The following is a 57,671-nucleotide window of genomic DNA, read 5'->3' as shown; positions in this document are numbered from 1 at the left end:
AAATTGAACCCGCGGGTGTTTGTGAAAACTGCCGGCATGTGGTCGACTAATCCATAAATTTTTGATGAATCCCCAATCGTTTAAGGATTGGGGATCCTTTTTGAAAGAAACAAAAAGAGACTGCCGTAAAGACAGTCTCAGTTTAAGTTAATTTGTACTTCTTTTAAACGGCCACCAGTTTGCCTGGCCGAAGTTCTTGACCATAACTGGAATGAATAAAGGCAGCACAATCAGTGCGTAAAGCATTAATCCAATCAGAACAATAGACGCGATCTGCAATAAAGACAGCATTCCGGATGGCATCATTGCCGCGAATGTTCCTCCGAGAATGACCGCAGCTGAAATAATAACCGTACCCATCTTTTTCATGGATAAAAGCATGGCATCTGCGATAGAAAGGTCACGATATTCATTAAAACGGTCCATTAAGAAAATGCTGTAGTCTACGCCAAGCGCGACCAAAATAACAAATGCAAAGAATGGAACCGCCCAGCTGATGCCCGTGTATCCCAGCAGGTTTACGAAAATCGCTTCATTCATTGCCATGCTCGTATAATAGGTTAAAATTAGTGAACCAATTAAATAGATTGGCATGATGATAGACCTGAAAAGGAACACAAGGATGATCGAAATGCCCAGAAGCATTAATACGACTGTACGGGAGTAATCCTTATCAGACATTGTGCTCAAATCAGCATTGGTGCTTGTAATCCCGCCTACTGCGACAACCGCATTTTCAAGCTTAGTCCCTTTTGCCGCTCTTTCCACAGCATCCTTGATGTCATCGACCTGGTCAATGGCTTCGTTGGAATACGGATTTGCTTCAAGAACGACATCCATTGTCATAACTTTGCGATCCTCTGACAAGTAGACATCAAACACCTGGGCAAACTCGTCATCCTCCAGAACCTCAGGCGGCAAATAGAACCCATCCATATTATCCGACTTCGATAGACCTGCCAGGTAATCCTGTGCAGAACCAAGTCCTTCAGATACCTGCTCAAGTCCGTTTGCACTCTGGCCAAGTCCATCTGTCAGCTGACTTATTTGTCCTCCAAGGTCGCCAAATCCGGCAAGAAGCTGCTCCTGGCCACCGCTGATTCCAGTTAAACCATTTGTCAGCCTAGGAAAATTATCAACAATTTGTCCCTGGCCGTCGGCTAGCTGATTGAGTCCCGCCTGCTGAGCTTCGATTCCGTCGATTAGCTGCTGGAGGCCTGCAGAAAGCTTTGATTGTTCATTCAGGATCTTACCAAATCCATTATTTGCTTCCTTTAGTCCACCAGTTAACAGATTCAGTCCTGAATTCAACTCGGTTAAACCGCCTGTAAGCTCACCCAGGTTTGTCTGAATAGCCTGTTTGTAAGTTTGGTAGGTTTGATCTGTTTCTAAGTCAGCATAATTGGCCTCAAGGTGCTTATACAAGTTATCATTTGCTGTACTTATTTCACCAAGTCCAGAACCCACCTTAACATATCCTGCTTGCAGCTCTGTTAACTTATCGTGTGTAACCTGGTAACCATTTAATATTTTTTGGTAATTAGCTGTGAGTTGTTCCACTCCAGCCTTGGATTTTTCCAGCCCATCTTTAATTTGATCTGAACCTGCAGATCCCTGACGAATACCATCTTCAATTTTAGCAAGGTTTGTCTGTATTTCACTTAGACCCGACTTGATTTCATTGGTGCCGGAAATCAAGTCATTGATCCCCTTTGTGGCATTCTGCAGCTCTGGTTCTGATTTTGACAGTTCGCTGCTTGCTTCATTTAAGCCTTCTGAAATTTTGTTTAATCCGTCTTTTCCTTCTCCTAGGCCTTCTTCAAGCGTCTCCGCTTGTTTGGCTACAAAGAAGTCTTCGATCGGCTCTCCGGTTGGCCTTGTGACAGAACGAACTGTATCTACCAAGTCTACTTTCTCAAGCTCCCGGCTAATTTTTTCAGCCAGTCCTACATATTCTGCTGAATCCATTTCCTCATCATTTTTCAAGACGATCTGCGTCGGCATGGATTCTCCCGGCCCAAAGCTGTCTGCAATAGCATTAAACGCTTTAATGCTATTAACATCTCCACCGATTTCCTCAAGTGAGTTGTAAGAAAGTTCTCCATCATATGTCACCAGAAACGGCACACAAACGGCCGCTACAATAAGCAAGGCCAGGAATGGGCGAGCAAGCGAGAATCGTCCGACCGTACCCCATAGTTTGCTTTCACCATGCTCGGCACTCTTTTTCGATGGCCAAAAAATCTTCTGGCCCAGCACTGCCATAAAGAATGGCACAATCGTAAATAAAGCAATTAAGAGAATCGCTACACCGATGGCTACAGCTGCTGCTGACTGGTAAAGAATAAACTGTGAGAATCCAATCGCAGCAAACCCGATCATTACAGCCAGGCCGCTGAAAAATACTGTGCGGCCCGCATTTCGGTATGTTGCCACAATGGCGTCCGCTGTGCTTTCATTATAGGAAAGCTCTTCTTTAAAACGGCTTAGCAGCAGAATACAATAGTCTGTTCCAATCCCAAACAGAATCGCTACCAGGAAAATCTGGGTATAGTTTGAAATCGGAAAATCCAGCCTGTCTACTAAGAACGCCACAATGGATTGTGAAGCAAGATAAGTGAATCCTACTGTCATGAGCGGGATAATCGGCGCAACCACTGATCGGAAAACCAGAAGCAGTACAACCAGAATAAAGACGACTGTTATTCCTTCCGTCTTTTTCAATCCTTCCTGCGAACTGTTCATAAGATCCTCATTGATCAGCCATTCACTTGTATAATAGTAATCTACCTTGGCATCATCAATCGCACTATATAGCTCTTCACTCAGCTCAGCAGGTTCCCGGTCGTTCCAGCTTACATTGACAGATGCCAGAATAGACTTGCCATCCTCTGAAACAAGCTGATCTTTTAAGCTTTTTTCATTAAAATGAGTAAGAATTTCTGTTATGCCCAATTCATTGCTTTTGTCTTCAAGCATGCGGATAGCTTTTTCCGCTTCTTCGATTTCTTCTCCTGTAAGCTTTTTATCATTATGAAAAACAAGTGCGACCTGGGTCTCATCCCCGCCGCCTTCCTGTTTCTGCACTTCTTGCATGATATCCCCGGCAAGTGTGGAAGAATACTCTTCAGGAACAGTTATCTGACCTTTTTCACGGACAAGATCAGCCATGTTTGGCGCTGCCAGAAACAAACCGGCAGCCACTGCGATCCATACGACTATGACAAGCCATTTTCTTTTAATAATTGAGTACACTATTTAATCCCCCGTTTTGTTTTCTGATAGTGCAGAGAGGGCTTCCTCTCTGCTGATCGTTAGTTGAACCCATTGGTGACTCTTCGATGAGTGCCTGCGTCTAAAAGCGGGAATATTACTGCCCGTTTGATTGCGATAGGACTTGATCCAGTTTTTCAAAGGTTTCAATGAACTGCTGTATTTCGGTCTGTTCAAATTTATTTATCAGCGATTCTACCAGGATATGAATCTTTTCTTCTGCTCTCATGTAAAGCTCATTCCCTTTTTCGGTAAGTGTCAGATAGACGACTCTGCGATCATTTTCATCACGTGTCCGCTGAATCAGACCTTTTTCCCACATACGAGTAATCATTGCTGTAATCGCGCTCTTTTTTACATCGAACACTTCCGCAAGCTCTGACGAAGTACAGGAACCTGCCCGGTTTATGTACCTCAAGGTAAAATGCTGATCATTGGTCAGGTCGCTGCCAATCTGATTTTTCACAAGTGATGCAGCCTTTTTCTCAACAGAAAAAGAAACGGAAATATACCGGTCGACCAAATTCTTAATGTCAGGCACACTCATTTATATATTCACCTCGCCATTTGATTATTCTATTATTTAACTGTTCAATAGTTTAACTATTAACGTAGTTAACTTTAAGGGAGGTAAATTGGATTGTCAATAAAAAAAATCGCTCCTGCCTGTTTGCTGTTATCTAGTTTGAGCCTTTTTACTAAGCATCATATTCTCTGACAAAACTTCTTTGGCTGGGCATAGCGATTGGTGGCGTAATTATTAAATAAAGTTACTTTCTTTGCTTCCCAAATTAGTTTTATGTAAAATTCATAAAAAGACGATAGTAGTGAAGGGGCGATTTTAATGAAAGTATTGGCCTTGCTGGGCAGTACGAGAGAAAACGGAAATTCTGAGTATTTGGCTAAAAAGATTGTAGAAGGTACTGACCACACCCTGGTAAAATTAGCGGACCTGAATATTGAACCGATTGTGGATAAGAGGCATACTGATGGCGGCTTTACACCAGTCGATGACGACTATGAAGAATTAGTGCAGCAGATGCAGTCACATGATGTTTTTGTATTTGCCACCCCTTTGTATTGGTATGGCATGAGCGGTCCGATGAAGGATTTCTTTGATCGCTGGTCACAATATTTACGGGATGAACGATTTAACCTCAAAGAGGAGCTGGCTAAGAAGAAAGCTTACGTTGTTATCACAGGCGGCAGCAGCGCAAAAGTAAAAGGACTTCCCCTTGTTCAGCAATTTCAATACATATTTGATTTTGTCGGGATGGAATTTGCCGACTATATCATCGGCAGCGGAGTAAAGCCGGAAGAAGTGAGAGAAGATTCATTTGCATTAGTAAAGGCTGAACAATGGAATAAACTTTTCATAAAATAAAAAGGCGGGACTCTAAGTTCCGCCTTTTTTATCTTATTAGGTTTCCTGCCTCACTCTGATGTCTTTTTTCAGCTGGTTTTCACCTTCAGGATCCAAGTATAGCTTTCTGCTTGGCATAGCAACATATACACGCTCATTTTCAAGGATATCCATGATTTCAAAGTTGATTTCTTCCTTAATTTTCAGGAATTCTCCCCAGTTTGTTGTTTTAGTGAAGAAATAAAGGAAGATATCAAGCCCATTTTCTTTATAATCGTCAAAGGTGACAAAAATGGTTTCTGGATGAATATCGGGATGATTCTTTAACAGATACTCAATCTGCCCTATAACATTAGCCATTTGATCCTTAGTCGTATCATGAGTAACGCGCAATCTGAAGCTTATTTGCCTTTTTCCCATCTTGCTCCAGTTTGTAATTGATTCATTGGCTAAAGTAGCATTAGGAACTGTGACCAGCGCCTGTGCAAATGTCCTTACTCTGGTGCTCCGGAAAGAAATATCTTCAACCGTACCCTCTACGCTTGGCGTCATAATCCAATCTCCAATCGTGAACGGCTTTTCTGTAATAATGACAAATCCGCCAAACAAATTTCCCAGTACATCCTTGGCAGCAAAAGCAATGGCAACACCGCCTAATCCGAGCCCCGCTACAAACCCATTCACATCGTAGCCAAACTCCTGGGCAACAATGCTAAAACTAATAGCCACAATGATAACTCTCAATGCCTTGGAAATGAAAGGAATAAGAATGTTATCAATCTCAAGATTATACCTAACTTTTAAACTAGTAAAAAGGGCAGATGATGCGGCTGCCATATTGTATAATCCCCACGCAAGCAAAATAATGTATGAGGAGCTTATAATATCTAAAAACAAGGGGTTTTTTTGATTTAGATATGGAAAGTAACCAACAGACACATAGATCCCTATTATGATAAAAAAACCTTGAATCGGCTTTTGAAAAGATACAAATAGATGTGAGAAAAAGTCGTTTGGCGCTTTTCTGCTAATCTTTAATAAAAGAGTAAATACATATTTAGCGAAAAGCTTCCGGAAAATGAGAAACAGCAGAAAAATCCCAATGGATATTCCCAGGTCCAATAATTTATCATTTGTTAAATAAGATTCCCAAAACATTTTATTACCTCCTTGATGCTATTTGCTATCATAACATAATTCTCCGAGGCAGGTTATCATACAAACTTCCCTAAGTATATACAGAAAACTGTTACTTCTTTATTTGAGGAGGGATCCCAGTTCGATTCCCAGGAAGGCCAGAAGAATCCCGCCGCCATAGCTCAAAAAAGTATATAGAATAAGCTCCTTTTTCCTTTTATCCATGTGCAGCTGTATCGCCTCAAGCTTCAAGGTAGAAAAAGTGGTGAATGCCCCCATATACCCTGTGCCAAACAGCATAAAAAGACTTCCTTCTATTCCGGAGCCTACCATGACTCCAAGAAGAAGTGAACCAATTAAGTTAATGACAAGCGTGGCAGCGGGGAAATTCGACACAAACTTTTTACTAATGAACTGACTGACCCATAGCCGGGATATCGCACCAAAGAAGCCGCCTATCCCCACCATTAAAACATATAACGTACTCATTCGGCTTCTTCTCCTTTCCACACCTGAAACCCCCGTCGGCTCATCCATAATCCGCCAAAAAGGGAGGCTGCAACATAAACAACGGCCAGAGCTGTATTTCCATTGAGAAAGAGGGCTGCCGTTTCAACGCTTACTGTGGAAAAGGTGGTAAAAGATCCAACAAAGCCAGTTCCGATTGCTGTTTTTATATGAGCCGGCATTGAAGCACGCATCATCAGACCAGTCGTTAGCCAAGCCAAAAGAAAACTGCCAGCCAGATTAACCATCAAAGTAGCAAACGGAAAAACGGTGCTTTCATGAAAGAGAAGAACACCAATGCTATACCGTAAAGAGGCACCCAAAAAACCTGCTGCCCCTACCCATAAATAAATCATGCAGCTCCCTCCATATTCATTAGTCTGTACATATGAACAGCGCCTTGCCCTGTCGGCGCTTGCACTTAACGGTAATTGGCGTATATTTTTTTATTTTACAATAAAATGACTCCTGCCAGTTACTATATAACTGACAGGAGTCATTAGCCCAAAGGCGGTTATAGGGGAAATCCATCACCTAAAAAGGCGTAAATTTACAAACACCAGAAAAATTTTAAGATTTAAATTCATGGATCAATTTGTAATCGTTTTTTTATAAAAAAGGCTGAAAGCATCAGTCCATATAACAGATGGACTAAAAGCAATAAAGTGCGGGTAATGATTTGGGTTCTCTTCCAGCGGTATTTATTTATTATGAATAATAAGCTGACAGCTAAAAGAACGGAAATGATCAGGTGAAACACAAATTCGATTGATTCGGGAAAATGATAGTTTTTTAAAATCGGAAAATAATCCACATTTAACAGCAAAGTATAAACTTTTACTCCAGTGGATAACTCAATCATTTTCAGGAATAGGGCCAGAAAAAGTCCAGACAGCAATCCCCCAAAAATATCCTTTACCCTAAGTCTATTCATTATTTTTATCCTATCCATTGATTGCATACTGAAGAGAATATCCCTATTTATGATGTTCCTGGAGCTGTCATCATAAAGTCCTTTATTTCCTCAATTGTTAATTCCAGCTGTTAAGCTATTTTCAAAACGTCTACCTCACTTATCTTGAAACCCTGAATCGTTTCGGTACCCCTTATAAATAAAAGAGCGCTACCATTTTCTAGCGTAGCGCCATTTTATGTATGGAGGTCTCTTTTCTTACCTTGCCACACTGTTTATTTTTTTTAGCCCTTTAATCGTTCCTAAATGCATTCCTTCATGATACATCGTGAAATTCAGAAGCTCACCGATGGTTGATAGCGATTTAAATGATTCTGCAGATTTTTCATTTAGCTGTCCACCTAATGCTTCCTTCAGTTTTACGGGCTGTTCTTCAAGAAGCTGCTTCAACTCATCGAGTGTCGGCACTTCGCCTTGCCAATCGGCTGGCTTTGTCCCCGGAGCGAACAATTCAAGGCAGCGAGATGGCGTATCGATATTTTTCCCGCCAAATTTTGAAATCAAAGCATTCTGAACCGTGTAAATGTGGCCTAAATTCCAGCGGATTGTGTTGCGAAATCCTTCTGGCATTTGATCTGCCTGTTCTTCTGTTAAATTTTCCATTTCATTCAAAGTGTTTTGCCTGACTAAGTTTATTTGCTTGAAAATCATTTCTTCGTTCATAAAGCATGCTCCTTTCCTTTTCCTCATTTTATTATCTATTAATACAGTCTTCAACAATCTGGTCCCATTCATAAAGAATAGGCATAAGTCTTGCTGCAGAAATTGCGCCCGTTAGTTTTATAGCGAATAATTAGAACTCTCTATTTTTCCCAAAGCTCGACCAGTCTGCCTTCAGGATCTTTAATCCAAATAAACTTGCCAAACTCACTAGTCTCTTTTTCCTTTACGAGAGGTACACCAATTTGTTCAAGGTGCTTAATCGTCTCGTCCAGTTTATGAACTTGGAAATTTAACATGACTTGCTGTTCTTTGGGGAAGTAAGTGTCATCTTCAGTAAAGAAAGAAAAGATAGTTGCATTATCTGAACTGGGTTTAATAATAGTTCCATTCCAATTATCAATTTCAATCTTCAACACTTCACTGTACCATTTTTTTATAGCATCTAGATTTTTAGTCCTCCAAAATATTCCACCGAAACCTTTAATCATCGTATCCAACTCCTGTCTATCTTGAATTTATAATTATTAGCTGTTCTTATTCAAAAGCACGTGTTGTCTAAAGTACATTTCTTCATAAACTTGCATTTGAGTTAATCATTTTCCTATTATTTCTTCTATTTAAAATTTAACATATTTTTAATCAGTTGAGATTTAATTAATTGGAAAAACTATCATGGTTCAGTATTTATTGAAAACAAGCATAAAAAAAGCATAAAGTTTCCAAACGGAAATTTTATGCTTTACGTCACACAGACAATAAAAAACCACCAAATATGTATTTGGTGGAGACGGAGGGAGTCGAACCCTCGTCCAGAAATATCGGCACTTAAGCTTCTACGAGTGTAGTCGATATATTCGCAGTTCGCTGATCCTTATGCCTATCGACGGGCGTCCGGCCAGCTAGCCTGGTTGTTCTCTTCCTTCATCCTCAGGCGGTGGAATCCGGCGTAGCCCACTAAGAGTGAGTCCGCTACCCTACCACATGGGCGATGGAGGGGCGAACCGCTAAAGGCCTATTAGGCAGCTAAAGCGAAGTTGTTTTGAGTTTTGCCAGTTATTGGCTTTGACGTTTTAACGAGGCCGATCCCCTCGACTCGCAACCTAAGCTCGAACTATCCCTGTCGAATCCGTAGCGTCCCCATTATAAAAGGTCTGCGCCGAATCTTATTCAGCACGCTGACGTTCGGATAAGCTCGAAATAGATGAGCTAAAGTTTATGTCACTCGCTGTGACAATTACTATTATAACACACTGAACTCATTTTTCAATTGTAAGGTTCTGGATTTACATTTTCTGTCTTTCGCGGAAAGCACGCTCTACTTCACGCTTGGCTTCTTTCTTCTTCAGATCCTCACGCTTGTCATATTTCTTTTTACCACGCGCCAGGCCAATTAAAACTTTGGCATAACCATTTTTGAGGTACATTTTTAATGGAACGATTGAGTAGCCAACTTCCTTAGACTCACCAATCAGCTTGCTGATTTCTTTTCTGTGCAAGAGAAGCTTTCTGGTCCTTAGCGGGTCATGATTGTAGCGGTTCCCCTGCTCATAAGGACTGACATGCATGCCGAAAAGATAGATTTCATTATTTTGAATTCTGGCATATGAGTCCTTCAGATTCACTTTGCCCGCACGGATCGATTTAATCTCTGTCCCCTGCAGAACAATGCCCGCTTCATATGTTTCTTCTATAGCATAGTCATGATATGCCTTTTTATTTTGCGCAACCATTTTGCCAGTTCCTTTTGGCATATTAAATCCCCCTTTGCTCCCTTTTCCTGTAATCAGGAAATGCAGCATCCGTTCTCTAGCGGTTCCTCTATTATAGCAAAATTGCGGGCCCCTCTCAACGCGGAGCCCTGCCAGGAAGGAAAGAGAGAGCCTCAAAGGCCCTCCCGCTTTTTAACGCTTCTTTTTCTTCCGCTTTGCTTTCGGCGCATTCTCGTAATGTTTTTTCTCTTTTTTCTTTCTCGGGCCGCCTGAACTGTTTCCTTTTCCTTGGTCAGACTTCCCTCTGCGAGGCTTTTTCTCTGTGCTGCCTGTCTTGAACACCTTTGGCGCTTCACGGGTTTCCCGTCTGCGGGTTCCCTTCATGCCGACGATTTCAAAATCAATCGAGCGTTCATCCTTGTTAACATTTACGACACGGACCGTAATCTCGTCGCCAATGCGGAAGACATTACCCGTACGCTCCCCGATCATTGCCATCTGGCGTTCGTCATAGCGGTAATAATCATCCGTCATATAGCTGACGTGGATAAGACCTTCAATTGTGTTAGGAAGCTCGACAAACATGCCAAAGTTTGTAACAGAGCTGATGATCCCATCATATTCCTCGCCGATTTTATCAGCCATATATTCCGCTTTCTTCAGCTCGTCTGTTTCGCGTTCCGCTTCAACTGCACGGCGTTCCATATTGGAAGAGTGCTCCGCAATATCCGGCAGCTGCACGTTCCATTTTTCCCTTGTCGCCTGATCCAGCTTACCTTCAATTAAATAAGTGCGGATAAGTCTGTGGACAATTAAGTCCGGGTAACGGCGGATCGGTGATGTGAAGTGTGTGTAAAACTCTGTTGATAACCCGAAGTGCCCAAGGCTCTCTTCAAAGTACTTCGCCTGCTGCATTGACCGGAGCATCACTGTACTTACAACCATTTCTTCCGGTTTTCCCTGAACCTCTTCGATAATTTCCTGAAGTGCCCGCGGGTGAACAGAATTAGCTGTTCCTTTTACAATATAGCCGAAGTTTGTGATAAACTCGAAAAATCTTCTGAGCTTATCTTCCTTCGGATCTTCATGAATACGGTAGATAAACGGCACATCCATCCAATGGAAGTGCTCAGCAACCGTTTCATTCGCTGCCAGCATAAACTCTTCAATCAGGCGCTCCGCAATCGAGCGTTCGCGCAAAGCGACATCTGTCGGGTTGCCATCTTCATCCACAATAACCTTCGCTTCTTTAAAATCAAAGTCGATGGCTCCGCGGTGCATTCTTTTTTTACGAAGGATCAGAGAAAGCTCCTTCATCAGCTCAAACATCGGCACAAGAGATTGATACCTGTTGATAAGTTCCTCGTCCTGCTCTTCCAGGATCTTATTCACATCTGAATAAGTCATTCGCTCCGTTGTTTTAATCACACTCTGGAAAATCTCGTGATTCACCACTTCCCCATCCGATGTGATTTCCATCTCACAGGAAAGGGTAAGCCGGTCTACCTTCGGATTCAATGAGCAAATGCCATTTGATAATCGATGCGGTATCATCGGGATGACCCGGTCCACTAAATACACAGAGGTTGCCCGCTCCTCAGCTTCCCTGTCAATCGGAGAATCCTCACGTACATAGTATGTGACATCGGCAATATGAACGCCCAGCTTGTAATTGCCGTTATCCATTTTCTTAACCATTACTGCATCGTCAAGATCCTTTGCATCTGCACCGTCTATTGTGACAATGACTTCGTTTCTCAAGTCACGGCGGTTTTCAAGCTCACTTGGATCAATCGTATCCGGCGTTTCCTCGGCCTGCTTAAGCACCTCTTCCGGAAACTCAAGCGGAAGGCCATGTTTGTGAATAACAGACAGAATATCCACACCCGGATCGTTTTTATGCCCAAGTATGTCGATAACTTCTCCTTCTGCACTCTTTCTGCCTTCTGGATAAGTCGTCAGTTTTACAACGACCTTGTGTCCTTCCACAGCCCCCTTAGATGCTGCTTTAGGGATAAAAATATCGCTGGCAAACTTTTTATCATCCGGAATGACAAATCCAAAATGCTTGCTTTCCGTATAGGTTCCGACAATTTGTGTGACACCGCGCTCTAAGATGCGCACAATCGTGCCTTCCCGCCTCTGGCCTGAACTTTCAGTCGTCACACGGGCAAGAACAATATCGCCATTTAAGGCATTATTTGTTTCATTGGGCGGAATAAATATATCATCCATTCCCTGCTCTTCCGGAATAACAAAGGCAAACCCCTTTGCATGGCCGGAAAGCTTCCCGCGGATCAGGTTCATTTTTTCCGGGAGGCCATAGCGGTTGCTTCTCGTTCTGACGACAAGCCCTTTTTCCTCCATGACAACAAGCGCCTTGACGAAATCCTTGAAGCCTGTGGAATCCTCAATTCCAAATGCAGCCTCCAGCTCCTGGACCGTCAATGGCTTATATGCTTCATCTTTCATGTAATGAAGCAGCTTGTCGATCAGCTGTTGTATATTATTTTCCATATCTTCTTCCCTCCTTGGGGAGATTATTTGTTTTTATTCTTCCCAATCAAGCTGCTCTAAAAACTCATAAACATCTTCATGCAGCTGGTCACGCTCTTTATCAAGAGTAATGACGTGCCCGGATTCTTCATACCACTTCAGCTTTTTTAAGTCATTCTCCACTTCATTGAAAATGATGTTAGCACTATCGGTATTGATCATATGATCATGACGTGCCTGTACAACAAATGTTGGAGAGTAAATCATATCCACATGATTGCGCACATCCGCGATCAGTTCCTGGAGTGCCTTTAATGTATTCATCGGTGTTTTCTGAAACTCTTGCATTTCCTGCTCAATTTGGTCTTCCGTCTTTCCTTCAAGTCTTTTATATTCTCTTGCATAGCTCAGAATTCCTTCATACATGACTTCTTCGCTTTTTATGTACATAGGTGCGCACATCGGGACAATACCCTTTACAGGTACAGTGTAACCTAATTTAAGGGAAAATACGCCGCCAAGGGAAAGTCCGGCCACCGCAATTTCATTATGTCCCTTGTTTTTTAGAAATTCGTACCCTTCCATGACATCTTTCCACCAATCTTCCGGGCCTGTATGAACAAGCTCTTCAGGCGGAACCCCATGTCCCTTATATTGCGGTGCATGGCAGGTGTAGCCCTTAGTCTCAAGAAACCTCGCCATCATTCGTACATCTGCTGTATTTCCAGTAAAGCCATGCAGGAGCAGGACTGCTCTTTTTCCATTTCCAAATGTAAACGGTTTTGGTGCAACAACTCTCATTGATAAAACTCCTTTTACCTTTATAATTCCTATAATTTTATTAATCAAACGTTTGATTGAATCCGCATTCCTTATTTTTAGCAAACAGAGGGAGAACATGCCAATAAAAAGCATTCTTAAGGGCATCTGCCAATAAAAAAATAAAAGCCTGACCTTCTGAAGGCCAGGCGCTGCATTCATTTATATTGCAAAATAAGATACTAAAACAGTAAGGATAAAGAATAAAACAGAAAGAACCACCGTGACGCGGTGAAGAACCAGATCAATACCTCTCGCTTTTTGCTTTCCAAAAAGCTGCTCAGCCCCACCTGAAATGGCACCGGAAAGACCTGCGCTTTTACCAGACTGAAGGAGTACAACTACAATAAGAGCAATCGAAACAATGACTAAAAGGGTAATCAATAATGTATGCATGAAGCCACCTCCTGAAAACGTACAATCACATTATTCTTAATTTATCACATTTTGGTGGTATTCACAATAGAATTTTAAGGCTCGACACAAGAGGATGGGCTATATAGTGCACTTTCAGGCGGTTTTACGTGCAAAAGCACTCAAAATCTGTTTTAGATTTACTTGAATAACTAGTTTATGTGCGGATAGCACCGTTTTTTGTGCGGATAGCACCGTTTTTTGTGCGGATAAAATTTTTTATGTGCGCAAAGCATGAGTTTTTGTGCGGATAAATATTTTATATGCGTTCAGATAGCTCCGAGCCTTTTCCCATCAAAAAACAGCCGCCCCACCCGGGACGGCTGCACAAGCAAAATTACTTGCTCAAGTTATAGAAAGATTTTAAGCCATCGTATACAGCTAAATCGCCAAGCTCGTCTTCGATGCGAAGAAGCTGGTTGTATTTCGCGATACGGTCTGTACGTGACATAGAACCAGTTTTGATTTGGCCAGCGTTTGTTGCAACAGCGATGTCAGCAATTGTCGCGTCTTCTGTTTCACCGGAACGGTGAGATACAACTGCAGTGTAGCCTGCACGCTTTGCCATTTCGATAGCTTCGAACGTTTCAGTTAATGTACCGATTTGGTTTACTTTGATCAGGATTGAGTTGCCTACTCCCTGCTCGATACCTTGAGCAAGCTTCTTCGTGTTTGTAACGAATAAGTCATCACCAACAAGCTGAACTTTTCCGCCAATGCGGTCAGTTAATAGTTTGTGGCCTTCCCAGTCGTTTTCATCAAGACCATCTTCAATTGAGATGATTGGGAACTCATTTACAAGCTCTTCGTAGAAGTTGACCATATCTTCAGAAGTTAAGCCAGTGCGGCCTTCTCCTGCAAGATCGTATTTGCCTGTTTCTTTGTTGTAGAACTCGGAAGAAGCAACGTCCATTGCAAGGTAGATATCTTTACCAGCTTCGTAGCCAGCATTAGAGATCGCTTCGATGATAACTTCAAGCGCTTCACGGTTAGAACCAAGGTTTGGAGCAAAACCGCCTTCGTCACCTACAGCTGTATTTAGTCCTTTGCCAGATAAAACTTTCTTTAATGAATGGAATACTTCAGCACCCATGCGGATAGCTTCTTTGAAAGTAGGCGCTCCTACAGGCATGATCATGAATTCCTGGAAGTCCACATTGTTGTCAGCATGAGATCCGCCGTTGATGATGTTCATCATTGGTGTTGGAAGCTGCTTCGAGTTGAAGCCTCCAAGGTAACGGTATAAAGGAAGTCCTACAGACTCAGCAGCTGCATGTGCACAAGCCATAGATACGCCAAGGATAGCGTTAGCGCCAAGCTTGCCTTTGTTTTCAGTTCCATCTAATGCGATCATTGTGCGGTCGATGCCAACCTGGTCTGTTACGTCCAAGCCGATTACAGCTTCTGCAATCAGGTTGTTCACGTTATCTACCGCTTTTTGAACACCTTTTCCAAGGTAGCGGGACTTGTCGCCGTCACGAAGCTCTACTGCTTCGTGCTCACCAGTGGATGCTCCAGAAGGAACAATCGCGCGTCCGAAAAATCCTGACTCTGTTAAAACTTCAACTTCAACTGTTGGGTTACCGCGGGAATCCAATACTTCACGTGCGTATACTTGTTCGATAAATGGCATAGTAATTCTCTCCTTTATGGTAAAAAGTTATTTTCGACAAAATTCGGGTGGTGCCTGTCACTTTTTCAGTAATGATGTTCCTGTCATTTCAGCCGGTTTTTCTAGTCCAAGCAGGTCCAGAACAGTTGGAGCTAGGTCTCCTAGAATTCCGTCTGTTCGTAGTTCTGAGCCATCCTGTGTGACGATGACCGGAACCGGATTTGTTGTGTGGGCAGTCATCGGACTGCCTTCCAGTGTAATAACCTCGTCGGCATTTCCATGGTCAGCTGTGATGATCGCTTTTCCGCCTTTTGAAATAATCAGGTCAACAATTTTTCCAAGACATTCGTCAACCGTTTCAACCGCCTTAATTGTAGGCTCAAGCATACCTGAATGCCCCACCATATCCGGGTTGGCAAAGTTCAGGATGATCGCATCGAATTTGTCAGCTTCTACTTCCTTCAGCAACGCGTCCGTCACTTCATAAGCACTCATTTCAGGCTTAAGGTCATAGGTAGCTACTTTTGGTGAGTCGATCAGAATCCGCTCTTCGCCAGGGAACTTCTCTTCCCGTCCGCCGCTCATAAAGAACGTCACATGAGGGTATTTCTCTGTTTCTGCAATGCGCAGCTGTTTTTTTCCGTTTTGCGCCAATACCTCACCAAGGGTATTATCAAGGTTCGTCGGTTTGAACGCAACATATCCGTCAACCGTTTCACTGAAGTGGGTTAAACATACGAAAAACAAGTTCTCCGGATGTCCTGGCCCTCTATCAAAGGAACGGAAGTCTTTGTTTGTAAAAGTGTTCGAAATCTGAATTGCCCGGTCAGGACGGAAGTTATAGAAAATAACTGCATCATCCTTCTTAACCGTTGCAACCGGCTTGCCATCTTCTGCTGTAATGACAGATGGAATGACGAACTCATCAAAGATACCATTTTTATAGTTATCTTCAACTAAATCCAGGGGATCGCTATAAGCAGGGCCATCGCCATACACCATGGAACGGTAAGACTTTTCCACACGCTCCCAGCGTTTGTCGCGGTCCATCGAATAATAACGGCCGGAGATCGTCGCAAATTTGCCGACTCCGTACTCCTTCATTTTTTCCTGTGTTTCTTTAATGTAGCCTGCTGCCGTTTGCGGGCCAACATCACGTCCATCAAGGAATCCATGAACATAGACATTCTTAACGCCTTCTTCAGCGGCCATGCGAAGCAGTGCGAATAAATGCTGAATATGGCTGTGAACGCCTCCATCTGAAAGAAGTCCCATCAAATGAAGATCCGTGCCAGTTTTTTTCACATGGTCAAGCGCAGAACGGAAAGTATCGTTTTTCTCAAACTGCCCTTCACGAATGGCCACGTTCACTCTTGTAAGACTCTGATAAACAATCCGGCCTGCGCCGATGTTTAAGTGTCCTACTTCAGAGTTTCCCATTTGCCCTTCCGGAAGACCTACTGCTTCCCCGCTTGCTGTCAGCGTTGCGTTAGGGTAGGTATTCCAGTAGCGTTCGAAGTTTGGTTTCTTTGCCTGGGCAACGGCATTTCCCATCCGCTCGCCACGCAATGCGAAACCATCTAAGATGATTAATGCAACTGGAGATTTACTCATTCTTGCCTGCCTCCAATAATTGAAGAAAGTCTGTAGGCTGTAAGCTCGCGCCGCCTACAAGAGCTCCGTCAATATCAGGCTGGCTCATATATTCTTTGATGTTTCCAGGCTTTACACTGCCGCCGTACTGAATGCGGACTGCATCTGCTGCAGCCTGTGAAAATTGCTTTGCAACAACTGAACGGATATGGGCACATACCTCATTCGCATCTGCAGAAGTAGAAGATTTGCCTGTTCCGATTGCCCAGATTGGCTCATAAGCAATAACCGTTTGTTTTACCTGTTCTTCTGTTAAGCCAGCCAGGGCCTTCTCAACCTGAGAGCCTACTAGGTCCATGGTTTCGCCATTTTCCCGCTGTTCTAAAGATTCGCCGACACAAACGATTGGCGTTAAATTGTGTTTGAATGCAGCCAATGTCTTTTTATTAACGGACTCGTCTGTTTCATTAAACATTTCACGTCGCTCAGAATGTCCAAGGATTACGTATTTAACCCCAAGGTCTTCAAGCGCGACCGGGCTGATTTCGCCTGTGAAAGCGCCACTTTCCTCAAAGTGCATGTTTTGCGCTCCGATTTCAACATCGGATCCCTTTGAGCTTTCAGCAAGGCGCTCCAGGAATAGCGCAGGTGCACATACAACTGTATCTACCTGCTCTTTCCCAGGCACTAAGCCACTGATTTCTTCAAGAAAGACTTTCGCTTCCGGAAGTGTTTTATGCATTTTCCAGTTTCCAGCAATAATTGGTTTGCGCATGGTGCACGTCCTTTCATGCATTTTAATAGTGTCTTGTATTCGACAAATTTCGGGTGGTGCCTGTCACTGCTTATCGTTTAAAGCAACAACGCCAGGCAGAGCTTTTCCTTCCATAAATTCAAGGGAAGCGCCGCCGCCTGTTGAGATATGGCTCATGCGGTCTGCAAGGTGGAATTTTTCAACTGCTGCTGCAGAATCGCCGCCGCCAATGACTGAATATGTATCGTTTGCTTCTGCTAAAGCCTCAGCCACTGCTCTTGTACCGCCTGCAAATTTATTTAATTCGAACACACCCATTGGTCCGTTCCAAATGACAAGTTTTGAATTCTGGATGACATCGCTGTAGATATCGCGCGTTTTAGGTCCGATATCAAGTGCTTCCCAATCAGAAGGAATTTCTTCAATTGCGACTGTCTTAATATTGGCTTCCTCTGAAAAATCGTCTGCAACCACAACGTCAACAGGCATGTAGAAGTTCACACCTTTTTCCTTTGCTTTTTCCATAAACGATTTTGCAAGGTCAATTTTATCTTCTTCAAGAAGTGACTTTCCTACTTCGTGGCCGTTAGTTTTTACAAATGTATAAGCAAGCCCTCCGCCAATGATCAGGTTGTCTACTTTTTCAAGGAGGTTTTCAATTACGCCAATCTTATCTTTTACTTTTGCACCGCCGATGATAGCTGTAAATGGGCGCTCAGGATTGGAAAGTGCTTTTCCAAGTACATCAAGTTCCTTTTCCATCAAAAGTCCTGATACGGCAGGAAGATGATGAGCAATACCTTCTGTTGAAGCATGGGCACGGTGTGCTGCTCCAAATGCATCATTCACATACACATCTGCAAGCTCAGCAAATGCCTTTGCAAGCTCCGGATCATTCTTTTCCTCGCCGGCATAGAAACGCACGTTTTCAAGAAGCAGAACATCTCCTTCACTTAACTTGTCAACCATAGCTTTTACAGAATCACCATATGCTTCATCCGCCTTCTTCACTTCTTTGCCTAGAAGCTCGGACAAACGCTTTGCTACTGGTGTTAAACGCAATTCTTCAACAACTGAACCCTTCGGACGGCCCAAATGGCTGGCTAAGATTACTTTTGCACCCTGGTTCATCAAGTATTCAATCGTTGGAAGAGCTGCTTTGATGCGAGTTTCATCTGTTACCTGCCCCTCTTTCATCGGAACATTGAAATCAACCCGGCAGAATACACGCTTACCCTTTAACTCCACATCTTTAACGCTTTTTTTGTTCATAGCAAAAGGACCTCCTTACCAGAAAAGCGAAAAGCGCCCTGCCTGACGGCTCATAAGCTTAAGCCTCAGGTTCCGGGGCTTAGCACCATCCCAGTTAAATAGTTTTACTTAAAACAAAAGGGAGAGGGAATGTTTCCCTGCTCCCCTTTTACCCTTATCCATTATAGACGTTAGCGATTTGAATATCCAACAAGATGAGGTGTTTTTTTAGAGAAAAAATTCAGCTTGTGAACTCTTCGCAAAACGAATATTTTTGATTAAAGTCCTTTTTGAGCGATGTAGTCAACAAGGTCAACTACACGGTTAGAGTAACCAGTTTCGTTATCATACCATGAGATTACTTTTACCATGTTGCCTTCCATAACCATTGTAGAAAGTGCATCGATTGTAGATGATGCAGGGTTTCCGTTGTAGTCTCCAGATACTAATGGCTCTTCGCTGTAAGCAAGGATGCCTTTAAGGTCGCCTTCAGCAGCTGCTTTAAGTGCATTGTTTACTTCTTCAGCAGTTACGTCTTTGTCAAGCTCAGCAACAAGGTCAACAAGAGAAACGTTTGGAGTTGGAACACGCATAGCTCCACCGTTCAGTTTGCCTTTAAGTTCAGGCAATACTAGAGATACTGCTTTTGCAGCTCCAGTAGTTGTAGGAATGATGTTTTCAGCTGCTGCACGTGCACGGCGGTAGTCCTTGTGCGGCAAGTCAAGAATTTGCTGGTCATTTGTGTATGAGTGAACAGTTGTCATCATACCGCGTTTGATTCCGAAGCTGTCGTTCAATACTTTTGCAAATGGAGCCAAGCAGTTTGTTGTACAAGATGCATTAGAGATTACATGGTGGTTTGCAGCATCATATTTCTCATGGTTAACACCCATAACAACTGTGATATCTTCATCAGATGCAGGAGCTGAGATGATTACTTTCTTCGCACCAGCTTCAAGATGTTTCGCAGCGTCAGCACGCTTTGTGAAACGGCCAGTTGATTCTACTACTACTTCTACGCCAAGATCTCCCCATCCTAATTGAGCAGGATCGCGCTCAGCAAGAACCTTCACTTTATGGCCGCCAACAACTAGAGAGTCGCCGTCAACAGTTACTTCTTCATTTAATGTTCCGTGTACGGAATCATATTTTAAAAGGTGTGCAAGCATGTTTGCATCTGTAAGGTCATTAACTGCTACAACCTCTACATTAGGGTTTTTAAGAGCTGCACGGAAAACAACGCGCCCGATTCTTCCAAATCCGTTAATACCAACTTTAACTGCCATGATTATTTCCTCCTTGAAAAGGTAGATTTTATATTTGAAAAGGGATTACCCTTTTATCAACTGTTTTGCTGCACCTTCATCTGTCACTAAAATGGTAGAGGATGGTGCCCGTTTCATGTATGCAGCGATGGCTTTAGCCTTTGTAGAGCCGCCTGCCACTGCAATGACATGTTCAATTTGTGATAGGTCATCCAGCTGAAGGCCGATGGTCTGAACCTTATGTACAACCTCGCCGCCTTCATTGAAGTAATAGCCAAATGATTCCCCTACTGCTTTGGCCTGCTTGATTTTCACAAGATCTTCTTCACTGGTTTTACGGCGTTCCGCCATTGTTATAGCGTCCCCAATCCCGTGCAAAACCATGCTTGCCGATTTGATCTGGGTGATTACTTCTTTAATATTGGGTTCTTTAATAATGCTTTCATACATTTCCCTGCTTACCTGGTCTGGCACATACAGGACTCGGTGCCTGGAATCAGTATGATCAGCCATTTTGGCACAAATAGTGTTAGCCTGGTTTTTCACATCTTCGCCTATTCCGCCCCGCGCCGGCACAAACAGCCAATCGCGTTCAGCAAGATCAGGAGTAAGCATCTCTGCTACGGCTGCCATTGTGGAACCGCCGGTAACTGCGATGATATTTTTTCCTTTGAGCCTTGATTTCATACACATTGCAGTGGCTCTGCCAAGCTCCTGCTTCACCCATGGAGATTCATCGCTGTCTCCGGAAACAATGATCGTCTGGCGAATGCCAAGCTTTCGGGATAAATCATGCTCCATTACGGCTATACCCGAAATATCCCTCATTATTCCATCAAGTGCATCAAGTAATTCTCTGCCATCGGAAGAAAGACTCATTCCTGTACTTGAAATGCGGATCAGGTTTTGGTCTTTTAGAAATTCAACCTCACTTCTCAGCACTCTTTCCGTCAAACCGAGACTGACTGCAAGGCTTCTCCTTCCAACCGGCTCCATCAGCCCTATGTAATGAAGAATTCCATAGCGCTTCTGCATAACCGCAAGCATATCAGGCAATAATCTTTTTTGAATATCTATTAGTGAGTACATCCGGAATGCTCCTTCATCATATGTGGTCATTTTTTGTCCCGCATAGACATATTATGTCCCACTTACCGAAAAAAAATCACCCTTGCTTCTCCTTCATAATAGCAAGAGTGAGTATTGAAATCAACTGATAAAACTCAGTTTTTTTCTGTAAGCGCTTCACCCACTGTAATGGGGTCAATGTGCCCGAATTGCACTTCATGCCCATCAATTTCTACAACCGGAATCATGAGTCCGTACTTCTCAGTCAGCTCATCGCTCTCATCAATATCTTTCTCAATTAACTTAAAGTCATATTCCTTCTTTAGTTGTGCTAACACACTTTTAGCTTTATCACACAGCGGGCATCTGCTGCGTGTATAAAACACTAGTTCTGGCTGTTTCACTCAGCAAATCTCCTTTGTCAATCATACCTTTTCCGTTTGGAAGATGATGGGATACCCAGCTGATCCCGATATTTAGCAATCGTCCTTCTGCTGACAACCATTCCCTCATTTTCCTTCAGCAGCTTCACAAGCTCTTGATCGGATAACGGCTTTTGTTTATTTTCTTTTTCTATCATTTTACCGATCATCGTCTTGACCTGCTGTGATGATGTATTTTCATCGGATGTTGTTTTGATCGTGCTGGAAAAGAACGATCTCAGCTCGAACGTCCCGAATGGTGTTTGCGCATATTTCTCCCGGACGGCCCTGCTCACTGTCGATTCATGAATGTCGAGTTCATCTGAAATTTCCTTCATTGTCATCGGCTTCAGATGGGCAGGTCCTTTTATAAAAAAGTCCTGCTGCTTCTCAACGATTTTAAGAGTTACATTTGCAAGAGTCTCTTTCCTCTGCTCGATGCTTCTAAGAATCCACTGGTAATCCTGCTGCTTTTCCTGCAAGAAGCGGCTGACATTTCGATCACCAGCAGCCGAAAACTTTTTGTAATATGGTTCATTAAAACTGATTTTCGGAAGCACTTCATCAAACACACTGACGGAAAAAGAGCTGCCATCCCACTGAACAATCACGTCCGGAGTAATATAGGCGGATTTTTCGCTCTGGAAGGATGAAGCCGGTCTTGGATTCAGGGTCTGGACAAGGTCGAATACGGCCTGTATGTCTTTAAGCTCCACACCTAGCTGTTTGGCAATTTCTTTCCATTTCTTCTCTGCAAAAAGGGTAAAGTATTCATCTATAATGACTTCAGCCAGTTCATTCTCTTCCGGCAGTCTCTTAATCTGGAGGGACAGGCACTCCTGAAGATTTCTTGCACCAATACCGGCAGGGTCGAGTTCCTGCAATTCCTCAAGCATTTGCTCCACTTTTTCAAGGGGAACCTTAAGAGCATTGGCCGAAGCTTTTAGATCCGCCCGCAAGTAACCGTTTTCATCAAGGCTATCAATAAGATGCTTTATCACTTTTTGTTCATCCCGGTTTAACTTCAAATGAAGCTGGGATTTCAAATGTTCATCAAGCATCATAGTCTTTCCGCAGCCAATCTGCTCAATCCAATTTATTTTATCTTTTTCGGGTTTTATCCTCGTCGGTTTGACGCGGTCATAGCGGGGATCCATTGTTTTGACATGACCGGACTCTAATTTTAAAAGGGGATTTTCAAGCGCTTTGCTTTCCAGGAAAGCAGAAAGCTCCTGTGTGCTGTATTGCAGAAGGGCAATCGCCTGCGTCAGCTCCTGTGTCATCGTTAGTTTCATTGTCTGCTGCTGCCATAACCCAGCTTTCAAATTCATCATACATTCCCCCTGTCCCCATTTTACAATATTCACACAAAATGTTGTATGGAAATTTCCTGGCAATCGCCATTCGCACCGAACTGCTTTCTGAATACTTCACAATATGCATGGCAGAGGGGGGAATATTCATTTTTTATGGTGAAACCTGCGAATTTTATGGTTTTTTTGAAATGCAGATAAGATAAGGAGGTCTATTATAGATTTATTTGCGGATAAGGCCAATTTACTTTCGGATAAAAGTTTTTATGTGCACTTTGGCCAAATTTATTTACGGTTAGTATAAAAAGTAAAAACTCCCTGTCCATATCAGACAAGGAGTTTTGTTAGCGCCCTCGGCAGGAATCGAACCCACATCTTAAGAACCGGAATCTCACGTGCTATCCGTTGCACCACGAGGGCAAATAGGTTTTAAACTGGCTGACCAAGCGCTCAGCCGCTACGATAATTAATTATATGCTATGTTTATTCACTTTGCAAGCCTCCTTTTAGTTTTAAAAATTGGAACAATGGGTATCATGGAATGAGATAGGACAGCACAGAAAAAAGTGTCGAACGAATCAGGAGCGATTTGTTTGACCTTAATTGACCATCAGTGTATCATGATAATACATAGGAGTTAAAAAATTTTCTTTACTTGGAAGAACATGCTTGTTCAGCTTGTATGTTGACCTTATCTTGAAGGAGGAATTGGAAAATGAACTTAATCCCTACAGTTATTGAACAGACAAATCGCGGGGAGCGTGCTTATGATATCTATTCACGCCTTTTAAAAGACCGCATCATTATGCTCGGAAGCGGAATTGATGATAATGTGGCAAACTCCATTGTTGCCCAGCTGTTATTCCTTGAAGCAGAAAACCCTGAAAAGGACATTTCCATTTACATTAATAGCCCTGGCGGAAGCATTACAGCTGGTATGGCTATTTATGATACGATGCAATTCATTAAGCCAAAAGTACAAACCATTTGTATCGGTATGGCTGCATCAATGGGTGCATTCCTTCTTGCAGCAGGTGAAAAAGGCAAGCGTTTTGCCCTTCCAAACGCTGAGGTTATGATTCACCAGCCACTTGGCGGTGCACAGGGACAAGCGACTGAAATTGAAATCGCTGCAAAGCGCATCCTTTTCCTTCGCGAAAAATTAAACACCATCCTTTCAGAGCGTACTGGACAGCCGCTTGAAGTCATTGCAAAAGACACGGACCGCGATAACTTTATGACAGCTGAAAGAGCTCTTGAATACGGCTTGGTAGACCAAATCATTTCCAGAAACTCTTTGGATGAGAAGAAGGATAAATAAAAAAAGCAAAAAACAACTCGCATCTCTCCGATGCGAGTTGTTTTAGTTTTCCTTCTGAATATAGTTTGCCAATGCTTCCAGAGCCTCGTTTTCGTCGTTCCCCTCTGCCTTCAGGGTAATAACTGATCCTGAGCTTACAGCCAGGCTCATTAGTCCCATAATGCTTTTCGCATTTACCTTCTTCCCATCCTTCTCAAGGAAAATATCGGATGAGAACCGATTGGCCTCTTGCACGAACAATGCTGCCGGACGGGCCTGCAATCCTGTCTTTAGCTTAACTTCTACCTGTTTTTCTGCCATTGTCTATCTCCTCCCTGCCGATGCCTCTGTCAGTGAGCATCTATGGTGCTGCCTGCCCTGAGCTTCTCAGCGATTTCATCTATTTTTCTTAATCTATGATTAATGCCCGATTTGCTGATATTTCCGCCTGAGACCATTTCCCCAAGCTCCTTTAAGGTGACATCCTGGTATGCTACACGCAATTCGGCTATTTCCCTCAGTTTGTCGGGCAGAACCTGAAGTCCAACTGTCTGGTCAATAAACCGGATATTCTCCACTTGACGCAGGGCAGCCCCGATTGTTTTGTTTAAGTTCGCTGTTTCACAATTCACGAGTCGATTGACCGAGTTTCTCATATCGCGGACAATCCGGATGTCTTCAAACCGGAGCAAAGATGCATGCGCCCCGATAATATTCAGAAACTCCGTTATTTTTTCGGCCTCCTTTAAATAGGTGATATAGCCTTTTTTCCGTTCAAGCGTTTTGCTATTCAGCCCGAACGTATTCATCAGTTCACAAAGGGAGTCGTTATGCTCCTTGTAAAGTGAAGCAATCTCCAGATGATAGGAAGAGGTTTCCGGATTATTAACCGATCCCCCGGCCAGGAATGCGCCGCGCAGATAAGAACGCTTACAGCATTTCTTTTTTATGAGCTCTTTTGAGATATCGTGGGTAAAAACAAATCCCTCACTTAAAATTTTCAGATCATCAAGAATCATGCTGGCCTGTTCCGACAGCCTGACAATGTATACATTGTTCTTTTTCAGCCGCATTTTTTTCCGGACCAGCAGCTCGACCTGAACGCTGTAATTCCTTTTAATCAGTGTATAAATCCTTCTTGCAATGGCTGCATTCTCCGTCTGTATATCCACGATCAATTTCCGGCTGGAAAAAGAAAGTGAACCATTCATCCGGATCAAGGCGGACAATTCCGCTTTGCCACAGCAGTCTTTTAAATCCAGGTTCGTCAATTCTTTTTTCGTTTCCGAAGCGAAAGACATCCCTTCACCCCCTATCCGTAAAAGTGCTGAGCCAGAGACATATAAAATGATATTCTCCGCTGAGCAAACGTATGCACAGTTTATTTTTTTACTGACAAAAGCCCTTTTACACCTTTATATTACGCGTTAAAACGCCTATTGGTTTCATGCAAAATTAAATTATAAAGCATTTGGGCAACTTCTTTTGTATCATGCCGAATGATCCCGCCTTCATGGCTGACAATTTCACCGTGCATAATATTAAGGCCCAATTCGGAAAGAGCACCTGTATCATATACAACAGGCCTTGCCATTTCCTCGCTGTACCGCTCCTGAATATGGGCAGGAATCTCTTCATTATTAACCAGGATGGTATTGATAAAATCACAGCCCATATGATCATACAGCGCTTTTACATGATCGCTTGCTGAATAATCGAGCGTCTCGCCTGCCTGTGTCATTAAATTGCATATATACACCTTTTTTGCTTTCGAATGACAGACTTCCCTTCCCAGCTTAGGAACAAGCAGATTCGGAAGAATACTGGTATATAAACTTCCAGGTCCAATAATAATCATATCAGCCTGTCTAATAGCCTGCAGTGATTCAGGAAGGGCTTTAATATTTTTAGGGGTTAAAAACACCCGCTTAATTTTTTTGCCTGAATAAGGAATCTTAGATTCTCCCGATACAATGGTCCCATCTTCCATCTCAGCATGGAGGACCACACTCTGGTTGGCAGCCGGCAGCACCTTTCCCCTTACATTTAAGACCTTGCTCATTTCCTGGATCGCGTGAACAAAGTTTCCTGTAATCGAGGTCATTGCTGCGAGAATTAAATTGCCAAGCGAGTGCCCGGACAACTCATTAGATGTCGCAAAGCGGTGCTGAAACATCTCCTCAATGAGCGGCTCTACATCTGAAAGTGCTGCCAGCACATTTCGGATGTCACCGGGCGGCGGGATATGAAGATCATTTCGCAATCTTCCTGAGCTGCCGCCATCATCGGCTACTGTCACAATGGCAGTAATATCTACAGGATACGTCTTCAATCCCCTTAAGAGGACAGGGAGCCCTGTTCCTCCGCCGATGATGACGATTCTTGGCTGTCGGTTCATTTGATGTTTTCCTTTCTCCTGTCGATATCCCGGTGGGTAATCGCCGTATTATAATCCTTGCTGAAGTAGTCTGCAATATATTCCGTCAGCGCTACAGAACGGTGCTGGCCTCCCGTACAGCCAATTGCCACAACCAATTGAGCCTTCCCTTCCCGCTTATAATGCGGAAGCATAAAGCTCAGCAGCTCCGTAACCTTTTCAAGGAATTTACTGGTTTCAGTCCATTTCAGCACATAGGCGGATACCTCTTCATCTAATCCTGTCTTCGGCCTCATATGCTCAATATAATGAGGATTCGGAAGAAACCGGACATCGAATACCAGGTCGGCATCAATGGGAATTCCATGCTTAAAGCCAAAAGACATGACATTAACAGTAAAGATGGTCTTTTTATTTAATGAGAATTCCGTAAGAATTTTCTCGCGCAATTCCCTCGGTTTCATTTGTGAAGTATTATAAATCAGCCGGGCCCTGCCTTTTAATTCCTCTAGCAGCTCCCGCTCAAGCTTGATGCCTTCAAGAGGCAATCCTGAAGGTGCAAGGGGATGGAATCGTCTTGTTTCTTTATACCTTCTGACAAGTGTCGAATCATCCGCATCCAGATATAAAATCTGCGGAGTGACCCAGGATGTCTCAGACAATTCATCGAGCGCTTTAAACAGGTGGTCAAAAAACTCACGGCCGCGCAAATCCATTACCAATGCCACCTTATTCATTTTATTCCCTGATTCCTTCATAAGTTCAAGGAATTTAGGAAGCAGCGTCGGCGGCAAGTTGTCTACACAGAAGAAGCCAAGATCTTCAAAACTTTGGATCGCTACTGTTTTCCCCGCCCCTGACATTCCCGTAATAATCACCATTTGAGTATCATTAACTGCACCCGTACTCATTTTTATTTCCCCCTGTATCTGTCAAATTCAGCTTGGATCCAGCCTGTAACTAAGCAATTCAAAATCCGGCGTATACGTGAATGTTCCATAAATCATTCCCTGGCCATGAATCATATACTCCAAAATATGTGAATCACCGGCAGCCATCGGCAGATTCTTTATCTCTGAAAACGGATGCCAGCGAAGCTTTCCTTCCTCTGATTCATCCAGATTCAGCCCATCAGAAGCTGTAGCCAAAAAAGTAAACATCATCCACTCCGACACAACCTTTTCGCCATCCTTCATGATAAACGTAAAGATGCCTTTAATATTCGGATTGCGCAGATAGATGCCTGTTTCTTCCCTGAACTCACGGATGCACGAGTCCCTCACTGATTCACCCGGCTCCATCTTTCCGCCCGGAGCCACCCACCAGCCTCTTCTCGGCTTTTGTAAAAGCAATACTTTATCTTCTTTTAGTAACACACAGTTCGTGACTCGCTGCAACACATTTCACCTCTATTTTCAAAATCAACCGCTGCCGCCATTTTCTTTAAAGCAAAGGCTGGCTAACGTGCGTTTCTTATTCATTTCATTATACTATTTTTGTCATAGAGCCACAATGAATACAGGTTTACAAAAACATTCTTTAAAATATATCGTCACCTCAAAAAAAAGAGCACAGGCATATGCCTGTGCTTAAAAAGGATTATATCTTTAAAAGGGGGTCAATTTCTATTCCTATATTACCCGAATTTTATTTCATCAAGGTTACAGGAGAATTAAAACCGCATGACTTTTTGTTAATCTTTTCTACAAGCGGTTATTTTTTCTAAAAATTATTTCTTCGCTTTCAGGCTTTCTTTCAATTCTTCCACATAGTGCTGGGCGCTTTGAGCAGCGATGCTTCCATCACCTGTAGCTGTAACAATTTGGCGAAGGGATTTTTCGCGGATATCTCCTGCTGCAAAAACGCCTTCCACCTTTGTTTCCATTCGGTCATTTGTTTCAATATAACCATTGCCGTTTGTGATGCCAAGACTTTCAAACGGCTTGGAAAGAGGAACCATGCCGATATAGATGAAGACACCATCTGCCTTGAATTCTCTTTCTTCACCGGTTTCAGCAGACACAAGCGTTACACTGCCTACTTTTCCGTCCTTATCATTGACTTCCTTCACTGTCGTGTTCCAGATAAAGTCGATTTTTTCATTGTCGAATGCACGCTGCTGCAGAATCGCTTGCGCACGAAGCTGATCCCGTCTATGAACGATTGTCACTTTAGAGGCAAAACGCGTCAAATATACGCCTTCCTCAACAGCGGAGTCACCGCCGCCGACAACTACAAGCTCTTTGCCCTTAAAGAATGCTCCATCACAGACCGCACAATAAGATACTCCGCGTCCTCCAAGCTCTTTCTCTCCAGGAATGCCAAGCTTTTTGTACTCGGCACCGGTGGAAATAATGACTGAGCGCGCTTTATATTGCTTTGATCCGGCAACAACCGTTTTGTATTCTTCGCCGTCAATGATTTCTTTAATATCTCCATACGCATATTCAGCGCCAAATTTCTTCGCATGATCAAACATTTTCGTAGATAAATCCGGCCCTAAAATATGGTCAAATCCAGGATAGTTTTCCACTTCTTCTGTATTGGCCATTTGTCCGCCCGGAACACCGCGTTCAATCATGAGAGTAGATAAATTTGCACGGGATGTATATACAGCAGCAGTCATTCCTGCCGGTCCTGCACCAGCGATAATGACGTCATAAATTTTTTCTTCAGTCACAGCGAGTCACTCCTTCAGTAATCAGAAATCCATTAATAAATAAAACACTCTATAAATACGCATATTATAGTATGACCTTCTTACTGTTATCCTATAAAATTGGCCTGTGTTTCGTCCAAATATCTGCTCAATGAAGGCGGTCGTTCACCGATTTAACATATTTGCCCATCGTCGAAGCGGAAATGCCGTATCTTCCGGCAATTTTTGATTGGGAAACCTTTTCGTTCCGAAGCTTATGCCAGACATACTCTATGGCTGCCGCCCAAGCATTTTTATTTTTAATATTCTGCCGGTTATTGGTCAATTCTGCAAAAATAGTAAACCACATTAAATATAGCCCGGCTTCCACTGTGCCGATCGGGTGGTAGTTTTCATAAAACAGCTGGGCTGTTTCATGCGCAGCCTGAACCTGAGCAGGCGCTTCCTGCTCTGTTTGAACGAAGGAAAGATAATCCTGCTCCATAGCTGAAAACTTATTGTTTCGTACAATAGCTTCAGAAGTGAGGATTTCATCTCTTCTGCTGGATACGGATGTTAGGAAGAGGCCGAATAACCGCTCTTCAATGTAGTCGCTTTCCAGCTTTTTCAATATAGAAGAATAATGGTCTTCAAAGCCGCTGCCGGTTACTTTTTCATCGTTCCAGGGCTCAAAGCCTTCTTTTTCCGGATTGATCTCAATTGCCTTCTTCCATGCTGATTTCGCCAGTTCTTCACGTCCAGTGAAATAAGCGGAATAGGACAGCCAGTAATAAAATGGTCCGTCCCCTTCAAAGCCTTTTTTCTGAAGCTTGCGAAGCCATGCAAAGGAAGCCTCATACTCGCCGGTCAAAGCAAAAGTGGCACCCAGCTTGAACTGATGTTCAACCGAAAGCGGCTTAATTTTTTTCAGAGCTTCTTTTAAGAGGCGCACCTGTCTGAAATCCCGCTCGTAAAAAGCAAAGACCAGCTTATTGCAAAGTGCATGGAGATTGCCCGGGTTTTCCTCCAGCACCTTCTCTAAAATATCTGATGCCTTTTGCACTTCTCCCAGGTAAAAATACGCCAGGGCCAAATTATTGTATGCAGACCAATATTCCGGATACTCATCAATAACAGCATTCAGAATCTCTACCGCTTTTGGAAAATGGCCCGACTCCAGCAATTCCCGTGCATGTTCCTGCTTCGTAATCAAATCATCCTGCTCGTACAGCTCTTCATCCAATTCATCCGCTTCAAGCGTGAGAAGCTCCAGCAGATCCTCTGTATCTTCCGTAAACTCTCCGTCCCGATCCAAATCCAGATACGTATTGGCATGCGTATATGCATCTTTAAAGAGGCCCATATGAGCATAGTTGTTGGCAAGGAAGTAATGACATTCCGCCATATCCTCATCCAGCTCCTCCAATATCATATGGAGCAGCTGATTTGACTCTTGATACTCACCCATTTCTGAGTGAACAATGGCAAGCTGGCAGACAATCATCGGTTCACCCGGCTCAAGCTGCATAGCCCGCATTAAATATTTCTTCGCTTTATGAAAATCCCTGCGGTGGTACGCCTTAATCCCTTTGGAAAAATAGTACTCACCATTCGGGATAAATGACAGTAACTTTCCCTTTTGGTGTCTAGCTTTAGAGTCTTTACTCATGAAATCCTCCATAAATGTTAGTAACTAAAGTAGTATATCACACGAACAAGCCCGGGGAGAAGGGAAGAAATGACAATACTATTTCCAGGCGGAGTTTTTTATTGGAAATCCTATCGCGATTATGTTTTAAAGGGGTGTTGCATTGATTCAGCGGTGCTGGTGTATAATTCGGAGATTAACTGATAGTCTGGAGGCGGGTGATAGCGGCGGCCTTTGCTTGTGCCGGTTTGGGGGAGGCTGAGGGAATCCAATATTCTTCTGGCTATATCAGGGGACTCTAGCTGAAGGAAATCCCGAAATTCCTTATTGGGAATAGGCTGATCATTATTTAATAAAAATAGATCAGTTACTGCATTAAGATGTTCATCCTTCTTTTTTAACTTGCAGCTCTTACAAATCCAAACACCATTTTTTCTAATCATGGATACTGAAATGCATTCTGGGCAGAGAACCCCTTTAATAACTTCATCTTTTGATGTTTTATAGAAGTTTAAGATACCAAACTTTTCTTGTACATGCTCCTTTAAAAGTATGTTAGAAATCCTTTTAAGTTCCTTATTTGTGAGTGGAGTTTTATTAATTGCCATTTTAATTTTGCTTAGTAAATATTGAACATGTGTGACTTTTTGGCTGATTAGATTATTTTCCGAGGACGTTTGGAGGATTGTAGAGGGCTTGCTAATCATTACACAGAATTCAACCTGGAGATTAATGCCTCTTCTCACTAACCATTTTTCTAATTCGCCAGCTTGTTGGCTTGCTTGCTCAATTGGATTAGAATAGCCCTTTTGTTCACCGTTATGCGTTGTCTGGATCATTTGATTAAATTGTGATTCGAAGTATAGTTTTCCAGAAATATTTTTAACTTCTAAAATGAGGGCGAACTTCGAAGAGAGGATGAGTGTATCGATTTGGCAGAAGTATTGTCCATTTGTCAGACGGAATCCATGAAAAATCATATATTCATTAACTGGCAGCTTGCTTAAATGGAAGTCTAAAGCTGCTTCACCTCGGTATCCCGCCCATCTTTTTGCCTGATCTTTTTCAATTCCAGGCCGTGCCTTATGACTTTTGGGAAGCCGTCTTAAAAGCACTTCGTTTTTCTGAATTCTTAATGGTATTGTTCGATGTTTCATGATCAAAAGCATCACTCCTTCAATTTGCTATACAACAATTCTTCTGAGGAAGAGTATTTTCCTGCATATATTTTTATTTTATTTTCATATCTGGCATGTTTTCAATTATATCTAGCAATTTTTGTATTTATCTAGCAGGGTTATTATTTTATCTAGCAGATTCTAAACTTTATCTAGCATCTTCAAGAATTTATCTTACATTTGAAACCATTACAAAAAAACCGCCCTCCCTATTCGGAGGCCGGTTCATTTTTCTTATCATGCCTTTTATTAAGTACTTTCAGGACTTCGCTGAAAGGCAGTTCCTGCTCGCGCAGCAGCACCATCAAATGATAAATCAGGTCGGCCGCTTCCCATTTCAGTTCGTCTTTATCACGGTTTTTCGCAGCGATGATGACTTCTGCGGATTCTTCTCCGACCTTCTTCAGGATTTTATCCACGCCTTTTTCAAAGAGATACGTCGTGTATGCTCCTTCTGGGCGTGTTTTTTCGCGTTCTTTAATGACTTTTTCAAGCGTATAAAGGATTTCGTAGTCAGGTAATCCGGCGGTGTTTTCACCATATACTCTTTCTTCAAAACAGCTGACTGTACCCTTGTGGCAGGCTGGTCCAGCCGGTTCCACCAATACCACGATAGCATCCTGGTCACAGTCCAGCTTCATTTCTGAAATTTTCTGCGTGTTTCCGCTTGTTGCCCCTTTGTGCCAGAGCTCATTGCGGGAACGGCTGAAAAACCAGGTTTCGCCTGTTTCCACGGATTTTAAAAGGGACTCCTGATTCATATAGGCTAACGTTAATACTTCTTTTGTCTGTGCATCTTGCACAATAGCAGGGATCAGTCCCTGTTCGTCAAACTTTACAGCATCGATATTCATCGGACTACCACCCCTTTTTCCTTAATGTAAGATTTCACTTCAGCAACCGATGTTTCTTTATAGTGAAAAATGGATGCTGCCAATGCTGCGTCTGCTTTTCCGTCAATAAACGCTTCTGCAAAGTGATCAGCATTACCGGCACCGCCTGATGCGATAACCGGAATGGAAACCGCCTCGCTGACTGCTTTTGTCAGCTTAACATCGAAGCCTTTTTTCTCACCGTCAGAGTCCATGCTTGTCAGGAGGATTTCTCCTGCCCCGCGCTCAGCCGCTTCACGTGCCCAGGCGATTACCTCCAAATCGGTCGGTTTCCGTCCGCCATGTGTGTACACTCGCCAGGAACCGAGCTCTTCATCGTATTTAGCGTCAATTGCCACAACGATGCACTGGGAGCCAAAGAAATTTGCCCCTTCAGTTATTAAATCAGGATTGTTTACGGCAGCTGTATTTAAAGAAACTTTATCAGCCCCTGCCCGCAAAATTCGTTTCATATCTTCCAGCGCGTTAATGCCCCCGCCTACTGTAAAAGGAATGGCCAGCTCAGACGCAACAGCCTTAACGACTTCAACCATTGTTTTCCTGCCTTCATGAGAAGCAGAAATATCGAGGAAGACCAGCTCGTCAGCACCCTGCCCGTCATAAAATCGGGCAAGCTCAACCGGGTCTCCGGCATCACGCAGCTGCACAAATTGCACCCCTTTTACCACACGCCCGTCTTTTACATCCAAACAGGGAATAATGCGTTTCGTCAGCATGATTCCTTCACCTCTTTTAAGGCTTCCGCTACAGTAAATCGCCCTTCATAAATGGCCTTTCCGACAATCGCCCCTGCAACACCTTCAGAAGCATATTTCTGAAGTGCCGTTAAATCAGCCAGCCCACTGACACCACCGGAAGCAATGACACTTTTCCCGGTTTCACGGGCAAGCAGCCGAACGGCTTCCACGTTGGGCCCGGATAGCATGCCGTCTGTTGCAATATCCGTAAAAATAAACGTCTCTGCACCTGCGTCGGCAAATTTCCTCCCTAAGTCAACCGCCTTCACTTCAGATGTTTCCAGCCATCCGTGTGTGGCCACATAGCCATTTTTTGCATCGAGTCCAACCGCAATGGCTTTGCCGTATTTGCGGATCATCTCAACTGCAAACTCCGGCTTGGAGACGGCAATGCTTCCAATGATTACTCGTGTTACGCCATTATCGAGGTAATGAAGGATGTCTTCCTCCGTACGGATTCCCCCGCCGATCTGGATGGAGGCGCCAAGCTCGCGGGCAGCCTGTATGACAAACTGATCGTTCACGCGTCTTCCGTCCTTCGCTCCGTCAAGATCGACCATATGAATCCAGTCTGCTCCTTCATCGGCAAACTGTTTGGCCATATCAAACGGAGAATCGCCATACACAGTTTCCTTATCATAATCCCCCTGCAGCAGCCGGACGCATTTGCCGCCTCTCATATCGATTGCCGGATAAATCGTAAAGCTCATTTCACAGACATCCTTTCTTCAACCACCTCGGTAAAATTGCGTAGAAGCGCCATGCCGAGCGAACTGCTTTTTTCAGGGTGGAATTGCATGCCAAACACATTGCCCCTTCCGACAACCGCCGGCACTTCCACATCATAGCTGCTCTGGCTGATTACAACTTCTTTTTCATCTGTATCTACAAAATAAGAATGGACGAAATAGACATAATCTTCAGCAAGGCCTTTTAAAATCGGCGATCCCTGCAGGAATTCAAGACGGTTCCAGCCCATATGCGGAACCTTATACGTTTCACCTTCGGCTGTTGCACCTGGAAAACGCCTCACATGGCCAGGCAGAAGCTGCAATCCTTCTGTCAGCCCATTTTCTTCACTGCTTTCAAATAAAAGCTGCATGCCAAGGCAAATGCCAAGCAGCGGCTTGCCTGTATCAGCGAACACTTTTACCAGATCTGCCAGGCCAGTAGAATTTAAGATATTCATGGCATCCTTGAAAGAGCCGACACCCGGTAATATTAAAGCGTCTGCTTCCATGAGCTCAAGCTTATTCTCAGAGAGGAAATAAGGGACCTCCAAACGTTCCAGCGCTTTACTGACACTGAACAAATTCCCCATTCCGTAATCGATGATGCCGATCATTTACAACATCCCTTTCGTTGATGGAACTCCCTTAATTCTTGGGTCAATCGTTGTTGCCTCATCGAGCGCACGAGCGAGTGCTTTGAAAATCGCCTCAATGATGTGGTGAGTATTCTGTCCATAGTGAACGATGACATGCAGGTTCATTCTCGCTTCAAGCGCGAGTTTCCAAAGAAATTCATGAACTAGCTCAGTATCAAATGTACCGACTTTCTGGCTTGGGAATTCGGCACGCATCTCAAGGTGAGGGCGGTTGCTGAGATCGACTACCACTTGAGCCAGTGCTTCGTCCATCGGAACGAACGCATTTCCATAGCGCTTAATGCCTTTTTTATCGCCTAAAGCATCCTTTAGTACCTGGCCCAGGCAAATGCCAATGTCCTCTGTTGTATGGTGATCATCCACGTCCGTATCGCCGTTTGCGGCGATGTTCAGGTCGAATTGTCCATGCTTGGCAAACAGGTCCAGCATATGCGTCATAAATGGCACGCCAGTTTCCAGATCGCTTTTGCCTTCTCCGTCTATATTCAAGGAAAGAGTGATATTCGTTTCATTTGTTTTACGTGAAATTTCTGCCGTTCTAGCCATGATTATTCCTCCAGCTTATTTTCTTAGTCTTGTTTCAATGGATCTGGCATGTGCTTCAAGGCCTTCCAGACGTGCAAATGCCGCAATTTTATCGCCGGTATCCCTTAATGCTTTTTCGCTATATAAAAGAATACTTGATTTCTTTTGAAAATCCTCCACATTAAGAGGGCTTGAGAAACGGGCTGTCCCGTTTGTCGGCAGAACGTGGTTGGGGCCGGCAAAATAATCACCTACCGGTTCAGGACTGAATCTTCCAAGGAAGACCGCTCCTGCGTGACGTATCCGTCCGAGAAGCTCCATCGGATTCTTTGTTAAAATCTCAAGATGTTCCGGAGCGAGATGGTTAACCGTCTCAACTGCTTCATCCATGCTTTCCGTCACATAAATAGCTCCGTAATCCCTGATGGACTGTAAAGCAATTTCCTGACGGGGCAGCCTGTCAAGCTGGCGTTCAACTTCGGCTGAAACCTTTTCTGCCAGAGCGGATGAGGGTGTCACAAGAACTGCACTTGCCATCGGGTCGTGTTCTGCCTGTGATAAAAGATCTGCCGCTACTTCATCCGCATACGCTGTCTCATCTGCCAATATAGCAATTTCACTCGGACCTGCGATCATATCGATATCCACATCCCCAAATACTTCGCGCTTTGCGAGGGCGACATAGATGTTCCCCGGACCTGTGATTTTGTCGACAGGCCGGATTGATTCTGTTCCATATGCCAATGCGGCAATTGCCTGGGCTCCGCCAACTTTATAAATTTCTCCCGCACCTGCGATATGTGCTGCTGCCAGAACAGCAGGCGGCAGTTTGCCGGTCTTTTTATCAGGAGGAGAGGTAAGGACAATCCGTTTGACGCCCGCCACCTTTGCCGGGATCACATTCATCAGTACGGATGACGGATATGCCGCCGTTCCGCCCGGCACATACAGCCCAACCGAATCAAGCGATGTAATCTTCTGCCCTAATACTGTGCCATTTTCCTCGGTTGTCATCCAGGATGGGCGCAGCTGCTTTTCATGGAATGACCTGATATTATCTGCTGCCTCTCTAATAATTTCTAGGATTTCTTCATCCACCTGACTGCAGGCTTCCTCAATCTCAGCCTGTGTCACCGCTAAATCCTCTAGGGAGATACCATCAAATGTTTCTGTATACTCTTTTAATGCCTGATCTCCATTTTGGCGGACAGTCTCAATGATATCTTTTACAATCGCCCGCTGTTCTTCTGTTCCATTATCAACAGACCGTTTAATTGAAACCTGGTCATTAATTTTCAATATTTTCATAGGGTTCTACATCCTTTTAAAAGCTTATTTCTTCTCCTGAAATAACTTCTGTCAGCCTGCCAACGAGCTCGCTGATGCGTTCATCCTTTATACGGTAGCTGACAGGATTGACGATCAATCTTGATGTGATTCCGACAATGGTTTCGTATTCAACGAGACCGTTCTCCTTCAGTGTCCGGCCGGTTGATACGATATCCACAATCCGGTCGGCCAGCCCGATCATCGGCGCCAGCTCTATAGAGCCGTTCAGTTTAATGATTTCCACCTGCTCCCCCTGCTCACGGAAATACGCTGCCGCAATCTGTGGATACTTTGTAGCAATTTTAGGAGCCACATCATTTAGCCTGGTATTTGGCAGTCCGGCAACAGCCAGATAGCAGGCACTGATTTTTAAATCAAGCAGCTCGTAGACATCCCGCTCTTCTTCTAGCATTACGTCCTTTCCGGCAATCCCAAGATCTGCCACACCATGCTCCACATAGGTGGGTACATCCATCGGCTTTGCAAGGATAAAGCGGAAATTCTCCTCCGGCACATCGATAATCAATTTTCGTGAATCATCGAATTCCGGCGGCAATTGAAAGCCTGCTCGGCGAAGCAATTCGGCTGCTTCTTCAAAAATGCGCCCCTTAGGCATCGCAATCGTTAAAACATCACTCATTTTATGCTCTCCTTTCCAGCTTTTCCGACTAAAAAGGTAATATCCTCGTACTGGCTGGTGCAGGCATCAATGTCCTTAACACCGCTAATATCCTGCAGGACCACTTTCTTTCCGGCTGAACGTTCTTCCTTCGCAACATCGAAAGCCTCTTTGCGGCGTTCCGGACTGTATAAAATGCAGTAAACAGGTTCAGCCGCCTTGGTGTCTTCCAGTGCTTCAAGCAGGCGGTCCAATCTGATGGCAAAGCCGGTTGCTCCCGTATCTTTTCCGAACTTTTGAAGCAGCAGATCATAGCGGCCGCCATTTCCAATCGGGAAACCAACATTTCCTGCATATACTTCAAAAAGAATCCCCGTATAGTAGCTCATATGACTGACGAGCGTTAAATCAAATTTAACGGTGCCTTCCTGGCCGTAGTCCTGCATAATGCCCCAAAGCTGTTCAAGCTCGGCTAATGCCTTCTTGCCTGTTCCGTTTTCCAGAAGGCCATAGGCAATCTCAATGACTTCTTCCCCGCCCCTTAATTTAAGGAAATCGAGAAGCCTTTGTTTATCTATGGACGAAAGAGCCAGACTCTTTACATGTTCCCTGTATCCTACATAATTTTTCTCATATAAAAACCTTGTCAGGTTTTCCACTCTTTCTTCCGTCCCTAAAATCTGCTGGAAGAAGTCACGGACAAAGCCGATGTGGCCGGCTGATAGCTGAAAGTACTGAAGCCCTGCTTCTTTTAGAGCAGAGATCATAAGCGCCATTCCTTCGCCGTCCGCACTAATCGTATGGTCGCCAATGCACTCTACACCGATTTGCTCAAACTCTGCGGGCCTGCCGCCCTCCCGCTGCTGAGCGCGGTATACATTGGCGGAATAAGCAAGCCTGATTGGCAGCTCGTCTTTTAAAAGTCGGGATGCTGCCACCCTTGCAATAGGTGCGGTCATATCCGGCCGAAGCACAAGGGTATGGCCCTGCTGATCAAGCAGCTTGAACAGCTGCTGATCCAATATCGCTGAAGCCGCTCCTACTGTTTCGTAATATTCAAGGGCAGGCGTTTCGATAAACTGATAGCCCCAGCGTTTCATTTCCTCCTGGATGGATGAACGGACTGCAGCTTTTCTTTCGTATAGATCAGGTAATGTATCTCTCATGCCTAACGGCTTTTCAAACATAAATAATCGGCTCATACGTATTCACCTCTATGACTTAAAAATCCCGAATCCTTTAGTTCGCTAATATGGTAGCAAATTGAAGTTATATGTAGTTTAACGCGCATTCCCCACTCCGTCAACCAAAAGAGACAGAAAAATTAAAAAGGCTCCCTTTTTTAAAAGGAGCTTTAATAGTTTGTTCTTTTTTGGAAAGGTTATTTACTTTAAAGACTTTCATCTGGAATATCTGGCAGCTTGTTTATTTTATCCTGCATCCTACTTCATTTTTCTAACAAGATATGATTTTTATCCAGCGTATTTCGATATATATCTGCCATCTATTAGAATTTATCCAGCAACACATACAATTATTAAAAAAACTCCGCCAGCCTAAGCAAGCGGAGTCATGTTTTTATCTGCACCATATATCGGATCGTCTGCCCAGCGATCGGCAAGCTCTTCCTTTGTATAAATGACACGCATCGGGTTACCGCCAACGAAGGCACCAGCCGGAACATCTTTATGAACTAGGGTCCCGGCAGAAACAATCGCACCATCGCCAATTGTAACGCCGGGAAGAATGGTTGAATTGGCTCCTATCATGACTTCACTGCCAATCTCAACCCGGCCAAGGCGGTATTCCTTAATCAAATATTCATGAGCAAGGATTGTCGTGTTGTAGCCAATGACCGTGTTCCGGCCGACACATATTTTTTCCGGGAACATAACATCCAGCATAACCATAAGTGCGAATGATGTCTGATCCCCCACCTTCATCCTCAGGAAATTCCGATAGAGCCAATTTTTCATGCCCAGAAAAGGCGTATAGCGCGCAAGCTGGATCACAATAAAGTTTTTGACAACCTTCAGGAACGGAACCGTTTTATACACATGCCAGAGTGAATTGCCTCCCTCTACCGGAAAACGCTCCGTTTTTCTCATTGGTTTTCTGCCTCAAGAATATCGAGCAGGTCAGCCATATTGTCGAGCATATAATCCGGTTCAAAGCGCGCAAGAAAATCACGGCCTTTCGCTGTCCAGGCAACACCTGCCGTTTTCGTGCCGGCATTTTTCCCGCCGTCTATATCGTGTGAATTATCGCCGACCATAATGGCTTCCTCCGTCTTCGCATCCAGCAGGCTCAGCGCCTTCAGGATTGGCTCCGGATCCGGCTTTGGTTTTTCGACATGATCCAGTGTAACAACCACATCGAAAAACTGGTCAAGATTTGTCAGCTTTAAGCCCTTTTCAACTACATTGGAAACTTTCGTCGTCACAATGCCAAGTTTATATCCCGATTCTTTTAAAGTCCGAATCGTTTCAAACACGCCGTCAAATTCCTTCACAAGCACGTCGTGGTTTTTAATATTGTACTCCCGGTAAACTGAGATCATCTCCTCCACTTTATCAGGGTTGATGGACTCAAATGTTTCATGAAGGGTTGGCCCCATGAACGGAAGTACATCCTCCCGCTGATAGCGGTCAGGATAATATTTTCCAAGAGTATGCAAAAATGAAGAAATAATCAATTCGTTTGTGTCAATCAGTGTTCCATCTAAATCAAATAATAATGTGTTAATGCTCATATGTTGCTTCCTTTCTTTTTGCCAGATCGGCACGGTTCCAGATCATTGCCACCACCAATGTCAGGATGATCGCCACAAACAGGCGGATCAGGAGAAGCGGCAGTACCGGAATGCCAAGCGGCACGAAAATCAGTGTATCTTCAACAACTGCGTGGCAGGCAACAAGGAAAATAAAGGCGATCGTGACATCTTTTTTGCTGACGCCATCTTCCTCTACAGCCTGGATCATGACGCCCGCCCCATAGGCAAGGCCAATCAGCAAGCCCGCCGCAAGAGTTGTTGACGTATTTTCTTTCATTCCAAGCGCCCTGGTCACAGGCGCCATCCATCTTGAAAAGACAGCAAGCCATTGCTTATCTTTTAAAATCTGAATAATAATCATCAGCGGAATGACGATGAGGGCCAGCTGGATAATGCCTAGCAAAGCAGTCTGAAGTGCATCCAGCAGGATTGGCAATGCCCCCGTTGCCTGCTCTTCTTTTGCCGGTATAAACCCGTACTTAGCCGTTTCGGTTCCACCCTGCCAAACCAGATTGATGACAATGGCGCTTAGCAGTGCCAATCCGATGCGTACTGCAAGAACGACCCAGAGCTTCACACCGACCTTCAGCGCCACTCCCGTTTCGATCAGCATATTATGTGAAAACGACAGCATGACGGCAATAATAAATACTTCTTTAACTGTCAGATCAAGCGTTAAAATGGCTCCAATCCCCGCATATAGATTTAAGAAGTTCCCCAATACAAGCGGTATGGCTGCATCTCCTGACAGCCCAATCAGATTCATAAGGGGCGTGATCAGCTTGATAACCCATGGAAGCACTGGCGTATGCTGCAGAAGTGCAACAATCAGCGTGACCGGGAATATCACTTTCCCGAGTGTCCATGTTGTCTTTAAGCCGGCCATCAGCCCCCGTTTGGATGATTCAACCAGCATGTTTCTACTCTCCTCTAATCTTTATTTCCCCTCGGCTTTATCCAAATAACGAGCTTTGGCAAGACCCTCTGCTCTTCTATAAAAAATCAGAACTAGCGCCACAATTATTAGAACGATAGATATCGTCTGAGCAATTCTTAAACTCTCAGTAAGCATCAGGCTGTCAGTACGCAGGCCTTCAACGAAGAAACGCCCGACCGAATACCAGATAACATAAGAAAGGAAAAGCTCCCCGCGTCTTAAGTTTGCTTTTCTTAATAAGATAAGAATGATAAACCCAATGATATTCCAAATGGATTCATATAAAAACGTCGGATGGTAATAGGCTCCGTTAATATACATCTGATTAATGATAAAATCAGGCAATTGCATATTTTCAAGGAATGCCCGGCTGACTTCCCTGCCATGAGCCTCCTGGTTCACAAAATTCCCCCAGCGCCCGATTGCCTGCCCCAAGATGATGCTTGGTGCAGCTATGTCAGCCAGCTTCCAGAAAGATATCTTCCTCTTCTTTGAAAAAACATATGCGGTGATGACAGAACCTATTAAGGCCCCATGAATGGCAATTCCGCCATTCCATATTTTGATGATTTCACCCGGATTCTGCGAGTAGAAATCCCATTGAAAAATAACATAATAGATCCTTGCGGAAATAATCGCAATAGGAATGGCCCACAGCATTAAATCGGCAAAGATATCTTTAGGGAGTCCCCTTCTTTCCCCCTCTCTCATTGCGATAATGAGAGCAAGGGCAATACCTGCCCCGATAATCAAACCATACCAATGGACCTGAATGGGACCAAGGGATATGGCAATCGGATCTAACGGCTGAATATTGCTTTCCATGATCACTTCTCCTTTCGAAAAGCGCAAAGCGCCCTTTATCTATACTTTTTATTAAGTTTAACAGTTTTCAATCAAACGTTTGATTGAAAACGAATGACCTGTATTAACAGATTAACGATCATCATGGTCTCCATCCTCAATTACATCTGAGAGGCGGTTCGTGAATTGTTCCGCTGCATTCATTCCCATTCTCTTTAAGCGGAAATTCATTGCAGCTACCTCAATGATGACAGCGAGATTTCGTCCGGGTCTTACCGGAATGGTCAGCTTTGTAACCTCGGTATCGATAATTTTCATTTTTTCTTCATCCAGACCGAGACGATCGTACTGCTTTTTCGGATCCCAAAGCTCAAGATTCATAACCACAGAGATTTTTTTATAGCTTCGGACAGCTCCAGCACCGAACAAGGTCATAACATTTATAATGCCAAGGCCGCGGATCTCAAGCAGATGTTCGATCAATTCCGGTGAATTTCCTACCAGATAGTCTTCATCTTCCTGCCTGATCTCCACACAGTCATCCGCAACAAGGCGATGTCCGCGTTTTACTAATTCGAGTGCTGTCTCGCTTTTACCTACACCGCTTTTACCTGTTATCAGTACTCCTACCCCATAAATATCAACAAGGACGCCATGTACAGCTGTAGTTGGAGCAAGCTTGCTCTCCAGAAAGTTTGTCAGCAAGCTGGAAAAACGGGTCGTTTTTTGCTTGGAGCGAAGCAGCGGAACCGATTCTCTTTCAGCTGCTTCAATCAGCTGCTCAGGTATATCAAGCCCTCTCGTCACGATTATGCCGGGCGTAATATCTGTACAGAGCCGTTCAAGACGAATCTCCCGTTCAGAATTCGTTAATGTTTCAACGAAAGACAGTTCCGTTTTTCCAATCAGCTGAACGCGTTCAGCTGGATAATAATCAAAATACCCTGCCATCTCAAGGCCTGGACGTGAAATGTCACTCGTTGTAATCGGCCTGTTGATGCCTTCCTCACCGGCAATCAATTCGAGCCCAAATTTTTCTATAATATCTTTCGTGCGCACTTTTACCAAATTAGGTTCCTCCCTTAATGCTGCGGTTCAGATGATTTCTTTATATGTAACTATTTAATCCTTTTAATTTCGGAGTGAACTCAAGCTAAACAGCGGCATCCTGTCACAGCGCCTGAGTGACCCGCTCCTGCAGGACGCAGGCTAACGTCAGCAAAAAAACAGGCTGGCGGAAGTTTCACTCTATTTTAGCACTTTTTAACCCAGAACCAAATTTCTGAAATCGTTTTTTTCAAAATTAACACTAGGCATATATGCTTATTCCCGTCTATAAAGGACAATTTTCAAGATTGTTCTGCGTATAAATATGATGACATGCCCGTATGAAAATATACAAATGGTATAGACAACTATACTTAAGCTTGGTAATATGGGTGTGTAAGCGAATTCATTTTATTTTTTAGCTCTTATTACATTTATTTATTTTAAAAAAGAGGGGGAAAAGCTCATGCGTAAAGAAGAACGCTTGGCGAAAGAGATTACGGAGCAGTTGGGCGGCACCGGCAATATCGCGGAACTGGCATCCTGCATGACCCGTCTTCGAGTGAAGCCGGTCGATGAAAGCAAAGTCAACCTGAATGGCATCAAAGATATTGACGGCGTCATGGGTGTTGTGGAAGCAGAAACACTCCAAATCATTCTTGGGCCCGGAATCGTCACCAAGGTTGCTGACGAAGTTTCCAAAATGACAGGCAAAAGGGTTTCTTCCGTTGACGATGAAGAAGAGATTGATACTTCATTAGAAGGACTGGCAGCACGGACGAAAGCCGGAATCAATGAGAAAAACGCTACGCCATTCAAGCTATTTTTACGAAAAATAGCAAGTATTTTCATTCCGCTGATTCCGGCTATCGTTGCTTCCGGTTTGATTGCCGGGATCAATAATGTCATCATCAAATCAGGCGGAGATCCTGAATCTACGCTTGTTCAAATGCTTGATCTGATTGGCTGGGGTTTATTCGGTTACCTTGGCGTATTTGTTGGTATTAACACGGCGAAGGAGTTTGGAGGATCTCCTGCTCTTGGCGGTGCAGCCGGTATTCTATTAATCAACCCTGGCCTTGCCAATATCACTCTTTTTGGTGAAGCATTGGTTCCTGGCCGCGGTGGACTTATTGGAGTTATGCTCGCTGCTGCATTGGTGGCCTTTTTGGAAAAAAGGATCCGCAGAGTCATTCCTTCTTCGATTGATATAATCGTAACACCGACACTGGCGTTATTACTTACAGGTTTTGCAACATTCTTCATCCTGCAGCCTGTTGGCGGATTCCTATCAGATATTATTACTAAAGGCCTGCTTGGCATACTTGATGTCGGCGGCATCCTTGCCGGATTAGTACTTGCCGGAACATTCCTTCCTTTAGTTGTAACTGGTTTGCATCAAGGTTTAACACCAGTTCACATGGAATTGATTAACTCAATCGGCGATGACCCGCTGCTGCCGATTCTTGCAATGGGCGGTGCCGGCCAGGTAGGGGCAGCTTTCGCCATCTACTTCAAAACAAAAAATGCCCGCCTGAAAAAAGTTATCAAAGGCGGACTTCCGGTAGGAATACTCGGTATTGGCGAACCGCTTATTTTCGGTGTAACCCTGCCGCTGGGGCGCCCGTTCCTGACAGCATGTCTTGGAGCTGCTGTCGGCGGTGCTTTCCAGGCGTTCTTTAAAATTGCTACAGTAGCCATCGGGGTTTCCGGCATACCGCTTGCCTTCCTCGTTCATACCAATCAAATTATACTGTATCTGATTGGTCTATTAATTGCCTATGCTTTCGGCTTCCTGTTCACATGGCTGTTCGGATTCAAAGAGGAAATGGCTAAAAACATATAAAATACAAGGAGAAGGAGGAGAATTCCTCCTTCTTTACTTATGAACCTGTATTTTTATAATATTCAGATTAAACGAGGTGATTAGAATGCTTGGAATTTCAGTTTACTTATCAGAAGAACGCCAGCTTCAAAATGCGGAATGGATAGAAAGGGCGGCTTCTCATGGCCTCACATCCATTTTCACATCCCTCCACATTCCAGAAGATGACCACAGCACTTATAAACATTTGCTTCAGAATCTTGGGAACCTGGCAAAACAGCATCATATGGAACTCCTCGCTGATGTTTCCCCTCAATCATTGGGCCATTTAGGATTGGGATGGGATTCAATTGATACACTTCTCGAATGGGGCCTGACCGGAATCCGGGCTGATTACGGCTTCACTTCTGAACAGATTGTTGAACTTTCAAAAAAAATGAAACTCGGAATCAATGCCAGTACAATCTCTGCTGAAGAATTGCATGAGTGGATGGAACTGGGATTAAAAACCAATAATATAGAAGCCTGGCATAACTTTTACCCGCGGCCTGAAACGGGATTGGATAAAGACTTTCTAATAGAGCGAAATAAGTTCCTAAAAAGCATCGGAATAACTACCATGGCATTTGTGCCTGGAGACGGGGAACTTCGCGGACCCATTTTTGCCGGTCTGCCTACTCTTGAAAAACACCGGGGCTTCTCACCTGCTGCGGCGGCGGCTGAACTGATGAACAGCTGCTATACAGATAAGGTATTGATTGGTGACCATTCTGTAAAAGACGGAACACTTTCTCAGCTGGCGAAAATAGCCCAAGGTGCTGTGCCTCTCCGAATCGAGCTGACCGGAGGACAAATCAATGAAACTCTTTTTAGTAACCTTCATACTAATCGGATGGATCCTGCCCGGGATGTTGTAAGGTCAGTTGAATCCAGGTCCTATGCCGGGCAAGGAACAGCTAAATGGGAACCAATAAATCAGCTGGAACGTAAAAAAGGCAGTGTCACAATTGATAATATTTTATACGGCCGCTATGCAGGAGAGCTGCAGATTACTTTAGCAGATCTCCCCCGGGATGAACGCGTGAATGTAATCGCCAGAGTAATAGAAGAAGATATGCCCCTGCTTGATCACATTAAGGCAGGAACTAAATTTCAATTAATAGTGAGGGATAAATAATGAATATTACAAAGCTTAATACTGAGCAGCGGAACCCAAAAACAATGGAAATTGATTTAATGTCAACAGAAGAAATTATTACAATCATTAATCAGGAGGATACAATAGTTCCTAATGCCATCGCGAGAGAAATCCCCCACATTGTAAAAGTGGTGGATGAAATTACGGAGAGCTTTAAAAAAGGAGGCCGCCTAATTTACGTGGGAGCCGGCACCTCAGGACGCCTTGGCATTATCGATGCTTCAGAATGCCCGCCAACATACGGAACAGATCCTGAGATGGTTGTCGGGATTATTGCCGGGGGCAAGGAAGCCATGACTGAGGCGGTTGAAGGCGCTGAGGATAACAGTGAGCAGGGGCGCCAGGATGTTGCAGATATTCAAATATCGGACAAGGATGTGCTTGTAGGCATTGCGGCGAGCGGCCGTACGCCGTACACGATCGGAGCTCTTCAATACGGGAATGAAGTCGGTGCAGTTACGGTTGCTGTCGCCTGCACCAAAGACCCTGAAATGGGAAAAGTCGCTAAATATACGATAGCACCCATCACTGGTCCTGAAGTGGTTACCGGCTCCACAAGAATGAAAGCAGGCACTGCACAAAAGCTCGTCCTGAATATGTTAACAACAGCATCCATGATTAAGCTCGGAAAAGTGTACGGCAATTTAATGGTTGATGTGCAAATGACAAACGAGAAGCTGTTCAAACGAGCAGAAAGCATCGTCAAAATGGCTACAGGTGCATCTGATGAAGAAGCCCGGACCGCACTTAAAGAACAAAACTATCATACAAAAGCTGCCATTCTTCAGATTTTAACAGGATTAAAAGGTGAAGCAGCAGCCGAGCTTCTGAAAAAGCATAATGGCTATCTGCGGGAAGCTGCTGCGGATACAAAATAATCATTTTTGGTATGTATTTCTTTTAAAACTCAAATAAATAGGATAGAACGCGTTCAATCGCCTTCTATCCTTTTTTAGTTGTATAGACCAAATAGCATCAGAGAGTTAAATCCACTCAACTGGTATAGACATCTAAACTCAAACCTTTTATAATAAAGGTATCATTCAAACGGAGATGATTTGAAAATGAGCCGTCTTTTACTGAAAAACGCCAGAATCCTTCTGGAAAACAGCACGATTGATAAAGGGTTTATTTTAATAGAAAATGAGCAGATCCTGCAGACTGGACCTTTAGAGGAGCTTCCTTTCATTGGCCAGGATACAGAAACGATAGAACTTTCACCTGAGCATACAATCTGCCCGGGATTTATTGATGTCCATATACATGGTGCTGGCGGTGCCGATACAATGGATGCAACATTTGAAGCACTGAACACGATGGCCGGCGTTTTGCCTGAAGAAGGAACTACAAGCTTCCTGGCCACAACCATCACACAGGAAAAAGAAAAAATAGAAGCTGCACTGATCAATGCGGCTCGCTTCCAAAAAGAACAAAATACTCCCGGCAAGGCGGAAGTTATCGGAATCCACCTGGAGGGCCCGTTTATTAACGAAGCGAGAGGCGGAGCCCAGCCGAAGGATCATATCCTCGAGCCTGATATTGAACTCTTTAAGCGCTGGCAGGAAGCAGCGGACGGAACCATCAAGCTGATCACACTAGCACCCGAAAAAGCAAATGGCTATGAATTTATACGCTATTTAAGTGAAAATGGGGTTGTTCCTTCAATTGGCCATAGTGATGCCGTTTTTACCGAAATGGAGAAAGCGGTTCAGTCGGGAGCTAAACAGGTGACCCATCTTTTTAACGGAATGAGAGGCATGCATCACCGTGAACCTGGTGTTGCCGGTGCTTCGCTTTTATTTAAAGAATTGATTGTTGAAATGATTGCTGACGGAATTCATGTCCGTCCGGAGATGATTAAGCTTGCACTGAACGCAAAAGGCGCAGATGGAATGATTCTGATAACAGATTCCATGAGAGCCAAATGCCTGAAAAATGGCCATTATGACCTTGGCGGACAGGATGTAAAGGTTGAAAATGGCCAGGCCCTGCTTGCTGATGGCACATTAGCTGGAAGTATTTTGAAAATGAAAGACTCCATTAAAAATATGATGGACTTTACAGATATCCAGCTGTCTGAAGCTGTCCGGCTTGCGAGCATCAATCCAGCCAAACAGCTCAATATTTTCAACCGGAAAGGGAGCATTTCAGAAGGCAAGGATGCAGACCTGGTTGTACTCGATCAGAACCTTGAGGTTGCCATAACCTTCTGCAGAGGCGTCAAAGCCTTTGAACGTGAGGTGAATGGGAATTGAACATCATTCGAGCTGCCGATTATCACGATATGAGCCGCAAAGCTGCCAGGCTGATGATTGATAAAGTTCGCCGGCAGCCTGATATGACATTAGGGCTAGCAACCGGCAGTACACCAAAAGGCGTCTATGCCGAGCTGATTAAGGATCACCAGGAAAATGGCACTTCTTATGAAAAAGTCACGACCATTAATTTGGACGAATATATCAGCCTGCCCCCTTTTGATCCAAATAGCTACAGGCATTTCATGAATAGCGAACTATTTAGCCATCTGGATATAAAGATGGAAAACACACATCTTCCCAATGGAGCCGCAAAGGATATCTCCAGGGAATGTAAACGGTATGAGCAGCTGATCAAGGACCTGGTGGATATTGATCTGCAGCTGCTGGGAATCGGACAAAACGGGCATATCGGATTCAATGAACCGGGAACCGCCTTTAACAGCCGTACTCATGTCGTGGACCTTGCGGAAAGTACGCGTAAGGCTAACGCAAGATTTTTCAATTCTATAGAAGAGGTTCCGGCTAAAGCCATTACAATGGGAATCGCTTCGATTCTTGATAGCCGGGAAATCATCCTGCTCGCTTCAGGTTCAGCCAAGGCAGAAGCTATCAGACAATTGGTGTATGGAGAGCCTGATGAACAGTTCCCTGCATCCGCCTTGAAGCTTCATACAAATGTGACCATCTTCGCCGATGAAGAAGCACTCAGACTCGTCAGTCAGGATTGATGATCTGTACTAATAGTGATAGGAGAATTTCCATGATCGATAAGCAATCACCCATCCCGATATATCACCAATTAGAAGAGTATATTAAACAATTAATAGAAAACGGCAGCTTAAAGCCTGACGAAGCCATTCCTTCTGAACGCGAGTATTCGGAGCAATATCAAATTAGCCGGATGACAGTCAGACAGGCTTTAAATAATCTTGTTAATGATGGCTATCTTTACAGGCAAAAAGGCCGCGGAACTTTTGTCAACAAGCAGAAGGTGGAGCAAAAGCTTCAGGGACTCACCAGCTTTACTGAAGATATGAAAGAGCGCGGCATGGTCCCGAGCAGCCGCCTTATCTCATTTGAAATCATCCCGGCCGAGCCTCAGCTGGCTAGAAAGCTTGATATAAAAGAAAACACACCCGTATATGAAATTAAACGGGTGCGGATGGCAGATAATCTGCCAATGGCGCTGGAAACCACCTACTTGCCTGCTAATCTCGTTAAAGGGCTTACGGAAGAAATTATCAATAAGTCACTTTATCAGTATATTGAAGAAAAACTGTCTCTAACCATAAGAGAAGCGACCCAGCAGATTGAAGCCTCAATCGCTAAGGAAACGGAGGTAAACCACCTGCAGGTAGATCCTGGATCTCCTGTACTCCTAATTGCCCGAACTTCCTTTTTAGAGGATGGCACACCTTTTGAGCTTGTAAAATCAGCATACCGCGCAGACCGCTACAAATTCGTTCATTCGATGCAGCGTGCTGCAAAATAGGAGAAAGCCCCTTAGGGTTTTCTCCTATTTTCATTTTACCATGTCCATTTGGAAGGTTTGTCCATATTATAAATATGAAAGTATTTTTTATATGAAAGGAGCGATTAGATGAAGATCATATTGGATGCCGGACATGGTTATAGCACCCCAGGCAAACGGAGCCCCGACGGAATGAGAGAATATGAATTCAACCGTGCGGTGGCAGAACTGGCAAAGGAGATGCTGGTAAAGCATCAAAACACAGAGGTTGTCTTTGCCCATTCCGATGAACGGGACGTACCGCTTGCCGAGAGGACTGCACTGGCAAATAAACAAAACGCCGACTGCTATGTGTCCATCCATGCCAATGCTAACGGAACTGGCGGATGGAACAGTGCAGGGGGAATCGAAACATACGTCTACCCTTCAAAGCCCCGTGAAGCACTCTCATTAGCCCAAAAGATACAGCGAAACTTAATCAGTTCTACAGGCTTGCGGGACCGGGGAGTCAAAACAGCTGATTTCCAGGTTCTTCGCGAGACAAAAATGACAGCTGTACTGGTTGAATGCGGATTTATGACCAATAAAGAAGAAGCTTCCCTTCTCCGGACTCCCCTCTTCCGGAAACGCTGTGCACAAGCCATTGTAAAAGCAATCGCCGAACAATACGGATTAAAAAAGAATCATAGAATCAAACAATATAAAGTTCAAGTTGCCTTTTCCGAAAAGCAGCTTGCCGAGAAGCTTGCCGGGAATCTGAAGAAGGACGGCTTTAATGCCACGATTATTGAATAAGAAAAAAGCCAGCATAACGAATGCTGGCTTTTTAGCGCATTTTACTTTTCCCTCGCCGGTTCCAGGATTGCTTTTTGAATGACCAGATTAACAATGGACATAATCACTGACACAAGAATTGCTGTGCCAAACCCGGCTATTTCAAATGAATCACCCATAAAACCATCCGTGATCATAAGCGTGACAGCATTAATCACAAACAGAAACAAACCTAGAGTTAAAACAGTGACAGGAAGAGTTAAAATAATCAGGATTGGCTTCACCAGAATGTTGAGGATGGAAAGCATGAAGCTGGCACCAACAGCAGCTCCAAATCCCGACAAGTAAAACGAATCCTTAAAGAAACCTGCGATCGCAACAAATAGGACCGCATTAATCAAAATTCCCAGAATCCATCTCATTTCCTACAGCACCTCTTCATTCGGGAGAACGAACACAAGCAGCGCATAGATGAGTGTCATCGGAAAGACGCCTGTTGTAAATAATAAAACAATGAAAAGTACTCTGAGTATGGTAGCGTCTATACCAATCGCTTTTGATAAGCCGCCCAATACCCCCGCTAATTTTCGGTTACTGCGGGAGCGAATTAATTTGTTCATTAAGAATCCCTCCTAACTATAAAAGCGGAAGGCGCCAGGCCCACCCGTTTTACAGGGCTGCTGACCGCTTGATCGTGATGGCACCTGTCTTTGAGTCAGCCCGCAGCTTAAGTCCGCTTCCGCTTTCTTTCACAGACTTAAAACGCAGCAGTTTCTGGATCACTTCGCTCTTTTCTTCTATTACTTCAATCCCCTCAATGTCTGGATGGAAACTGCCCAGATTGGTGCGAAGCTCCCCGCTGACAGCAGCGAAATCTGGAACAAACAGATCAATGCTGCCTGTAGCTGCCTTCGCTTCAATCCATTCACAGCGTTCATTTTCAGCCCTGCATGTCACATTTCCATTAAAAGACTGGAGTTCAGCTTTTTTGAAGTCTCCCTGAGCCAGTATAGCTCCATTTAACGTTTCAGCTTCCACATAATCAATCCGGCTATTTTGAATGGTAATTTGTCCGTTGGCAGTTTCAGCCTCGACATTTTTGCTGTTCAAATCACTAATCGTTATCTTTCCATTAGCTGTTTTAGCCTTAAAGTTTTCCACTGATAAGCTTTGACTTTCAATTGGGCCATTAAACATGCGGATTTTCACATTTTCATATTCAGACTTTGGAATATAAATGACCGCTTCAAGCTTCATCCATTTTTGCTGAGTTGAAAACCTCAGCCTTTGGCCTTCAATGGCAAAAATAACATCCTTCAGAAAGTTTCTGCGTGCTTCATCCTGATCATCCACACGATAGACCTTGGCTTTGCATTCAACACGCACATCATTTTGCTCCCATGGAATGACCTTAACGGTTCCATTCGCAACATCAATATCCAGATCTTTTAAGTATGCGTCTGCATGCTGGAATATATGAGAAATTTCAACGCTTTTCCCAAAGTTAAAATCTAGATCCAGATCCTTCACTTTCTTAAAAGCAGACTCAACAAAGTCAATTATTTTTTCCTTGGCACTATGATGTTTTGAACTGTATGCTTCCCCTTTTTTAGCTTCCTCAAACTTTACTTCTGCAGATAGCTCTTTAATTAAATCCTCCTGCTTCTGCTCCACCGTCTGATTTGTTTGTTCAAGCTGTTCCAGCAGAGTTAAAGCTTCATCAACCGTAAGCTTTCCATCCTCAACCATTTTCAAAATACGTTTGCGTTCCTCTTTCATTTTCTCGCCCTCCTCTATTAGTTCTATTCCTGTATCAGGACTTTTACCCCTTTAATGATATTCCATATAAATACAATTAACAGCAGAATGATTGTGATGCCGGCAGCTGCAAGAAAAAGAAACGGAATTCCCTGATCGTTTACTGCAAACTGGGTTACCCCTGCAACTACAATAAACGGAACAGGAACCAGCGGGATCAAATGTGATAAGAAGGCCCTTTTGGCATGCCGCTTCACTTCCATATCTTCTGATGCAAAAAATACAATGAGCGGGAATATAAATCCTGCAAACATAATGCTAAAATAGCTTAAGGCAGACAGAACCTTTCTAGTTTCCAATGTACTCAGCTCCTTTATCGCAGTCCTCCGGGCAGTACCCCCAGCCCGTAAAGGCCCGATTGGTTTAACTCAATAAGCGGGGGAATAAGGAACCCTCAGATTGAAGCTTCACCTTATCTGTTATACGAAATTGGAGCGTTAAAAGTTTCAGCCTCTTCTTCATTATAAAAAATCAAAGGAGCATTTACCTCAATAATATTAAAAATACATCTGCAGACTGAGGGGTTTCAAAGCCTCAAGTCTCATAGCATCTTTTATTATAAAAAACCGCCTTTCCTGAAAAGACGGTTTTATCGATAAGTCCTATTTATAGGCAGCAGCCAGGTCAGTGCGAGGCGCTTCCTTCTTTTTCACTTCGTCAATTTTATTGACAAACATCAGGAATACTTTTCGTTTTTCATCCAAATCACGTATGTACTCTTTCAATTCGTTATATTTCTCTTCAAAAGGCCTATGATACATTTCCCGTATATTATCAATAATTTCTTCGTTCACAGTAGACTGGATAACCTGCTTGGTAATTCCATATTTATAGGAATATACTTTCAGCTCTTTTTTAACATCTTCGTATTCATTATTAATTTGGTCCAATACTTCAGAAATATCCTCTTTCCATTCTTCCAGTGACTTCGCTAAATAATCCTCCATAATGACCTCCCCTTCTGTTTCCAGACAATAGTTTCCCTTATATAGGAGTATAACGCTGCTTGGTTACACTGATTTTGCTGTAACATTACATTGTGTTATCAATTAAAGAAGGAAATATTGTCTGTTGAAGCAGGAGTGTAGATTTCCGCAGCAGGCACTCGCTTGTCCCGCTGCTCCCGCAGGACTTTGAATAAGCATCCACGAATAATCATCGCACGATTCGAGGATCTCTCATCTTCCGGTCCAAACCACACAATAAAATATCATATTAGGGTTATCACAGCAAAATAAGAAAACAAAGACTTGGCAGAAGCACTTTTTATAAGAATGTAAAAAGCCAAGAAACCTAAAATGAGTAATTATCTATAATTTTATCAGCAATCAGCTCATAGCCCTTTCCATTCGGATGAAGAGAATCAGCGAAATATTGTTTTTTGTTCTTTCCCTTGAACAGTTCATTGGTTGAAATGTAGGTGATGTGTTTCTCTTCTGCTGCTTTCTTTCTGATCGATTTGTTCCAATGGTCAATATATTTTTCAATCCTGTCACCGTCAGGATAAGGGTTGTATAATCCTATCAGAATAACTGGTGCATCACTGTTGGCGGTTTCCAGCGCTTCCAGAATTCCATTCAGTTTAACTTCAAATACGTCCTTAGCTTCAACAAGTTTTTCGTGATGGAGCGGATACAGATCCCCGCCATTGCTTTTCAGTAAATCGTTTGTGCCAATATATACAATAAACAAATCTGCCTTTTTCATATCCTCTGCCACTTTCGGTTTGAGCATTTGCTGGAGAACATCAGAAGATTTAAAGCCATACACTCCATGATTTGTTATGCGGTAATTCTTGTCCTGATATGTCTTATCCAATTTGCTCTGCAGCCTGCCAATGTACCCTTCCTCAGTTTCATCTCCATAACCGTAGGTAAGGGAATCGCCAAAAGCTACAATTTCCTGGATGCTATCTGCCTTTTTTTCTTCTCCAAGAAACATAATGGAAAGATAGATGCCGAGACCAAGCAGGATGACACCTGCTAAAAGATAGAATTTATTTTTCATTGTGTATGTTCCTTTCCTGTTGGTATGCGTGATGATTGCTGCAGACGCATGTTCTTTACCCCGCATCCTGGCTATCTAATCTTTCCAAAATAAAGAAGCAGCACCAAAACGGTACTGCTTCTAGTTAATTAAGAGTTTGTCACGCCTTCTTTTTCTTCAATTTGCTGTTTCATTCTCAGGCGGTCTCTTTCCAAAATCGGTTTAAGATATTTGCCTGTATAGGATTCTTGTACTTCGGCAATTTTTTCCGGCGTACCTGCAGCTAAAATGGTACCGCCCTTATCCCCGCCTTCAGGACCAAGGTCAACGATATAGTCAGCAGCCTTGATGACATCCAGATTATGCTCGATAACCAGTACGGTGTCTCCATTTTCAACCAGACGCTGAAGGACCACCAGCAGCCGGGAGATATCATCCACATGAAGGCCAGTTGTCGGTTCATCAAGGATATATAGGGAACGGCCCGTTGAACGGCGGTGCAATTCGGAAGCAAGCTTCACACGCTGCGCTTCCCCGCCAGACAATGTTGTCGCAGGCTGCCCCAATGTGATGTAGCCCAGGCCGACATCATAAATCGTCTGCAGCTTGCGGCGGATCTTAGGAATATTTTCGAAAAACTCCAATGCATCCTCCACTGTCATATCGAGAATCTCCGAAATATTCTTCCCTTTATATTTAACTTCAAGTGTTTCCCTGTTATAGCGCTTGCCATGACAGACTTCACATGGCACATACACATCAGGAAGGAAGTGCATTTCAATCTTAATGATCCCGTCTCCGCGGCAGGCTTCACATCGTCCGCCTTTAACATTGAAGCTGAAGCGACCCTTTTTATAGCCGCGCACCTTTGCTTCATTGGTTGAAGCAAACACATCGCGAATATCATCAAACACTCCGGTATAGGTTGCCGGGTTGGAACGAGGCGTCCGCCCGATTGGAGACTGGTCGATATCAATGACTTTATCAAGATGATCCACACCTTTAATTTCCTTATGCTCACCCGGCTTTGTTTTGGCTCTATGAAGCTTTTGGGCAAGCCCTTTATGAAGTATTTCATTGATGAGCGTACTTTTCCCGGAACCGGATACGCCTGTCACGGAAATAAAAGTGCCGAGCGGGAACTTAACGTTCACATTTTTAAGATTGTTTTCTTTAGCCCCTTTAATTTCGATGAATCGTCCATCGTTCTTGCGGCGCTCAATTGGAAGCGGAATAAATTTTTTGCCTGAAAGATATTGCCCTGTCAAGGAGTTTGGATCGTCCATTACCTCCTGAGGCGTACCGGCTGAGACGATTTGCCCGCCATGAACTCCTGCTCCTGGCCCTACATCAATTAAATAATCTGCAGCTACCATTGTATCTTCATCATGTTCTACGACGATCAGGGTGTTGCCGATATCACGCATATTTTTCAGCGTATCAATTAAACGGTCATTATCGCGCTGATGGAGGCCAATGGAAGGCTCGTCTAGAATGTAGAGCACACCTGTCAGGCGCGAACCGATTTGTGTGGCCAGTCGAATACGCTGGGCTTCACCGCCGGATAACGTTCCCGCTGCCCTGCTTAATGTCAGGTAATCAAGCCCCACATTGATGAGAAAGCCCAGCCTTTCCTTAATCTCACGGAAAATAAGTTTGGCAATCTTCATTTCCTTTTCAGACAGTGTCAGATTTTCAAAGAAGCTGAATGCTTCCTCAATCGAATATTCAGTTACATGGCCTATGTGCTTTCCAGATATAAGCACAGCAAGTGTTTCCGGCTTCAGACGGTAGCCCTTGCAGGAAGGACATGCATGCTGAGCCATGTATTTCTCCATTTGCTCCCGTATATAATCAGAGCTTGTTTCTTTGTAGCGGCGCTCTACATTGCGAATGACACCTTCAAAACGAATATAATTCTCCCTAACCTGGCCAAAGTCGTTTTCATATCGGAAATAAATGCTGTCCTTTGATGATCCGTATAAAACTTTTTCAAGCAAGTGGTCAGGGATATCCTTAACCGGCGCATCCATATCAATCCCATAATGATTGCAGACTGCCTCAAGCAGCTGAGGATAATATTGAGAGCTTGTCGGTTCCCATGGCGCAATGGCATTTTGCTTTAATGAAAGATCTTTATTAGGTATGACTAGATCAACATCTACTTCCAGCTTTGAGCCCAAACCGTCACATTCTCCACAGGCACCAAATGGACTATTAAAGGAGAACATTCTTGGCTCAAGCTCACCGATTGAGAATCCGCATTGAGGGCAGGCATGGTTCTCGCTGAACAGCAGTTCTTCTTCCCCGATAACATCCACAAGCACCTTTCCGTTGCCAAGATTCAAAGCAGTTTCCAATGAATCTGCAAGCCTTGGTGCTACGCCTTCTTTTACGACAATCCGGTCAATCACCACTTCTATAGAATGCTTTTTATTTTTTTCCAGCTCAATCTCTTCACCGAGATCCATCATTTCTCCATCGACACGGACACGGACAAACCCCTGCTTTTTGACATCCTCGAACACTTTTACATGCGTCCCTTTTCGGCCGGATACAAGCGGAGCCAGGACCTGAAGCTTTGTCCTTTCAGGGTACTCCATAATCCGGTCAACCATTTGTTCAATCGTCTGTGAGGAGATTTCGATATTGTGAATCGGGCAGGTGGGGCGCCCAACCCTGGCAAATAATAATCTCAGGTAATCATAAATTTCTGTCACTGTTCCCACTGTGGAACGAGGATTTCGACTTGTCGTTTTTTGATCAATTGAAATAGCAGGTGACAGACCTTCAATTGCATCCACGTCAGGCTTATCCATCTGGCCGAGGAATTGCCGTGCGTAAGCAGACAACGATTCCACATAGCGGCGCTGCCCTTCTGCATAAATGGTATCAAAGGCCAGAGAGGACTTTCCTGAACCAGAAAGTCCTGTCAGGACGACAAGCTTATCTCTCGGAATGGTGACATCAATATTTTTTAGATTATGGGCTCTGGCACCCTTTACAATCAGTTTATCCATCGCCATTTTTACGTCATCCTTCCGCTTTTAGCTCTAATATTAAATCACGAAGCTCTGCAGCCCTTTCGAAATTGAGGGATTTGGCCGCTTCCTTCATTTCTTTTTCCATATCGCCGATCAGCTTCTCGCGCTCTTTCTTGTTCAGCTTGCCGAGCTTTGCTGACGGCTGGTATTCTTCCTGCTCTTCTGCCGCGTGGGTTGCACGGATTGAATCGCGTATATCCTTCTGTATAGTCATTGGCGTGATGCCATGCTTTTCATTGTAATCTTCCTGAATAGAGCGGCGGCGCTTCGTCTCACTGATGGCTTTTTCCATGCTGTCCGTTATCCGGTCTGCATACATGATGACATGGCCGTTTGCATTACGTGCTGCACGCCCTATCGTCTGGATGAGTGAACGTTCCGAACGGAGGAAGCCTTCTTTATCAGCATCGAGTATGGTAACGAGAGAAACTTCAGGTATATCAAGTCCCTCCCTCAGAAGATTAATGCCGACT

General features: G+C 43.9%; 59 protein-coding genes, 1 tRNA gene, 1 other RNA gene and 1 riboswitch (2 of these 62 running past the window's edge). Of the genes, 10 read left to right on the top strand and 51 right to left on the bottom strand.

The window, feature by feature from the left end:
- Nucleotides 1–57: the final stretch of a 3-ketoacyl-ACP reductase gene (locus NSQ49_RS15720; protein ID WP_159863649.1), read on the top strand. The gene continues 660 nt to the left of window position 1, outside the view; 57 of the gene's 717 nt are visible here — the last part of the coding sequence; its start codon lies off the left edge, out of view; the stop codon is at nt 55–57.
- A gap of 90 nt (nt 58–147) precedes the next feature.
- Here the strand turns inward: NSQ49_RS15720 and NSQ49_RS15715 are convergent, their stop codons facing one another.
- Both NSQ49_RS15715 and NSQ49_RS15710 read right to left on the bottom strand, forming a co-directional pair.
- Nucleotides 148–3,255 (bottom strand): MMPL family transporter, encoded by a 3,108-nt coding sequence (locus NSQ49_RS15715; RefSeq protein ID WP_159863650.1) that lies wholly within the window; start codon nt 3,253–3,255, stop codon nt 148–150.
- Between the two features lie 115 nt (nt 3,256–3,370).
- Complete coding sequence (locus NSQ49_RS15710) at nt 3,371–3,820, bottom strand: MarR family winged helix-turn-helix transcriptional regulator (protein WP_251284500.1); 450 nt, start codon at nt 3,818–3,820, stop codon at nt 3,371–3,373.
- A gap of 297 nt (nt 3,821–4,117) precedes the next feature.
- Between NSQ49_RS15710 and NSQ49_RS15705 the strand changes: the two genes are divergently transcribed.
- On the top strand, nt 4,118–4,657 hold the full coding sequence (locus NSQ49_RS15705; RefSeq protein WP_251284501.1) for a flavodoxin family protein: 540 nt from the start codon (nt 4,118–4,120) through the stop codon (nt 4,655–4,657).
- A 36-nt stretch (nt 4,658–4,693) separates the two neighbouring features.
- On the opposite strand, the gene NSQ49_RS15700 is transcribed toward NSQ49_RS15705, so the two are convergent.
- The 20 genes from NSQ49_RS15700 to NSQ49_RS15605 all read right to left on the bottom strand — a co-directional run bounded on the left by NSQ49_RS15700 (nt 4,694) and on the right by NSQ49_RS15605 (nt 23,052).
- Nucleotides 4,694–5,794, bottom strand: coding sequence for a mechanosensitive ion channel family protein (locus NSQ49_RS15700; protein WP_251284502.1), 1,101 nt, complete (start codon nt 5,792–5,794; stop codon nt 4,694–4,696).
- A 99-nt stretch (nt 5,795–5,893) separates the two neighbouring features.
- Complete coding sequence (crcB, locus tag NSQ49_RS15695) at nt 5,894–6,262, bottom strand: fluoride efflux transporter CrcB (protein WP_159863654.1); 369 nt, start codon at nt 6,260–6,262, stop codon at nt 5,894–5,896.
- Nucleotides 6,259–6,636: a CrcB family protein gene (locus NSQ49_RS15690; RefSeq protein ID WP_251284503.1), complete on the bottom strand. Its 378-nt coding sequence runs from the start codon at nt 6,634–6,636 to the stop codon at nt 6,259–6,261. The genes crcB and NSQ49_RS15690 overlap by 4 nt, the downstream gene beginning before the upstream one ends.
- Before the next feature lie 127 nt (nt 6,637–6,763).
- A riboswitch (Fluoride riboswitch) is annotated at nt 6,764–6,824 on the bottom strand.
- 39 nt (nt 6,825–6,863) lie between these two features.
- Nucleotides 6,864–7,214, bottom strand: a complete 351-nt coding sequence (locus NSQ49_RS15685; protein ID WP_251284504.1) for a hypothetical protein — start codon at nt 7,212–7,214, stop codon at nt 6,864–6,866.
- A 237-nt stretch (nt 7,215–7,451) separates the two neighbouring features.
- Nucleotides 7,452–7,916, bottom strand: a complete 465-nt coding sequence (locus NSQ49_RS15680) for a DinB family protein (RefSeq protein ID WP_251284505.1) — start codon at nt 7,914–7,916, stop codon at nt 7,452–7,454.
- Between the two features lie 140 nt (nt 7,917–8,056).
- Nucleotides 8,057–8,404, bottom strand: a complete 348-nt coding sequence (locus tag NSQ49_RS15675) for a VOC family protein (RefSeq protein WP_251284506.1) — start codon at nt 8,402–8,404, stop codon at nt 8,057–8,059.
- Between the two features lie 291 nt (nt 8,405–8,695).
- Nucleotides 8,696–9,055: a transfer-messenger RNA gene (gene ssrA, locus NSQ49_RS15670) on the bottom strand.
- Nucleotides 9,056–9,199: 144 nt separating this feature from the next.
- Nucleotides 9,200–9,667 (bottom strand): SsrA-binding protein SmpB, encoded by a 468-nt coding sequence (smpB, locus tag NSQ49_RS15665; RefSeq protein WP_009331807.1) that lies wholly within the window; start codon nt 9,665–9,667, stop codon nt 9,200–9,202.
- A gap of 150 nt (nt 9,668–9,817) precedes the next feature.
- Complete coding sequence (rnr, locus tag NSQ49_RS15660; protein WP_251284507.1) at nt 9,818–12,142, bottom strand: ribonuclease R; 2,325 nt, start codon at nt 12,140–12,142, stop codon at nt 9,818–9,820.
- 33 nt (nt 12,143–12,175) lie between these two features.
- Complete coding sequence (locus tag NSQ49_RS15655) at nt 12,176–12,922, bottom strand: alpha/beta hydrolase (protein WP_159863666.1); 747 nt, start codon at nt 12,920–12,922, stop codon at nt 12,176–12,178.
- 180 nt (nt 12,923–13,102) lie between these two features.
- Nucleotides 13,103–13,336 (bottom strand): preprotein translocase subunit SecG, encoded by a 234-nt coding sequence (gene secG / locus NSQ49_RS15650; protein WP_159863667.1) that lies wholly within the window; start codon nt 13,334–13,336, stop codon nt 13,103–13,105.
- Nucleotides 13,337–13,691: 355 nt separating this feature from the next.
- On the bottom strand, nt 13,692–14,987 hold the full coding sequence (eno, locus tag NSQ49_RS15645; RefSeq protein WP_159863668.1) for a phosphopyruvate hydratase: 1,296 nt from the start codon (nt 14,985–14,987) through the stop codon (nt 13,692–13,694).
- A gap of 57 nt (nt 14,988–15,044) precedes the next feature.
- Nucleotides 15,045–16,580, bottom strand: a complete 1,536-nt coding sequence (gene gpmI, locus NSQ49_RS15640; RefSeq protein WP_159863669.1) for a 2,3-bisphosphoglycerate-independent phosphoglycerate mutase — start codon at nt 16,578–16,580, stop codon at nt 15,045–15,047.
- Nucleotides 16,573–17,334, bottom strand: a complete 762-nt coding sequence (tpiA, locus tag NSQ49_RS15635) for a triose-phosphate isomerase (protein ID WP_159863670.1) — start codon at nt 17,332–17,334, stop codon at nt 16,573–16,575. The genes gpmI and tpiA overlap by 8 nt, the downstream gene beginning before the upstream one ends.
- Before the next feature lie 63 nt (nt 17,335–17,397).
- Nucleotides 17,398–18,585, bottom strand: a complete 1,188-nt coding sequence (locus tag NSQ49_RS15630) for a phosphoglycerate kinase (RefSeq protein ID WP_251284508.1) — start codon at nt 18,583–18,585, stop codon at nt 17,398–17,400.
- 257 nt (nt 18,586–18,842) lie between these two features.
- Nucleotides 18,843–19,850 carry a type I glyceraldehyde-3-phosphate dehydrogenase gene (gene gap, locus NSQ49_RS15625; protein WP_159863672.1) on the bottom strand — a complete coding sequence of 336 codons (1,008 nt, stop codon included), beginning with the start codon at nt 19,848–19,850 and terminating at the stop codon, nt 18,843–18,845.
- 45 nt (nt 19,851–19,895) lie between these two features.
- The gene (locus tag NSQ49_RS15620) at nt 19,896–20,918 is read right to left on the bottom strand and encodes a sugar-binding transcriptional regulator (protein ID WP_251284509.1); all 1,023 of its coding nucleotides are present in this window, start codon (nt 20,916–20,918) and stop codon (nt 19,896–19,898) included.
- A 134-nt stretch (nt 20,919–21,052) separates the two neighbouring features.
- A complete protein-coding gene (locus NSQ49_RS15615; protein ID WP_251284510.1) occupies nt 21,053–21,301 on the bottom strand; it encodes a glutaredoxin family protein in 249 nt (82 codons plus the stop codon).
- Between the two features lie 17 nt (nt 21,302–21,318).
- Nucleotides 21,319–22,650, bottom strand: coding sequence for an RNA polymerase factor sigma-54 (gene rpoN / locus NSQ49_RS15610; protein WP_251284532.1), 1,332 nt, complete (start codon nt 22,648–22,650; stop codon nt 21,319–21,321).
- A gap of 330 nt (nt 22,651–22,980) precedes the next feature.
- Nucleotides 22,981–23,052, bottom strand: a tRNA-Arg gene (locus tag NSQ49_RS15605).
- 295 nt (nt 23,053–23,347) lie between these two features.
- On the opposite strand from NSQ49_RS15605, the gene clpP reads away from it, so the two are divergent.
- Complete coding sequence (gene clpP, locus NSQ49_RS15600; protein WP_251284511.1) at nt 23,348–23,953, top strand: ATP-dependent Clp endopeptidase proteolytic subunit ClpP; 606 nt, start codon at nt 23,348–23,350, stop codon at nt 23,951–23,953.
- A gap of 42 nt (nt 23,954–23,995) precedes the next feature.
- On the opposite strand, the gene NSQ49_RS15595 is transcribed toward clpP, so the two are convergent.
- The 21 genes from NSQ49_RS15595 to hprK all read right to left on the bottom strand — a co-directional run bounded on the left by NSQ49_RS15595 (nt 23,996) and on the right by hprK (nt 42,845).
- Nucleotides 23,996–24,253 carry an HPr family phosphocarrier protein gene (locus NSQ49_RS15595; RefSeq protein WP_009331822.1) on the bottom strand — a complete coding sequence of 86 codons (258 nt, stop codon included), beginning with the start codon at nt 24,251–24,253 and terminating at the stop codon, nt 23,996–23,998.
- A 29-nt stretch (nt 24,254–24,282) separates the two neighbouring features.
- Nucleotides 24,283–25,233: a DNA-binding protein WhiA gene (whiA, locus tag NSQ49_RS15590; protein ID WP_251284512.1), complete on the bottom strand. Its 951-nt coding sequence runs from the start codon at nt 25,231–25,233 to the stop codon at nt 24,283–24,285.
- Nucleotides 25,234–25,352: 119 nt separating this feature from the next.
- Nucleotides 25,353–26,330, bottom strand: a complete 978-nt coding sequence (locus NSQ49_RS15585; protein ID WP_251284513.1) for a gluconeogenesis factor YvcK family protein — start codon at nt 26,328–26,330, stop codon at nt 25,353–25,355.
- On the bottom strand, nt 26,327–27,220 hold the full coding sequence (gene rapZ / locus NSQ49_RS15580; RefSeq protein ID WP_159863676.1) for an RNase adapter RapZ: 894 nt from the start codon (nt 27,218–27,220) through the stop codon (nt 26,327–26,329). Before rapZ ends, NSQ49_RS15585 begins: the two co-directional genes overlap by 4 nt.
- Nucleotides 27,221–27,247: 27 nt before the next feature.
- Nucleotides 27,248–27,706: an 8-oxo-dGTP diphosphatase gene (locus NSQ49_RS15575; RefSeq protein WP_159863919.1), complete on the bottom strand. Its 459-nt coding sequence runs from the start codon at nt 27,704–27,706 to the stop codon at nt 27,248–27,250.
- Between the two features lie 332 nt (nt 27,707–28,038).
- Nucleotides 28,039–28,989 (bottom strand): thioredoxin-disulfide reductase, encoded by a 951-nt coding sequence (gene trxB / locus NSQ49_RS15570; RefSeq protein WP_159863677.1) that lies wholly within the window; start codon nt 28,987–28,989, stop codon nt 28,039–28,041.
- Nucleotides 28,990–29,116: 127 nt separating this feature from the next.
- Nucleotides 29,117–30,616, bottom strand: a complete 1,500-nt coding sequence (locus NSQ49_RS15565) for a tetratricopeptide repeat protein (RefSeq protein ID WP_251284514.1) — start codon at nt 30,614–30,616, stop codon at nt 29,117–29,119.
- Nucleotides 30,617–30,735: 119 nt separating this feature from the next.
- The gene (locus NSQ49_RS15560) at nt 30,736–31,752 is read right to left on the bottom strand and encodes a nuclease-related domain-containing protein (protein WP_251284515.1); all 1,017 of its coding nucleotides are present in this window, start codon (nt 31,750–31,752) and stop codon (nt 30,736–30,738) included.
- Between the two features lie 230 nt (nt 31,753–31,982).
- Complete coding sequence (gene hisIE, locus NSQ49_RS15555; RefSeq protein WP_251284516.1) at nt 31,983–32,627, bottom strand: bifunctional phosphoribosyl-AMP cyclohydrolase/phosphoribosyl-ATP diphosphatase HisIE; 645 nt, start codon at nt 32,625–32,627, stop codon at nt 31,983–31,985.
- Nucleotides 32,624–33,382, bottom strand: coding sequence for an imidazole glycerol phosphate synthase subunit HisF (gene hisF, locus NSQ49_RS15550; protein ID WP_251284517.1), 759 nt, complete (start codon nt 33,380–33,382; stop codon nt 32,624–32,626). Before hisF ends, hisIE begins: the two co-directional genes overlap by 4 nt.
- A complete protein-coding gene (gene hisA, locus NSQ49_RS15545; protein ID WP_251284518.1) occupies nt 33,376–34,113 on the bottom strand; it encodes a 1-(5-phosphoribosyl)-5-[(5-phosphoribosylamino)methylideneamino]imidazole-4-carboxamide isomerase in 738 nt (245 codons plus the stop codon). The genes hisF and hisA overlap by 7 nt, the downstream gene beginning before the upstream one ends.
- On the bottom strand, nt 34,110–34,748 hold the full coding sequence (gene hisH, locus NSQ49_RS15540) for an imidazole glycerol phosphate synthase subunit HisH (protein ID WP_251284519.1): 639 nt from the start codon (nt 34,746–34,748) through the stop codon (nt 34,110–34,112). The genes hisA and hisH overlap by 4 nt, the downstream gene beginning before the upstream one ends.
- Nucleotides 34,749–35,336 carry an imidazoleglycerol-phosphate dehydratase HisB gene (hisB, locus tag NSQ49_RS15535; protein ID WP_159863684.1) on the bottom strand — a complete coding sequence of 196 codons (588 nt, stop codon included), beginning with the start codon at nt 35,334–35,336 and terminating at the stop codon, nt 34,749–34,751.
- 15 nt (nt 35,337–35,351) lie between these two features.
- Complete coding sequence (hisD, locus tag NSQ49_RS15530) at nt 35,352–36,623, bottom strand: histidinol dehydrogenase (protein ID WP_159863685.1); 1,272 nt, start codon at nt 36,621–36,623, stop codon at nt 35,352–35,354.
- Nucleotides 36,624–36,639: 16 nt separating this feature from the next.
- The gene (hisG, locus tag NSQ49_RS15525) at nt 36,640–37,284 is read right to left on the bottom strand and encodes an ATP phosphoribosyltransferase (RefSeq protein WP_159863686.1); all 645 of its coding nucleotides are present in this window, start codon (nt 37,282–37,284) and stop codon (nt 36,640–36,642) included.
- The gene (locus NSQ49_RS15520; protein WP_159863687.1) at nt 37,281–38,465 is read right to left on the bottom strand and encodes an ATP phosphoribosyltransferase regulatory subunit; all 1,185 of its coding nucleotides are present in this window, start codon (nt 38,463–38,465) and stop codon (nt 37,281–37,283) included. Before NSQ49_RS15520 ends, hisG begins: the two co-directional genes overlap by 4 nt.
- A 354-nt stretch (nt 38,466–38,819) precedes the next feature.
- Nucleotides 38,820–39,371, bottom strand: a complete 552-nt coding sequence (locus tag NSQ49_RS15515; RefSeq protein ID WP_251284520.1) for an acyltransferase — start codon at nt 39,369–39,371, stop codon at nt 38,820–38,822.
- Nucleotides 39,368–40,015: a pyrophosphatase PpaX gene (ppaX, locus tag NSQ49_RS15510; RefSeq protein WP_251284521.1), complete on the bottom strand. Its 648-nt coding sequence runs from the start codon at nt 40,013–40,015 to the stop codon at nt 39,368–39,370. Before ppaX ends, NSQ49_RS15515 begins: the two co-directional genes overlap by 4 nt.
- On the bottom strand, nt 40,005–40,952 hold the full coding sequence (locus tag NSQ49_RS15505; RefSeq protein WP_251284522.1) for a nucleoside recognition domain-containing protein: 948 nt from the start codon (nt 40,950–40,952) through the stop codon (nt 40,005–40,007). Before NSQ49_RS15505 ends, ppaX begins: the two co-directional genes overlap by 11 nt.
- Nucleotides 40,953–40,973: 21 nt before the next feature.
- Nucleotides 40,974–41,798: a prolipoprotein diacylglyceryl transferase gene (gene lgt, locus NSQ49_RS15500; protein WP_159863691.1), complete on the bottom strand. Its 825-nt coding sequence runs from the start codon at nt 41,796–41,798 to the stop codon at nt 40,974–40,976.
- Between the two features lie 111 nt (nt 41,799–41,909).
- A complete protein-coding gene (hprK, locus tag NSQ49_RS15495; protein WP_159863692.1) occupies nt 41,910–42,845 on the bottom strand; it encodes an HPr(Ser) kinase/phosphatase in 936 nt (311 codons plus the stop codon).
- Between the two features lie 445 nt (nt 42,846–43,290).
- Here hprK and NSQ49_RS15490 point away from each other — a divergent pair, with 445 nt between their 5' ends.
- The 7 genes from NSQ49_RS15490 (at nt 43,291) to NSQ49_RS15460 (ending at nt 50,371) form a co-directional block, all read left to right on the top strand.
- Nucleotides 43,291–44,670, top strand: coding sequence for a PTS transporter subunit EIIC (locus tag NSQ49_RS15490; RefSeq protein WP_251284523.1), 1,380 nt, complete (start codon nt 43,291–43,293; stop codon nt 44,668–44,670).
- An 85-nt stretch (nt 44,671–44,755) separates the two neighbouring features.
- On the top strand, nt 44,756–45,826 hold the full coding sequence (locus NSQ49_RS15485) for a DUF871 domain-containing protein (protein WP_159863694.1): 1,071 nt from the start codon (nt 44,756–44,758) through the stop codon (nt 45,824–45,826).
- A complete protein-coding gene (gene murQ, locus NSQ49_RS15480) occupies nt 45,826–46,725 on the top strand; it encodes an N-acetylmuramic acid 6-phosphate etherase (RefSeq protein WP_159863695.1) in 900 nt (299 codons plus the stop codon). Before NSQ49_RS15485 ends, murQ begins: the two co-directional genes overlap by 1 nt.
- Before the next feature lie 186 nt (nt 46,726–46,911).
- Nucleotides 46,912–48,102 carry an N-acetylglucosamine-6-phosphate deacetylase gene (gene nagA, locus NSQ49_RS15475; RefSeq protein ID WP_251284524.1) on the top strand — a complete coding sequence of 397 codons (1,191 nt, stop codon included), beginning with the start codon at nt 46,912–46,914 and terminating at the stop codon, nt 48,100–48,102.
- Nucleotides 48,099–48,833: a glucosamine-6-phosphate deaminase gene (gene nagB / locus NSQ49_RS15470; protein ID WP_251284525.1), complete on the top strand. Its 735-nt coding sequence runs from the start codon at nt 48,099–48,101 to the stop codon at nt 48,831–48,833. Before nagA ends, nagB begins: the two co-directional genes overlap by 4 nt.
- A gap of 32 nt (nt 48,834–48,865) precedes the next feature.
- Nucleotides 48,866–49,597 carry a GntR family transcriptional regulator gene (locus NSQ49_RS15465; RefSeq protein ID WP_251284526.1) on the top strand — a complete coding sequence of 244 codons (732 nt, stop codon included), beginning with the start codon at nt 48,866–48,868 and terminating at the stop codon, nt 49,595–49,597.
- Nucleotides 49,598–49,705: 108 nt separating this feature from the next.
- The gene (locus NSQ49_RS15460; RefSeq protein WP_159863699.1) at nt 49,706–50,371 is read left to right on the top strand and encodes an N-acetylmuramoyl-L-alanine amidase; all 666 of its coding nucleotides are present in this window, start codon (nt 49,706–49,708) and stop codon (nt 50,369–50,371) included.
- Between the two features lie 41 nt (nt 50,372–50,412).
- On the opposite strand, the gene NSQ49_RS15455 is transcribed toward NSQ49_RS15460, so the two are convergent.
- The 8 genes from NSQ49_RS15455 to uvrB form a co-directional block, all read right to left on the bottom strand.
- Nucleotides 50,413–50,772 carry a phage holin family protein gene (locus NSQ49_RS15455; protein ID WP_159863700.1) on the bottom strand — a complete coding sequence of 120 codons (360 nt, stop codon included), beginning with the start codon at nt 50,770–50,772 and terminating at the stop codon, nt 50,413–50,415.
- 3 nt (nt 50,773–50,775) lie between these two features.
- On the bottom strand, nt 50,776–50,970 hold the full coding sequence (locus NSQ49_RS15450) for a PspC domain-containing protein (RefSeq protein WP_159863701.1): 195 nt from the start codon (nt 50,968–50,970) through the stop codon (nt 50,776–50,778).
- Between the two features lie 49 nt (nt 50,971–51,019).
- On the bottom strand, nt 51,020–52,129 hold the full coding sequence (locus NSQ49_RS15445; protein ID WP_251284527.1) for a DUF4097 family beta strand repeat-containing protein: 1,110 nt from the start codon (nt 52,127–52,129) through the stop codon (nt 51,020–51,022).
- Between the two features lie 23 nt (nt 52,130–52,152).
- A complete protein-coding gene (locus NSQ49_RS15440; RefSeq protein ID WP_159863703.1) occupies nt 52,153–52,467 on the bottom strand; it encodes a DUF4870 domain-containing protein in 315 nt (104 codons plus the stop codon).
- 303 nt (nt 52,468–52,770) lie between these two features.
- Complete coding sequence (locus NSQ49_RS15435) at nt 52,771–53,115, bottom strand: hypothetical protein (RefSeq protein ID WP_159863704.1); 345 nt, start codon at nt 53,113–53,115, stop codon at nt 52,771–52,773.
- Between the two features lie 346 nt (nt 53,116–53,461).
- The gene (locus NSQ49_RS15430) at nt 53,462–54,175 is read right to left on the bottom strand and encodes a DUF459 domain-containing protein (RefSeq protein WP_236566193.1); all 714 of its coding nucleotides are present in this window, start codon (nt 54,173–54,175) and stop codon (nt 53,462–53,464) included.
- A gap of 128 nt (nt 54,176–54,303) precedes the next feature.
- Entirely contained in the window at nt 54,304–57,180 is a 2,877-nt protein-coding gene (gene uvrA / locus NSQ49_RS15425; RefSeq protein WP_159863705.1) for an excinuclease ABC subunit UvrA, read from the bottom strand.
- Nucleotides 57,181–57,187: 7 nt separating this feature from the next.
- On the bottom strand, nt 57,188–57,671 hold the final stretch of the coding sequence (gene uvrB, locus NSQ49_RS15420; RefSeq protein WP_251284528.1) for an excinuclease ABC subunit UvrB. The gene runs 1,496 nt beyond the window's last position; 484 of the gene's 1,980 nt are visible here — the last part of the coding sequence; its start codon lies beyond the right edge, outside the window; the stop codon is at nt 57,188–57,190.

Source organism: Cytobacillus sp. FSL R5-0377 (assembly GCF_038004385.1).
Lineage (GTDB): Bacteria > Bacillota > Bacilli > Bacillales > Cytobacillaceae > Cytobacillus.
This window is presented reverse-complemented; position numbering and strand designations above follow the sequence as displayed.

Excerpts from the sequence above, each read along its gene's own strand:
- hisIE (WP_251284516.1), bottom strand. The coding sequence starts at position 32,627 with ATGAATATCGATGCTGTAAAGTTTGACGAACAGGGACTGATCCCTGCT.
- hisB (WP_159863684.1), bottom strand. The coding sequence starts at position 35,336 with ATGGCTAGAACGGCAGAAATTTCACGTAAAACAAATGAAACGAATATC.
- tpiA (WP_159863670.1), bottom strand. The coding sequence starts at position 17,334 with ATGCGCAAACCAATTATTGCTGGAAACTGGAAAATGCATAAAACACTT.
- smpB (WP_009331807.1), bottom strand. The coding sequence starts at position 9,667 with ATGCCAAAAGGAACTGGCAAAATGGTTGCGCAAAATAAAAAGGCATAT.
- hisD (WP_159863685.1), bottom strand. The coding sequence starts at position 36,623 with ATGAAAATATTGAAAATTAATGACCAGGTTTCAATTAAACGGTCTGTT.
- rnr (WP_251284507.1), bottom strand. The coding sequence starts at position 12,142 with ATGGAAAATAATATACAACAGCTGATCGACAAGCTGCTTCATTACATG.
- NSQ49_RS15445 (WP_251284527.1), bottom strand. The coding sequence starts at position 52,129 with ATGAAAGAGGAACGCAAACGTATTTTGAAAATGGTTGAGGATGGAAAG.
- NSQ49_RS15710 (WP_251284500.1), bottom strand. The coding sequence starts at position 3,820 with ATGAGTGTGCCTGACATTAAGAATTTGGTCGACCGGTATATTTCCGTT.
- uvrA (WP_159863705.1), bottom strand. The coding sequence starts at position 57,180 with ATGGCGATGGATAAACTGATTGTAAAGGGTGCCAGAGCCCATAATCTA.
- secG (WP_159863667.1), bottom strand. The coding sequence starts at position 13,336 with ATGCATACATTATTGATTACCCTTTTAGTCATTGTTTCGATTGCTCTT.
- NSQ49_RS15595 (WP_009331822.1), bottom strand. The coding sequence starts at position 24,253 with ATGGCAGAAAAACAGGTAGAAGTTAAGCTAAAGACAGGATTGCAGGCC.
- hisG (WP_159863686.1), bottom strand. The coding sequence starts at position 37,284 with ATGAGTGATGTTTTAACGATTGCGATGCCTAAGGGGCGCATTTTTGAA.
- gpmI (WP_159863669.1), bottom strand. The coding sequence starts at position 16,580 with ATGAGTAAATCTCCAGTTGCATTAATCATCTTAGATGGTTTCGCATTG.
- hisH (WP_251284519.1), bottom strand. The coding sequence starts at position 34,748 with ATGATCGGCATCATCGATTACGGAATGGGGAATTTGTTCAGTGTCAGT.
- whiA (WP_251284512.1), bottom strand. The coding sequence starts at position 25,233 with ATGTCTTTCGCTTCGGAAACGAAAAAAGAATTGACGAACCTGGATTTA.
- NSQ49_RS15685 (WP_251284504.1), bottom strand. The coding sequence starts at position 7,214 with ATGAATAGACTTAGGGTAAAGGATATTTTTGGGGGATTGCTGTCTGGA.
- eno (WP_159863668.1), bottom strand. The coding sequence starts at position 14,987 with ATGCCATTTATCGAACAAGTATACGCACGTGAAGTATTGGATTCCCGC.
- rpoN (WP_251284532.1), bottom strand. The coding sequence starts at position 22,650 with ATGAATTTGAAAGCTGGGTTATGGCAGCAGCAGACAATGAAACTAACG.
- NSQ49_RS15450 (WP_159863701.1), bottom strand. The coding sequence starts at position 50,970 with ATGAACAAATTAATTCGCTCCCGCAGTAACCGAAAATTAGCGGGGGTA.
- crcB (WP_159863654.1), bottom strand. The coding sequence starts at position 6,262 with ATGAGTACGTTATATGTTTTAATGGTGGGGATAGGCGGCTTCTTTGGT.
- NSQ49_RS15585 (WP_251284513.1), bottom strand. The coding sequence starts at position 26,330 with ATGAACCGACAGCCAAGAATCGTCATCATCGGCGGAGGAACAGGGCTC.
- NSQ49_RS15630 (WP_251284508.1), bottom strand. The coding sequence starts at position 18,585 with ATGAACAAAAAAAGCGTTAAAGATGTGGAGTTAAAGGGTAAGCGTGTA.
- hisA (WP_251284518.1), bottom strand. The coding sequence starts at position 34,113 with ATGAGCTTTACGATTTATCCGGCAATCGATATGAGAGGCGGCAAATGC.
- NSQ49_RS15520 (WP_159863687.1), bottom strand. The coding sequence starts at position 38,465 with ATGAGCCGATTATTTATGTTTGAAAAGCCGTTAGGCATGAGAGATACA.
- NSQ49_RS15515 (WP_251284520.1), bottom strand. The coding sequence starts at position 39,371 with ATGAGAAAAACGGAGCGTTTTCCGGTAGAGGGAGGCAATTCACTCTGG.
- NSQ49_RS15680 (WP_251284505.1), bottom strand. The coding sequence starts at position 7,916 with ATGAACGAAGAAATGATTTTCAAGCAAATAAACTTAGTCAGGCAAAAC.
- NSQ49_RS15485 (WP_159863694.1), top strand. The coding sequence starts at position 44,756 with ATGCTTGGAATTTCAGTTTACTTATCAGAAGAACGCCAGCTTCAAAAT.
- NSQ49_RS15700 (WP_251284502.1), bottom strand. The coding sequence starts at position 5,794 with ATGTTTTGGGAATCTTATTTAACAAATGATAAATTATTGGACCTGGGA.
- NSQ49_RS15460 (WP_159863699.1), top strand. The coding sequence starts at position 49,706 with ATGAAGATCATATTGGATGCCGGACATGGTTATAGCACCCCAGGCAAA.
- nagA (WP_251284524.1), top strand. The coding sequence starts at position 46,912 with ATGAGCCGTCTTTTACTGAAAAACGCCAGAATCCTTCTGGAAAACAGC.
- NSQ49_RS15455 (WP_159863700.1), bottom strand. The coding sequence starts at position 50,772 with ATGAGATGGATTCTGGGAATTTTGATTAATGCGGTCCTATTTGTTGCG.
- NSQ49_RS15655 (WP_159863666.1), bottom strand. The coding sequence starts at position 12,922 with ATGAGAGTTGTTGCACCAAAACCGTTTACATTTGGAAATGGAAAAAGA.
- NSQ49_RS15705 (WP_251284501.1), top strand. The coding sequence starts at position 4,118 with ATGAAAGTATTGGCCTTGCTGGGCAGTACGAGAGAAAACGGAAATTCT.
- lgt (WP_159863691.1), bottom strand. The coding sequence starts at position 41,798 with ATGGAAAGCAATATTCAGCCGTTAGATCCGATTGCCATATCCCTTGGT.
- NSQ49_RS15690 (WP_251284503.1), bottom strand. The coding sequence starts at position 6,636 with ATGATTTATTTATGGGTAGGGGCAGCAGGTTTTTTGGGTGCCTCTTTA.
- NSQ49_RS15505 (WP_251284522.1), bottom strand. The coding sequence starts at position 40,952 with ATGCTGGTTGAATCATCCAAACGGGGGCTGATGGCCGGCTTAAAGACA.
- NSQ49_RS15560 (WP_251284515.1), bottom strand. The coding sequence starts at position 31,752 with ATGAAACATCGAACAATACCATTAAGAATTCAGAAAAACGAAGTGCTT.
- NSQ49_RS15490 (WP_251284523.1), top strand. The coding sequence starts at position 43,291 with ATGCGTAAAGAAGAACGCTTGGCGAAAGAGATTACGGAGCAGTTGGGC.
- clpP (WP_251284511.1), top strand. The coding sequence starts at position 23,348 with ATGAACTTAATCCCTACAGTTATTGAACAGACAAATCGCGGGGAGCGT.
- ppaX (WP_251284521.1), bottom strand. The coding sequence starts at position 40,015 with ATGAGCATTAACACATTATTATTTGATTTAGATGGAACACTGATTGAC.
- NSQ49_RS15620 (WP_251284509.1), bottom strand. The coding sequence starts at position 20,918 with ATGTACTCACTAATAGATATTCAAAAAAGATTATTGCCTGATATGCTT.
- NSQ49_RS15675 (WP_251284506.1), bottom strand. The coding sequence starts at position 8,404 with ATGATTAAAGGTTTCGGTGGAATATTTTGGAGGACTAAAAATCTAGAT.
- gap (WP_159863672.1), bottom strand. The coding sequence starts at position 19,850 with ATGGCAGTTAAAGTTGGTATTAACGGATTTGGAAGAATCGGGCGCGTT.
- murQ (WP_159863695.1), top strand. The coding sequence starts at position 45,826 with ATGAATATTACAAAGCTTAATACTGAGCAGCGGAACCCAAAAACAATG.
- NSQ49_RS15565 (WP_251284514.1), bottom strand. The coding sequence starts at position 30,616 with ATGAGTAAAGACTCTAAAGCTAGACACCAAAAGGGAAAGTTACTGTCA.
- hisF (WP_251284517.1), bottom strand. The coding sequence starts at position 33,382 with ATGCTGACGAAACGCATTATTCCCTGTTTGGATGTAAAAGACGGGCGT.
- NSQ49_RS15465 (WP_251284526.1), top strand. The coding sequence starts at position 48,866 with ATGATCGATAAGCAATCACCCATCCCGATATATCACCAATTAGAAGAG.
- NSQ49_RS15430 (WP_236566193.1), bottom strand. The coding sequence starts at position 54,175 with ATGAAAAATAAATTCTATCTTTTAGCAGGTGTCATCCTGCTTGGTCTC.
- NSQ49_RS15435 (WP_159863704.1), bottom strand. The coding sequence starts at position 53,115 with ATGGAGGATTATTTAGCGAAGTCACTGGAAGAATGGAAAGAGGATATT.
- rapZ (WP_159863676.1), bottom strand. The coding sequence starts at position 27,220 with ATGAGTACGGGTGCAGTTAATGATACTCAAATGGTGATTATTACGGGA.